Below are 52,495 nucleotides of genomic sequence, written 5' to 3' on the forward strand. Positions count from 1 at the left end.
GACAGGATCGGCCGGGGGCGGTGGCGGGTGCGGCGTCGTCGTTGGTGTGGGTGTATCACCCGGATACTGGTGAGCCGTTGGAGCAGCATGCCCGGCATGTGACACCTGGTGGTGTGGCGGGTTCTGGTCGTGTCGAGGCTGGTGCCGCGGGGTCGGGAACTCGATCGCGCCCGACCAGGGCTGCTGCATCCGACATCGCAATGGACTTCCGAACACGTTCCGAATACGATAGGCGCATGACCACAGCAGCGTTCCGTACCACCACGCGTCGCTCCTCGGACTTGAGCAAGCACTCCGCAGAGGTCTTCACTGAGGCCGAGGATCACCCGGTGACCGTGACTCGGCGCGACGGCGAAGACCTTGTGCTGATGTCTCGGCGTTACCTCGAGAGTCGTAGCCGCATGCTGGAGTTCGCGGCACAGTTGATTGGCGTGGCCGTGAACGACAACGGTCCGCTCGCCGACCGGATGGCGAACGCGTTTCCGTGGATGCTCGCGCTGTCGGCAGAGGATCGGGAGACCTGCGCACAGGATCTCGTCGACGCCGCGCGTGCCTCGTTTTTCACCGACCAGCCACATCGCGTGCTCGCTGAGCTGACGTCATGGCGCGAGACCGCAACAGCACTGGCCGCCGGCCTCGGCCGGGCTGATGTCGAGTGGTTCGATGACAATGATGCCGCCACAGTCGAGCGTCCGTAGTCGTGGGGAAGCGAGAGGAGACCGTTCCTCGGCCGACGAGGAATTCTGAGTACGCGATCAAGTTCGCGTCAGCTGGTGCCAAGAAGGGATGGCGGGACCTCGCGGCGACGATTCGCGGCCCGCTACGCTGACGCCTGGGACTTCCTTACCCGCACGCCGACTCTTGAAACTCCGACGAACTACCCGCTCCGCGGCGATCTCGCACGGGTCACGCGGAACGGGCAGACTCACAACCGCTGGCAGCACAAGCCGACGTCCAAGGGCGACGCTCGCATCTGGTTCTACGTGCAGGACCGAACAGTGTTCCTGGAGCAGGTGCACACCAATCACCCAAACGAGACCAAGTAGCTTCTGGCGAACTTTCGACGCGAGCGGCGAAAGAACGAACCCGCACCTGCCACGAGGGCACAGTGCGGCACGCGGATGGCGATCGATGCCAGTAAGGACCACTCGGCTGCAGGCTGGCGGGGCTCCCTTACGCCGCCCATCATGATCGGCCCGTTGCCTCACGGCGTGGGCTGAATTTCTCTGTGCTGCTGTTGCTCTCTGGCGGTCTGCCGCCTTGCCGAATAGACCCTGCAAGGTCTAAGCTGGTGGCATGTGGAGCGTGAACATTGAGCTGATCGCAGGATGGCTCGCTTCGCTGGACGCGGGATCGCGCGAGCAGGTCGTCGCTGCCATTGAGCTTCTGGAGGACCGAGGGCCCCAGCTCGGGCGGCCCGTCGTCGACACGGTTAAATCGTCGCGGCACCGCAACATGAAGGAGCTGCGGCCCGGTTCGACCGGGCGCTCGGAGCTGCGGATCCTGTTCGCGTTCGATCCCGAGCGGTCGGCGATCCTGCTGATCGCCGGCGACAAGGCCGGGAACTGGACCCGCTGGTACAAGAAGAACATCCCCGTGGCCGACGACCTGTTCGACGACCATCTGCGTTCATTGAGAAGAGAGTGACCACCATGGCCATGTCATTGAAGGACTTCCTTGACGAGCACCCCGTGGACCGCGCGCGAGTCGAGGAGCACAAGGAGCGGATGCTCGCCGAGGTTCGGGCGTACCGGCTGCGCGAGCTGCGCGAGCAGGCCGGGCTCACTCAGGCGCAGCTCGCTGAGCGCATCGGCGTCGGGCAGCGGCAGGTCTCCAAGATAGAGCGCGGCGACCTCGACAGCGCGAAGGTCGGCACGATCCGCAGCTACCTCGAAGCCGTCGGCGGCGGGCTGGCGATCGAGTACGTGCTGGGAGATCAGCGCGTACAGGTCGCGTAGTCGGTAGACGGTCTGCGGGCGAAATGGTGAGGGGACGGCCGGACGGTGCTGGCGGCAGCCTGTCGGGACGTATGTGTGTTATCGTCCGAATCGTTCATTTGTCTGGAGGGGTTGAAATGCGTTTCAAGAAGTTTGCTGCGGTGGTGGCTGCGGCTGGTGCGTTGTCTTTCGTCGCTGCTTGCAGTGATGATTCGAGCAGCGATGCGAACAGCAGTGCGGCGCCATCGCAGACCGATGCCGGCTCGACCGCGCTTCCCGAGGGGTTCCCGGCCGACGTGCCGGTAGTCGGCTCGGAGTACAAGCCGTACGACGCGCCGGCAAGTGGTGCGGTCGGCATGGAGGTTGTCGGAGCAACTGCGACATCGTTCGACGAGGCCGTGCAGAAGCTGAAGGATGCAGGTTTCACGGAGGCGAGCGCTCCGAGCGGCTCTCAGTCGCTGCGGACTGCGACGTTCACAAACGCGAAGCACGTTGTCGGCGTCGTCGGAGTGGAGGTCGGCGGTGAGTATCGCCTCACGTACAACGTTGCGCCCGTCAGTTGAGAGACAGCCGTGACGACACTGCCCGGTCGACCCTCCCAGGGACGATCGGGCAGTACTCTGTGAAGGGCCGATGACTCCGTCGACGCGACCAGGGGAAGAATGCGTTTCAAGAAGATCGCTGCAGTAGTGGCAACTGTCGGCTCGTTGACGTTCCTCGCCGGCTGCGGCGACGACACAGCCGCTGAGGCGCCCCAGACGACGGCGGCGACTGTGCCCGACGGTTTCCCGAAGGACGTACCCGTGGTCGGGACGATGTTCACCCCCTACGACTCGCAGGTCGACGACGCTGTCGGCATGGAAGTGGTCGGGGCCACTGCGACGTCGTTCGACGACGCCGTCACGAAGCTCCGCGCAGCGAAGTACGAGGAGGTCCTGTCTCCGGGCCCTGCGAAGGAGCAGCGGGATGCGACCTTCGCGAACGCGAAGTACACCGTCGCAGTGTCGGGTGTGGAGACCGAAGGTCGGTTCCGGCTGACCTACAGCGTCATCGTCGCGGGCTGACGTGGGCATCTTCCGTCGCCGCCGGAGCGGACCGTCCGCGCCGGAGCCGTCCGACCGGCCCGACGAGGTGTTCGGCCGGTTGTCGGCCGACGACGTCGCCTGGATCCGTGGCCTCGCTCAGCGGACACTCGGCGAGAACGGGGTGGAGGCGACCGTCGACGAGACAGGCGCCGACCTCATCGGGTCCGACGGCATGCGCTTCGCGCTCGACAACGTGATGACGACATGCGCGAGTGCGCCGCGGTCGGACTGGCCGCAGATCGTCACCCACCACTTCGCTGCGATGGCCCGGACGACGGGCGCACCGAGCGTGCGAGACCTCGGCCGGGACGAACTCTTCCAGCGTGTCCGGACCAGGCTCCTGCCCGTCGACGCCCTGCATATGAACGGCCTCGACCTCGCGACGCACTCGCGTCCCGTCGCCGCCGACCTCGCCGCGGTCTTGTGCGTCGACTTCCCGGAGACGGTCAGCTACTTCGACAGCACCGTCGCCGAAGGACTGCCGATCGACGAACTGTTCCGAGCAGGCCAGATCAACACCGATGCCGAACCGATCGAGGAGATCGGGACCTCGGACGACGGTGTCCTCACGTTCGTGGCCGGGTCCGTCTACACGGCGTCGAAGACTCTGTCGATGGCGAACCTCGTCGATCGGGTGTTCGGCCGCGACATGCCGCACGGTGTCGTGTTCGCCGTCCCGGATCGGAACTGCGTGCTGTTGCATCCCGTGGAGTCCATCGACGTGCTCGGTGCGATCTCGCATCTCGCCGGCACCGCCGAACGGATCTTCACCGACGCCGCGTGGTCGGTGTCGCCGAACGTCTACCACTGGTATCGAGACACGATCACCAGGATCTCGACAGTCGACGACGACCGTCTCACTATCGTGCCGACCGAGGAGCTCGTCGAGATTCTCGGGCGGCTCGCGGGCTGACAGACTGCCCGTCTAACATTCCCCGAACCGGCGGGTATCGCGCCCAATTGCGGCCGAATCAGTGAATTCGGGGAATGTTGGACGGCGCGGCGCGTCCGCCACGTAAACGACCGGAATGACGTTTCTGGGTCGAAACGTGAGACAGTCGACGTCAACTCAGTCGTTGTAGTGGGGAGAACTGCGTCGTGCGCAAAAAACTGATCATCGCTGGTGGGGCGGCGGCCGCAGTCGCAGTCCTGCTCGGAGTCACGTTGTCCGGAGTTCTGGCGCCGTCCATGGACGGGACGCCCGCGCCGAACGAGGCCATGCGTGCCCTGCAGGGTGTCAACGCGGCGTCGTTGTCACTCGCGGAGGCGCCCGGCGCCACGTACGACGGCACGATCACGCTCGGCACCGGGTCGAAGTCGACGATCGACATCACGAAGATGACCGTGACCGCGACGGGCGACCTCCGCGGAAAGGTCCGGCAGGGCGGCGGCTCCGCCGAAGTCCTGCAGATCGGAAACCTGACTCTCGTCAAGGGCGACTCCGCCTTCTGGACCGCCCGGCCCGGCCCGCGGCAGCCCGCAGGCGTGCTGACCGAGAAGTCGCTGTCCGACAAGTGGGTGACCATCGGTTCGAAGTTCCTCGACGTCGACCTCGGGGTCGCACTGCTTCCGTCCCGACTCGGCCTGCTCCTCGGCCAGCAGGACGCGATCCTCGGCGACGCCGAGGTGACCGGGACCAACGTCGGGCGTCTCACCGAGACACCCGACCGCCGAGTCGCGTCGGGAACCGACCGTCCGAACATCACCGAGGTGGAGGTCGAAGACGCCGACGGCGGCGTCGCCGGCACGCGTAGGTTCACCGCCTCGTCGATGAGCATCGGCGTCGACGACACTGGAGCGCTCGCCGGACTCCGCGGCCCGATCGGGCCGCGCGTCGAGGCCGATCTGCGCGTCACACCCGCCACGTCGGCCGCAGTCCGGGACTTCTACTCGTCGGCGAAGTCCGCCGTCGCCGAGGGGCGGATCGGGTCGTCGACGATGACGATCGGCGACCCGACCGGCAGCCTCGACTGCAACGGCCCGACCTGCTCCATCAACTACGACCTGACCAACGCGAACTCTGGCCTCGTCGGCGGAACGGTCACAATCGGGTTGACCACGGATTTCAAGGCCGTCGATCGCAAGGTCGGATCGTGCAGCGGGAGCGGAACGATGCCGATCAACGGCCGCGGCCACGTCGCGTGCACCATCCGATACACGCAGACCTCCGACATGACGTCGCAGTCGCGGTTCACCGTCACAGTGAACGGCACCGTCGACCCCGTCGCCATCGACGCCGCGGCCACCACCGGCAACCGCATCGCCGAGGCCGCCAAAGGCTGGGAGATGACCGCACCGAAGGTGAGTGAACCCGCCCGCCGGTACAACCGGCAGATCACACACGCCCCGTCGGGCTACACACTGAAGGTCGGCGGATTCAACTTCGACGGTCGCGCGAGCGACGGCACGCTGCTCCTCTCCTACGGTGTCGGGTACGACGGGCACCTCCTCCCCGACGGCGCGATCGACCCGGCGTGGCAGGGCACCGAACAGGTCCTGTCGCAGGCCCGCGACGCCCTCGCCGCGGCAGGCGACACGCAGGTGCGTCTGGTCTTCGCCGAACAACGCGCCGCAGACGCGGTGAACAGAATGCTCATCGCGAACAAGCTCGAGCGTGTCCAGGTGGTCTTCGTCCCACTCAACGCGGAGGCTTAGGGCCGGCACCATGGCTAGCCGCGCGCTGCGGTATGCGTCCAACGTGACGACGCGTCGATCGCCGTCATAGCAGCGGTGATCCTCCCGATCAGTGTGTCCAAACGGATCGTGGTGGGGTTGGTGGTCGTTCCGGTCGCCTTCGTCTGGATCTGGTTGATCTACCCGGCCGTGGCGGCGATCCCGGGCATCGCAGTCTGCATGGTCACCGTCGCTGTGAGCCGTCGGCGTGCGCGCCGCGACACGGCCGACGCGCGGGAAGAAGTTGCGTATACCACGAACCTCCCATAGTGTGCGGCCTGTCACACAACCAACCGACGGAGGCCGTTCTCGTGTCTGACCTGACTCAACTCCAACTTCTCAAAGAGCTGGAGCCCGTCGCCGAGAACGAGCTGAACCGGCACCTGTCGTTGGCCCGCGAATGGCATCCGCACGACTACGTCCCGTGGGACCAGGCCCGCAACTTCGCGGCGATGGGCGGCGAGGACTGGGAGCCCGAGCAGTCGCAGCTCAGCGAAGTCGCCAAGGCGGCGATGACGTTGAACCTCCTCACCGAGGACAACCTGCCGTCGTACCACCGTGAGATCACCGACTACTTCTCGCCCGACGGCGCCTGGGGCACATGGGTGGGACGCTGGACCGCTGAAGAGAACCGCCACGGCATCGTGATGCGCGACTACCTCGTCGTCACGCGCGGAGTCGACCCCGTCGCCCTTGAGCGCGACCGCATGACCAACATGACCAAGGGCGCCCACTCCGACGACCTCAGTGGACTGCTCAAGGGCGTCGCATACGTGACCGTCCAGGAGCTCGGAACGCGCGTCAGCCATCGCAACACCGGCAAGGCGTGCAACGATCCGGTCGCCGACCGCATGCTGCAGCGCATCGCGGCCGACGAGAACCTGCACATGATCTTCTACCGCAACATCTGTGCCGCAGCGCTCGAACTCGCACCCGATCAGGCCATGGAGGCGATCACCAGCGTCCTGGTGAACTTCGACATGCCGGGCATCGGCATGCCGAACTTCCGCAAGATGAGCCTCATCATGGCCAAGCACGGAATCTACGACATCCGCCAGCATCTCGACGACGTCGTGTGGCCCGTCATGCGCAAGTGGAACATCTTCGAGCGCAACGACTTCGGGGCCCGCGGTGAGAAGGCTCGCGAAGAACTCGCGGCGTTCCTCGAGCAGACCGAACTCGACGCCAAGCGCTTCGAAGAACAGCGTGAACGGTTCCTCGCACGCGAAGCCGCTCGGCGGGAGAAGGCGTCCGTTTAGGACGTGTCGAATGTCGCCATGTGCTGATGGCATCGTGACGGCTGTCCGGCGCTACTGTGGGAAAGCACAGAATCTGAAACCTGTTCCCTGTGCTTGGTAGGCAGATGCGACGTTAGGGGTCCACATGGAACGGTTGAGCGGTCTGGATGCGTCATTCCTGTACCTGGAGACCCCGTCTCAGGTGATGAATGTCGCCGCGATCCTGCAGCTCGATCCGTCGACTGTGGTCGGCGGCTATTCGTTCGACAAGATGCGCAATGAGATGGCTCGCCGCGTCACCGCGATGCCGTCGCTGCGTCGTAAGCTCGCCGATTCCCTGACGAACGTCGACCATCCGGTGTGGATCGAAGACGACGACTTCCGGATCGAACGGCACGTCCACCGGATCGCCGTCCCGTCTCCCGGCCGCGTGCAGGAACTCGCGCAGATGTGCGGGCACCTCATCGGGCAGGTCCTCGACCGCAAGAAGCCGCTGTGGGACCTGTGGGTGCTGGAAGGCATGGAGGACGGCAAGATCGCCGTCATGCTCCGGATGCATCATGCGGGTGTGGACGGCGCGACGGTCGCCGACATCCTCGGTGAACTCGCGACCCGCACCCCGGAGCCGCCGGAGCTCGACGTCGAGAAGATGGCGCGCACCGCCGGCCCGGCATCACGTCGTGACATGGCCGTCGGAGGCGCCGTCAACTACTTCCTGCAACGACCGGTCGCCGCGTTGAAGTTGATCCCGAAGACGATTCCGGTTCCGTTCGAGTGGATCCGCAAGGTCCGCTCCGGTGAGGGCATGCCCGCACCGTTCCTGGCGCCGCGGACCAGGTTCAACGCGCCGCTGTCGCCGCGCCGTTCCATCGCGCTCACGCAGCTTCCGCTCGACGACGTCAAGAAGGTCAAGGACCACTTCGGCGTCAAGATGAACGACGTCGTCCTGGCGATGGCCGGCGGCGCGCTCCGCGAGTACCTGGCCGCGCACGACGAACTGCCCACCGATCCGCTGGTCGGCATGGTGCCCGTGTCCGTCCGCGGGGCGGAGGAGAAGGACCTCGTCGAGACCGGAACCAACAAGGTCACGGGCATGTTCACGCGACTGCCGAGCGACGTCGAGGATCCGCTCGAACGACTCCGCGAAGCGGGCGTGTACGCGACGATAGCCAAGCAGCACCTTCAGGACATCGACGCCAACATCCTTCGCGGATTCGCCGAGTTCGCGCCCGGGAACTCGATGGGCGCGCTGATGCGGCTCTACGGCGATCGGCGCCTGTCAGCGCTGCACCCGCCGGTGTTCACCGCGATCGTCTCCAACGTGGCCGGACCCGCGTTCGACATGTACATGCTCGGCGGGCGCGTCGAATCCGTGTACCCGCTGGCGCCGATCTTCCACGGTCTCGGTCTCAACATGACGGTGTTCTCGTCAGCTGGGAAGCTCAATGTGGGCTTGCTGACCTGCAGCGACATCGCTCCTGACATCTCGACGATGACGCAAGCGTTCCATGATCAGCTCGATCTCCTCCTCGCTGCCGTCGAGCGCGGTGAGCAACTGCCTGAGCCCGCGTCGGAGTCTGAGTCTGAGCCTGAGCCGACGGAGGGCTGACGTGGGACTGCTCGCTGTCTACCTCGGCGTTCCGCCCGACGCCGACGAGCGTCTTGGCGACCTCGATCCCGACGGAGTCGTCGACTTCGTCGAAGGGCTGCTCGAGGGTGGGGCGCCGTCAGTCGACGTCGACAAGGCGTGGGACGGCCTGCATTTCCTGCTCACCGGCACCTCTGCGTCCACTCCGATCGAAGACGACGCCCTCAGCGAAGCCGTCGTCGGCGTGTACGAGTTCGAGAGTGACGACTTTCTCGGACTCACCCCGACCGCTGATCTGCCTCGGGTGATCGCGGCTCTTGAGGCAGTCGACATCGACGCGCGGCTGTCGTCGGCCGACTTCAGCGCATTCCACGCCGCTGAGCTGTATCCGAACATCTGGACCGACGACCGCGCTGCCCTCGAATCGATGCTCCGCGCCGCATTCGGCGACCTTCTCGCCGTCCACCGCCTCTGCCTCGCCGACGGCCTCGACCTCCTGGTCTCGATCTACTGACCTTCCCGCAGAGCTTCCCCCGCGGACGCCTGCTTCCCTGCTCGTTGAGCCGCCCCACGGACGCTGCCTCCCTGCTCGTTGAGCCGCCTCCGAGGCGTTGGCCGAGGTGGCGTGTCGAAGCGTCGTGAGGTGTGCTGGGGCTCAGTCGCCGGAGTGGTACCGCTCAGGCCCGACGAGGGCCTATTGCACGTCGGACGTGCTGTGCGGTACCGCTCGCGCGAGTCGGCTCGCTTCGACACGGTCCTGCGCTATCGCTCCGGTCCGGCTCAACGAGCAGTGGGGTGGCATCCTGCACGTTGGGTGACATGCGTCGGGAGGTTCTGTTTCCTGCTCGTTGAGCCGCCTCCGAGGCGTTAGCCGAGGTGGCGTGTCGAAACGTCGTCAGGTGTGCTGGGACGCAGTCGCATGTGAGCATCTGTTCTTCGTGCGCAAGGTTCCCCGAAATCCGGGTTTTGTGCTTTTTTGCGCGCGATCTGAGTCAGATCGGGGAACCTTACGCACGGCGCGTGTTGAAGCGAGTGCCACGGCTTGGTTTCCATGGGTCGGCTCGCTTCGACACGGACCTGCGCTATCGCTCCGGTCCGGCTCAACGAGCAGTGGCCCCTGCTCGTTGAGCCCTCTCCGAGGCGGAGCGTGTCAACCCTCGTCGAGCACCTCGTCAATGATCTGGAGCGCGGCTGGATAATCGAGCGCGTAGGCGAGGTCGACCATTCGCAGGTACAGGCGCTCGTCTGCTTCGGCGAGCGAGGCACCCGCCGTGCCGTCGAGAATGACGGCCGCCCAGGCGCAGATGTCATCTGTGCCTACCGACGCCCGATCGAACCGAGCGAGAATCATTCGTACGGTTGCGACGAGAGACGGTGCGCCGTTCGTGCTGGTCGCCAGCGCCGCGAGGCTGTCCTCGAAGATTCGACACTGCTCACTCGACACGACGTCATTCCGGTCGGATGCGATCGCAACCGTGATCTCCACGTCCCAAGCGAGTTCCGCGAGTGCGTCGATGAAACAGTCTGCCTCTGAGGAAGCGTCTGTGAGCGAGAGCAGTTCTGACGCCAGAGCGTACGCATGGGGAGAACGGAGTGGACGATATCGACTGCATAGTTCGCGAACCACCTGTGCGCGGTGCCACTCCGTGCTCGCCAGAGGTTCGATCACCGGTCGCCGTGAAGCTCTCTGAGCCAGGCGGTGGCGGGAGCGTCGGAGGGGGAGCGCCAGTCGCCGCGAGGCGAGAGCGATCCGCCGGAGCCGATCTTCGGGCCGTTGGGCATCGCGGTGCGTTTGAACTGGTTCGACATGAACCGCTTCAGGAACACTTCGAGCCACTTGTCGATGGTCTCGCCGGTGTACTCGTTGCGCTGATCGTCGGTCATCATGTCCGACCACGGGCCGCGGGTCTTGTCGCCCCACGCCTGCCTGGCGAGGTACGCGATCTTCGACGGCCGGTATCCGAAGCGGGTGAGGTGGTACAGGAAGAAGTCGTGCAGCTCGTATGGGCCGACGGTGTCCTCGGTGCTCTGCACGTTGCCCGCGGCGTCGGCGGGGACGAGTTCCGGCGAGATGACGTCGTCGACGATCTCGCGGAGCGCCTCGATCGTGGCGTCCGCATATCCCGACGTGGCGATCTTCCACCGAATCAGGTGCCTGACCAGTGTCTTCGGCACCGATCCGTTGACGTTGTAGTGCGACATCTGGTCGCCGACACCGTAGGTGCACCAGCCGAGTGCGAGCTCGGACAGGTCGCCGGTGCCCAACACGATCCCGCCGAGATAGTTGGCGAGGCGGAACAGGTGCGACGTGCGTTCGCCCGCCTGGACGTTCTCGAACGTGACGTCGTAGACGGGCTCGCCGTCGGCGAACGGGTGACCGAGGTCGGCGAGCATCTGGGTGCATGACGGCCGGATGTCGAGTTCGTTGCCCGTGACGCCGAGCGAATCCATCAGGACGTGGCTGCGGGCGAGCGTCGCGTCACCGGTGGCGAAGCCGGGCATCGTGTACGCGTGAATGTCCGTGCGCGGCAGTCCGAGCAGGTCGAACGCCTGCACGGCGACGAGCAGCGCGAGGGTCGAGTCGAGTCCACCGGAGACTCCGATGACGATCTTGGAGATGCCCGTCGCGCGGAGGCGGGCGACAAGCCCCTGGACCTGGATGTCCAACACTTCGCGGCACCGTTGGTCGCGGTCGGCGGCGCCGGTCGGCACGAACGGGAACCGTAGGACGGTCCGCTTCAGATCGTCGACGCTGTACTCGGCGTCGAGCTCGAAGGGGATCCGGCGGATCGCGCGGGCCTGATCGGAGAAGTCGCCGACCTGGTCGCGCATGCTGATCAGCCGTGAACGTTCCTGGCGGATGCGGTCGAGGTCGATGTCGGCGACCACCAGCTGCGGGTCCAACGAGAACGTCTCCGACCGTGCCAACAGCGTCCCGTTCTCGGCGATCAGCGCGTCGCCGTCCCAGGCGAGGTCGGTCGTCGACTCGCCGAAACCCGATGCCACGTACAGGTGCGCGGCGACGTTGCGCGCCGAGTGCGACGTCGCGAGCGCTCGGCGGTACTCCTCTTTGCCGACGGTCACCGGGCTGCCCGAGAGATTGACGAGCAGTGTCGCGCCGGCGAGCGTCGCCCACGTCGACGGTGGGATCGGCACCCAGCCGTCCTCGCACACCTCGACGTGGAACCGCAGGCCGGGGACGTCGACGGCCTCGAACACGAGGTCTGGACCGAACGGAACCTCGTACTCGCCGAGGGTGATCGAGTCGACGACCGCGTCGCGGGCAGCGGCGAAGTATCGCTGCTCGTAGAACTCGCGGTAGTTCGGCAGGTACGACTTCGGTGCCACACCGAGGACCTCGCCGTCGTGGATCACGACGGCGCAGTTGTAGAGGCCGTCGTCGATCCGCAGCGGAGCCCCGACGAGAACCACCGACGACACACGCCGCGTCGCGTCGACGACTGTCATCAGGGCGTCCATGACGTCGTCGAGCAGCGCGTCTTGCTGGACGAGGTCGTCGACGCTGTACCCGCACAGGCCGAGCTCCGGGAACGCGACCAGCGCCGCGCCCTCATGGTGCGCACGGTTGATCAGTTCGACGGTGCGTGCCGCGTTCTCCAGAGGATCGGCGAGAGCGACGGGTGGGACAGCGGCTGCGATACGGGCGAATCCGTGTGAGTAGACCGACACGCCTTCAAGGTTAGTGCCCGTGGGACGATGGACTCATTCCATCCGTCACCAGTCAGGGGTGTGTTCATGTTCGGTGTCGTCAAGCGGTCGGCCGTGGTGGCCGTCGTCATCGCCTTCGCGGCCCTGGTCGCGGGTGTTCTCGCGGGACCGGCCGCCGCCCACTCTGCGCTCACCGGATCGTCGCCGGAGAACGGTGCGTCGATCGCCACGGCGCCCGACAAGGTGACGCTCACGTTCAATGAGGACCTGCAGCCCGCGTTCGCCACCGTCAAGGTGGTCGGGCCCGACAACAACTTCTGGCAGACGAGCGAGCCGATCATCGAGGGCCGCACGGCGTCGGTGACGCTCAACGGTCTCGGCCCCGCAGGCGAGTACGAGGTGAACTACCGAGTGACCTCGGCAGACGGGCACCCGGTGTCCGGGCAGACGACGTTCACCTTGACCACGGCGGGAACCGGCACGCCGGGCGCCGCGGTACCTGCCGACTACCAGGCGCCTGAATCCAGCGAGCACGGAATCAAGGCGTGGCCGATCATCCTCGGGGTTGTGGCCGCGGTGATCGTGATCGGCGGCGCGGTGGTGTTCACGCTGGTCAAGCGTCGTCGATGACTTCGTGACTCGCGCACGCGCAGCCGTCGTCGCGGCGTCGGTCGTCGCGGTGATCGTCGGTGTCGGGATCGCGGTCGGTCTCGCCGCTCCGGAGCCTTCCGTGTGGGCCGACGGCCTGGCGCTGTCGTCGGTGTGTCTGTTGCTCGGACTCGGCTTGCTCGGTTTCGTCGACGCGGAGCCGTCACCGAGCGTGATCGCCGCCGTCGCAACCGCGTGGGGCTCGACGTCGCTCGTGTCGGCGTGGCTGCAGGTGGCGCAGCGGGCGGGTATCTCCGCGGTGGATGTCGGAGTCGGCGATTTCACTGTCGGTCTGGAGACGGGACTGCCAGTGGTGGTGAGTGTCGTCGGGGCCCTCGCAGTGTTGGCCTGGGCGTGGTGGACGCCGTCTGACGTGTACGTTGTCGGCGCGATCGCCGCGGTCGGGATTCTGTCGACGTCGGTGACCGGGCATGCCGGGCAGTCTGCGTGGATTCCCATCGCCGTCGGCGCCCACGCATTGGCTGCGGCCTGGTGGGTCGGGACTCTCGGCGCACTCGTGCTGACCGTTCGGGGACGCGGCGGATGGGCGCGGTCGCTCCCGGCGTTCTCCGATCGCGCACTGCCTGTGGTCGCAGTGCTGACTGCGACGGGACTGATCGCCGCGGTCGGGCGTATCGGGCTCGACGCCGACTGGTGGCAGTCGGGCTACGGACGTGTGTTGCTCGCGAAGATCGTGCTTCTCGCGGCTGTGGCCGCGGTGGCCCGGTGGCATCGGTCGGTGTGGGTGGCGAAAGCCCGACGCCACGGCGCGGACGAAATGTTGTCCATACGGAACGCCGGTATCGAGATCGTTCTCCTCAGCGTAGTCCTCGGCCTCGCCGCCGCGCTGTCAGTGACGGGGTAGGTGGGTCTTTCGTATGCGACCACAACGGGGTGCCCGAATGATGCGTGGCGGTGCCGGACGCTTCGACTCGCTTCGCTCGCTCAACGAGCAGGATTCGACTCGCTTCGCGGATCCTGAGCGAGCGAAGCGAGACGAAGGGCGCTCAACGAGCAGGAAAGGTGTCCGCTGCGATGTGCCGGGGCGTCAGTCCCAGGCGGCGAGGAGGGTGTCGAGTATCTCGATGGCGTGATCGAGGCCCGACAGGTGGCTCTGGCCGGGCATCGAGTGGAGTTCGGCGTTCGGCAGGAGCGCGACCATGTGAGCTCCGTGCTCGTACGGGATGATGTTGTCGGCGTCGCCGTGCCACCAGTGGATGTTGGCCTGCACGTCGCCGATCCGGAATCCCCAGTCGCGGACGAACAGCTTGAGGTCGGCGAACGGCGCCTCCATGCGCCGACTGCCGCCGTGCAGGAGGTCGTCGAGGAACATCGCACGGAACTCCGGTCGCGACAGCAATTCGCGGTCGGCTTCGGGGGAGAGCCTGCCGTAGATGCTGATCGCGGGGTCGGCGATCGGGCGTGCCACGCCGAGCGCCATGCTGAGTGCTTTGCCGATCGGACGGCCCGCGACCTTGAGCAGCGGCACGGCGTACTTGGCGATGTCGACGGCGCCGCCTTCCACCGCGTCGGGGCCGTTCACGGGCGCGACACCGCCGATGATCGCGGTCGAGACGATGCGGTCCGACAGCACATGGGAGACGGCGAGCGAGTACGGTCCGCCGCCGGACAGCCCGATCACCGAGAACCGGTCGATGCCGAGGGTGTTGAGGACCGTCTGGAAGTCCTGTGCGAACTCGGCGATGGAGTCGTACGAGTGGGCCGTCGACGATCCGACGCCCGGTCGGTCGAGGCCGATCAGGCGGAAGCCTCGGACCTCGGCGTATTCGCGGGCCTCGGAGGGGATCTGGCGTCGGGCGCCGGGCGTGCCGTGCAGCCACACGATCGCCGGACCGTCGGGGTTGCCGAACTCGGAGAAGCCGATGCGGCGGGTGCGGGTGTCGCCGACGGCGATCGAGCCTTCGAGCTTGGGGCGATCGATGGGAATCACGACGCGCAGTATGTCAGACAAACGGTCGAGATTGATACGGATTCACAGATTCGTCCAAGGCGTCGCGTGTAGTTTCGATCGCATGATCGAGTCAACAGTCGCGGGCATCCGTCGTCGTCTCGCGGAGGCTGCGGGCACCGCCCGGCGCGGCGTGGGGCACGCGCTCCGGCCGTACCCGGTCGCCGACCTGCCCACCGGCCGCCGTATCGACCTGCCCGGCCGGGGCACCACATACGTCACCGAGTCGGGTCCCGTCGACGCGCCCGTGGTCTTCCTGTTGCACTCGGTCAGCACAACCGGACTGCTGTGCTGGTATCCGGTTGTGCCGAAGTTGGCACAGGATTACCGCGTCGTCACGATCGACCATCGTTGGCACGGCCGTGGCATCCGATCGGCCGATTTCACTCTCGCGGACTGCGCCGACGACGTTGTCGCGGTCGCCGATCAACTGGGTGTCGACCGGTTCGTCGCGGCCGGATTCTCGATGGGCGGCGGCATCGCGCAGCTCGCCTGGCAACGTCATCCCGACCGCGTCTCCGGGCTGGTCCTCTGCTCGACGGGCCCGTACTTCTCCAGCATCGATCCGCGACGGCTGGAAGCCGAACGACGCATCGGGCGCTGGCTCCGTCCGGTGGACAAGATCCTCCCCGCACCGTCGGACGCTCGCCTCGACAACTGGCAGGGGCACCCGTTGCTGTGGGCGCTGGCACACGTCGTGTCGACGCCGCTGAGTCATCAGGGCGACTTCTCCGCGGCCATGGCCGAATTCGATGCGCGCCCTTGGCTTTCCGACATCGACGTCCCCGCCGCCGTCGTCGTCTCGACGCGCGACAAGATCGTCCAACCTGAACGTCAGCAGCTCCTGGTCGACGGGATTCCAGGCGCGCAGCGGTTCGACGTCGACGGCGGGCACGCGTGCTGCGTGATCGGCGCGGAGTTGTTCATCCCGGAGTTCCTCAAGGCCGTCGACGCCGTCAGCCGCGCCCGCGTGACGAGCTAGGAGACACGCCCCAGCGACGGCCACCACATCCGGTCGCCGAGGATCACCATCGTCGCCGGGACCAGCACGGACCGGACGATCACGATGTCCAGGAGCAGCCCGAGTCCGACGGTGAAGCCGATCTGCACAAGATTCAGCGTGGTACCGCTCATCAGCGCGAACATGGTCAAGGCGAACACGACGCCCGCGGTGGTGATGACGCCGCCGGTGCTGCCGAACCCGCGGATCATGCCCTGCATCATTCCGCGGCCCGCCGACTCTTCGCGGATCCGTGACGCGAACAGCATGCTGTAGTCGGCGCCGACGGCGATGAGCGCCATGAACGAGATCGGGGCGACGGACCAGTCCAGCGGGATTCCGATCACGTGCTGCCACACGAGTGTCGACACGCCGAGGACGGCGGCGAACGACAGGACGACCGTCGCGACCAGGATCAACGGTGCGACGATGCTGCGCAGCAGGACCGCGAGGACGATCGTGACCGCGAGGATCGCCACGAGACCGAACACCAGCATGTCGCGGGTCAGCTGGTCGTCCATGTCTGCCGACAGCGAGGCGAGACCGGTGCTCGTCACCTCTGCATTCGAGAGTCCGGTGCCCGCGAGAGCGGCCGCCGCAGTCGGCGCGATGTCGCGGCTGCGCTCAAGCGCCTCCGGACCGTACGGGTTGATCGACCAGGTGACGACCATTCGCGCCGTCCGTCCGTTCGGAGAGATCAGCAGTTTTGCACCTTCGACGAAACGCGGATTCGTCAGGGCCTCCGCAGGGAGATAGAAGCCGCGGCCCGGGCCGGCGGACGTCGCGGCACTCATGTCCGTCAGATAGTCCGTGGCCGTCCGCAGCCCGGCGTGGAGCTTGTCGGTCAGCGACGTGAGCCGTGCGGTGCCCTCGTTCACCTGGTGCAGCCCGTCGGCGAGCTGCGCCATGCCCGAGGACAGTTCGCCGACACCCGACCGGAGTCGGACGAGGTCGGAGCGAACCTGGTCGGGGGTGCGACCGTCGAGCTGCCCGAGGAGTCTCTGAAGCCGTCCGAGCAGGTCTTTCAACGCGAAGACGGATCGGCCCGCGCGGGTGGACGCTTCGGCGGGCACGCCTGCGGCGCTCCGAAGCGCTGTCAGCGTCGACCGTGCCCGACCGCCCGTCGCCGCGTTCAAGCGGTCGAAGGCTGCCCGCGCGGCTGCACAACTCGGGTCGGTGGAGCACGATGCAGAGCTGCGTGATCGCAGTAGTGGGCCGAAGAGTTGGTCGAACTGGTCGAGCGCGGGCTGGACTGCGACGGCCGTTCGTCGGAGGTCGGCGAGGATCGGCCCGACGCCGTCGAGACCGGCGCGCAGTTCCGAGGCCGCGCCCCGCAGGTCCGTGCGCGAGTCGGTCGCGGCGGCCACGAACCGTTCCGCGGAGTCGAGCGAGTCGAGGACGCCGGTGGCCATGCTGATCACCTGGTCCGTGCCGTCGACGAGCTCGGGCATGCGGGCGTTCGCGGAATCCGCGCCGTCGGTGAGCTGCTGCACGCCCGACGCGAGTCTGCGGAGGTCGGGGCGTGCGTCGCCGAGTTGTTTCGCGGCGTCCCCCAGCTGAGATCCGACCTGACCGGGGACATATCCGGCAGCCGACTCGGTGAGCGGTTTGCCGTCGGGACGCGTGATCGAGCGGACGGAGGCTACTTCGTCGAGGCGTGCGACGGCGTCTGCTGCCAGTTCGAGAGCCGCGAGGTCGGAGGTGTTCCGCAGGTCGTGATCGGAACGGACGATCAGGTACTCGGGTGCGATCGCATTGTTCCCGAAGTGCTTGTAGACCTCGTCGTAGCCGCGCGTGGAGTCGTTGGCGTAGACGAACATCGACGACTCGTCCCAGTTGCGCTGATGGGTGAACAGGATCGCTGAGCACGACACCAGGAAGACCAACGATGCTGCGGCGTACACGCCGGCACGTCGGACGATGCGTGTTCCTCGTCGCTGCCATCGCCGCTCCGACGCCGCGCCCGGTTCGGCGAGTCCACGTCGTCCCGCGAGCGAGAGCAAGGCCGGCGGCAGCGTCAGGGCGATCAGCAGTCCGACGATCACGGCGATGGCGGTCGGCGGCCCCGCTGTGCTGAACATGCCGATCTTGGTGAAGATCATCGACGTGCACGCCACCGCGATGGTCAGCGCAGAGGCCACCAGGATCGGCCCGGTCCGGCCGCTCGCCGTCGCGACGGCGTCGCCGACGGGCAGTCCCGAGCGCCGCCCTTCGTGATAGGCGGAGAGAGTGAAGATCGCGTAGTCGGTGACGGCGCCGAGTACAAGCGCCGTCATGATCGCGATGGTGAAGTTCGAGACCGACAACAGGTCGTGTCCACCGAGGAACGAGATGATCGGTCGTGTCACGGCGAGGCCGACGCCGAGCGTGATCAGTGGGATTGCGGCGGTCGCGAAGCGTCGGTAGACCGTGAACAGGATCAGGGTGATCAGCACGATCGAGACGCCGGTGATGATCAGGAGTGAGACGTCGATCGCGGAGAACAGGTCGGCGAGTGCCGCGGTCGGGCCGGTGTAGTCCACCTGCAGGGTCGACGGCGGTTCCGCGTCGTCGATCACCTGCCGAATCCCTTGCGCTGCATGGTGGGCGCGTGTCGAACCGACAGATCCCTCAGCGGCGACGAACAGCGTGATCGCCTTGCCGTCGGGACTGGCGGCGGCTTCCCTGGTGATCGGGTGCCCCGCGAAGTCGAGGAGGTAGGCGACGTCGTCGCTGTGCAGGAGACGGTCGACCAGTCGGCCGTAATACTGCTCGTCCCGCTCGGAGAATCCGTTCTCGTCGACCATCACGATGCTGCTGACCGCGTTCGACTCGGGCGACCCGAAGTCGCGTGCCATCTGCTCGAGATGTTGGTTGGAGGGGAGTGACCGGGGCAGGAAGTCGGCGGACGTCTTCGACACCGTCGTCTCGAGCTGGGGGATCGACAGGTTGAGCACCGCGGCGAGCAGCACCCAGAAGCCGACGACGATCCATGCGCGGCGATGCGTGAATGCCCCGAGTCGGGTGAACCTGCGGCTTGGGCCGTGTGCCATCTGCTGTCCTCCGGTTTGCGAATTGGTGTGACCATAAGTCACAGCAGAACGATCGGTCTACAGCGAGCGCGTCACTGTCGCGCGCAGATGTGAGCTGGATCGCTAAACGGGTGCGCAGGGCATGCGTGGGAAGGCTCCGTATGAGGGAGAGTTCGCGCCCTGTAAGGTGGACTCGCTGCATGCCCCTATAGCTCAGTTGGTAGAGCTACGGACTTTTAATCCGCAGGTCGTAGGTTCGAGCCCTACTGGGGGCACAGCTTCAGGCCGGGCCAGGGGTGATTCCCTGGCCCGGCCTCTTTTGTTGTCCGCGGTCACTCCCTTCACCTGCTCGTTGAGCGACCGCATCCCCCTGCTCGTTGAGCGAACGAAGCGAGTCGAAGCGTCTGGTGGAGTTGTTGCGACGCTTCGACTCGCTTCGCTCGCTCAACGGGCAGTGGGGGCGCGCCTGCTCGACGGGCGGTGGGGCGCGCCAGCTCTACGAACAGTGGGGGTGCGCCTGCTCAATGGGCGGGGGCAACGGGCGGCGGGGAAGGGGAATGGGTACTTGACCTCGCGATTTGTGTTTCTCGGAGCGCGTGCCATAAAGTAATCCTCGCTCCCAGCGGGAACAAGCACCGGCCCCCTTCGTCTAGCGGCCTAGGACGCCGCCCTTTCAAGGCGGTAGCGCGGGTTCGAATCCCGTAGGGGGTACGCAGATCGGTTCACACCGAGAAGCACCTGAAACACCGATTCGGTGATCAGGAGCGGATCGGCTAGGATCGAAACGCACAAAAGATACAAAAGAATATGGCCCTGTGGCGCAGTTGGTTAGCGCGCCGCCCTGTCACGGCGGAGGTCGCGGGTTCGAGTCCCGTCAGGGTCGCTAGGTTTCGGTTTTAGCCGACACCGTCTGGCCAGGTAGCTCAGTTGGTACGAGCGTCCGCCTGAAAAGCGGAAGGTCGTCGGTTCGATCCCGACTCTGGCCACGCAAACCCCCTTGCACACGCAAGGGGGTTTTTGCGTTGTACGAGCCCAGAGTCCGTAATGCGTTCGCTCAATGTAGTTTTCGCCTCAAAGCCGCATGGCGCAGTGAACATAGAGTCAGGCTGTGGAAGTGTGGACACAGTCGAATACCCGTGTCGAGGAGAGATGATGACCGAAGGCGCCGACCAGGACACCGCAAATCCTGAGTTGACCATCGTCGACAACGTCGTCGACCGCGGATACACGGTCGAGCGGCTCGTCGAGAACCCTGTCGAAACAGTGATCGACAAGCCGATCACCCTCGAGCGCATCGTCGAACGACTTGTGATCGACACCGTCGACACCGTCATCGACAAGCCCGCCACCGTCTCCCGCCTCGTGGAGAAGCCTGTCGTCACCGTCGTCGACGAAGTGACCGACAAGCCCGTCACACTCAAGCGGATCGTCGAACGTCCCATCGTCACAGTCGAGGACGAGCTGACAGATAAGCCGGTAAACGTCCAGCGACTCGTGGAGAAGCCCGTTGTGACGATCGTCGACGACGTCGTCGACAAGCCGGTCGAAGTCGCACGACTCGTTGAGCATCCCATCGTCACCGTCGTCGACAACGTGGTCGAGAAGCCCGTCGACGTGCCGCGCGTCATCGAACAGCCTGCCGTCACCGTCACCGACGAGATCGTCGACAAGCCGGTGGAGCTGCCACGTCTGGTGGAGAAGCCGATCGTCACCGTCTACGACGAGATCGTCGATCGCGCGGTTGAGGTTCCGCGTCTGGTGGAGAAGCCGATCGTCACCGTCGTCGACAAGATCGTCGACACCCCGGTCGAGCTGACTCGTGTCGTCGAGAAGCCCGTCATCTCGGTGGTGGACGAAATCGAAGACGTCGCAGTTGAACTGCCGCGTCTCATCGAACGCCCCATCGTCACCGTCGTCGACGAGGTCGAAGAGACCGAGATCGAGATCTCCCGTCTGGTCGAGAAGCCGATCGTCACCGTCCTCGACCAGATCGCCGACAAGCCCGTCGAGATCCAGCGGCTCGTGGAACGTCTCATCGTCACCGTCGTCGACGAAGTGATCGAGCGGCCCGCCGAGGTGCAGCGGGTGATCGAGAAACTGATCGTCGACATCACGGACACCGTTGTCGAGAAGCCGATCACCCTCGAGCGCATGGTCGAGAAGCCGATCGTCACACTCGTCGACAAGATCGTCGAAGTGCCGGTCGAGTCGATCGTCGAAAAGGTCATTGAAAAGCCTGTCGAGAAGATCATCGAGATCACCGTCGAGAAGCCTGTCGAGAAGATCGTCGAACACATCATCGAAGTGCCCGTCGAGAAGAACGTGTACACGACGGTCGAGAAGGAGATCGAGGTCCCCGTCGAAGAGGTGATCTACAAGACGGTCGAGAAGCCCGTCGAGAAGATCATCGAGGTGGTCGTCGAACGTCCGGTCATCAAGGTCGTCGAAGTGCCCCGCGAGGTGGTCGTCGAACGACTCGTCGACAAGCCGATCGAGAAGGCCGTCGATCACGTCATCGAGCGCATCGTCGAGAAGCCCAACGTGGTCGAGAAGGTCATCGAGAAGCCCGTTGAGAAGATCGTCGAGCGCATCGTCGAAAAGCCCGACATCGTGGAGAAGGTGATCGAGAAGCCTGTCGAGCACGTCCTCGAGCGGGTCGTCGAGAAGCCCGAGGTGATCGAGGAGATCGTCGAGACCACGGTCGAGCGGGTCGTCGAGCGGGTGGTCGAGATGCCCAACGTTGTCGAGAAGATCGTCGAGAAGCCTGTCGACCGCGAAGTCGAGCGAGTCGTCGAAGTTCCGAACGTGGTGGAGAAGGTCGTCGAGAAGCCTGTCGATCATGTGGTCGAGCGGATCGTCGAGAAGCCGAACGTGATCGAGAAGGTCGTCGAGAAGCCTGTCGATCACGTCGTCGAGCGAGTCGTCGAAGTTCCGAACGTGGTGGAGAAGGTCGTCGAGAAGCCTGTCGATCATGTGGTCGAGCGGATCGTCGAGAAGCCGAACGTGATCGAGGAGATCGTCGAGCGCCCCGCCGACCACACTGTCGAGAAGGTCGTCGAGGTCCCCAACATCGTCGAACAGATCGTGTCGCGCCCCGTCGACCACGTCATCGAGAAGATCCTCGAAGTCCCCGAAGTGACCGAGGAAGTTGTCGAGCGACCCGTCGAACGGATCGTCGAGAAGGTCGTCGAGAAGCCGAACGTCGTCGAGAAAGTCGTCGAGAAGCCCGTCGATCACGTTGTGGAGCGGATCGTCGAGAAGCCCAACGTTGTGGAACAGATCGTCGACAAGGCTGTTGAGCACATCGTCGAGAAGATCGTCGAGCGGCCCGAGATCGTCGAGAAGGTCATCGACACCCCGGTGCACCGCGAGTTCGAGAAGCACGTGCAGACACCGGTGCTCGTCGAGAAGGTCATCGAGAAGCAGATCAACGTCGTGTCCGAGCGGATCATCGAGAAGCCTGTCGAGCACGTTGTGGAGAAGGTCGTCGAGAAGCCCGTCTACCGCGAGGTGGAACGGATCATCGAGAAGCCGATCGAGAAGATCGTCGAGGTGGTCGTCGAGAAGCCCGTCATCGTCCGCAAGATGGTCGAGAAGGAGGTCGAGCGGGTTGTCGAGGACGACACGTCGACCCGGACCGTCACCCACGACGCGTACGCGGGCGAGCCGGTGCAGCCGCACTTTCTCGACAAGGCGCCGTCGACCGGCGACCGCTGGGTAGAGGCGGGCACCGGCGAACACCCGGATGACGGCACCGCGGGCTCGCAGTCAGAGGAGGCGATCGCTCGCGACCGCGTGGAGCCGCAGTACCAAGCCCGTCGCGCCAAGCACCGCTCGGCTGACTAAGGAGTGTTGCGCTACTGGTACCTCACAGCCCGTCCGATGCCTCAGGGAGGCATGCGCGGCCTGTGAGGTGCCACGAGGGCGTGTCTCCTAATTCGCTTCGCGCGGTCTCGACGGCCAGATGCACTCCCCGCGGCGTTGTCGTCGGTCGTGATACCTACCGGTATCCCTCCCTCCTCCGCCATGCGGGGCGCACACCTGATCCGCCGATCCCGAGCGGCGAATTAGGAGACACGCCCTAGCGATGTCTTGACCCTTCGGTCGGCGGAGCTCAACGCCAGGCGAAGACCGGTTGGTCGTAGTCGGCGACGCGGACCGGATCGCCGTGCAGTGCGACTCGCGCGAACTGATAGATCACTGCTGCCGTCGGGGCGTGGATTCGCCGACCGATGAGTGGCAGCGACATCACCGGACGATCCGACTCCGGAATGGTCTCGAAGATTGGCGCCGCGGTGGCCAGCTCGTCGAGATCGATCAGAAACACGCGCTCCACCTCGGCTGGGTTCGGGCGGAGCGTCACCTCGTCGTCGCACCAGACGACGGTCGGGGATATCACGAAGCCGGACCTGGTCGCGTAGTCGTCGAGGTCGCCGAGGACGGAGTCCGGACCGAGATGGATTCCCATCTCCTCCTCCAACTCGCGCAGGGCCGCGTCGTGCGTGGTCTCCCCGTCGTCGAGCCGTCCGCCCGGCAGCGCGAACTGTGCTGCGTGACGGCGCATGTCGGACGGGCGACGTGTCAGCCAGATCCCTCTCCCGCCGTCGGCCACCGGAGCCACGACGATCGCCACGGCAGCGGCCCGGGTTCCAGGCCTGAGCGGGATTCTGCGCGCCTCGAAACCGTCGAGTCGAGCCCTCAGATCATCGCGTAGCCCCATCAGTCCAATGTAACGTCCATCACACATGGAAGTAAACGGACCGTGGTCCGTTTACATTGATTGCAAGCGATCGCCACACGGCAGACCGCAGGCCCAGAACCTCATCAACGCGCACTTCCAAGGAGGCAACGATGACCACCGCACTCGTACCCACCGAACTGACCGCAGGCACCTGGAACATCGACCCGACCCACTCCACCGTCGGCTTCACCGTCCGCCATCTCATGGTCTCCAAGGTCCGTGGCACCTTCGGTGCGTTCACCGGCACCATCGAGATCGCCGAAGACGGCAGCCCCGCAGTGAACGCCACCATCGACGTCACGTCGATCGACACCCGCAATGAGCAGCGCGACCAGCACGTCCGTTCGGCTGACTTCTTCGACGCCGGCAACCACCCGACCGCCACGTTCGTCTCCACGTCGGTCGAGGCCGACGGTGGCGACTACCTCGTCCACGGTGACTTCACCCTCCGCGGCGTCACCAAGCCCGTCACCCTTCAGATGGAGTTCAACGGTGTGAACCCGGGCATGGGCCACGGCGCCGTCGCGGGTTTTGAGGCCAAGACCGTCATCAACCGCAAGGACTTCGGCATCGACATCGAGATGCCGCTCGAGACCGGCGGCACTGTCGTCGGCGACAAGATCACGATCAACCTCGAGATCGAAGCCGTTCGCGCCGCCTGACCTCAGCGCATGATGCGCGTCGAGTGATCGCGCACACCCTGTCACCTCCCAGGTATTCGGTACTCTCTCCAGAGATCGAAACAACCTGGGAGGTGATGCGTTTCATGACAAAACGTCAGCGAGAGAAGGCGCATCGCATCGCCGACCGGATGGATCGCCGTTTCAAGACGATGGTCATGCTCGGCGGGCTCAACGCACAGGGGCGCGACCGTGACGAGGTGGAGATCCTCGAACTCGACCCGCAGACGCGCAAACGATTTGCTACCCGTGGCCTGCTGATCGGCGGCATGATCGTCGCGGGCGCCAAGGTGCTCATCGGCGTCGAGACGTTCGTCGCGGTGCTGCTCGCCTTCAACGGCGGACGTTTCGAGATCCACACCGACGCCGACATGGGCGCCGTGCTGGCAGCCTTGCTCGTCGGCACCGTTGCCAGCGTCGTGGCCTCGATCTTCTTCCTTCTTCCGCAGTACCGTTGGTTCGTCACCGCGGAGCCCGCCGACGCACGTCGCAGACGGGACGTGGTCCGCATACCTGCGAGTCTGGTCGTCGCCGACCTCCTCGGTTGGATGACGGCGTTCGGCGTGTACGTGACGATCTCCGACATGCGACTGGTGTTCGTGCTCGCGGTGGGCGGCGCGTTCGCGCTCGCCGCGATCACCTCGTGCTCCCTCACGTATCTCTTCGCCGAGAGCGCTGCGCGACCCCTCGCCATTCTCGCGATGCGCGGGTCCACGTCGACTCGCGTCGTCCATGGTGTCCGCGAGCGGATGATCGTGGTGTGGGTCGTCTCGTCGGCCGTGCCGATGGTCGGTCTGCTGCTGGTGAACCTCGGTCGTGGCCTCGGCTGGGTCCCTCCCGTCGCAGGCGCCGTCGACTGGACGGTGATCCTGCTCGCGATCATCGCGCTGACATCCGGCGCACGTGTGGTCGGTCTGGTGAACCGAGCGATCGCCGACCCGCTGAACGACATGCGCGAAGTGGTCGAGGCCGCGCGCAACGGTGACATCTCGCAGCGCGTCGCCGTCTACGACGCCTCCGAGCTCGGCGTGCTTCAGGCGGGCTTCAACTCGATGCTCGACGGCCTGGCCGAACGTGAACGGATGCGCGACATCTTCTCGCGGCACGTCGGAGATCACGTCGCCCAACTCGCCCTCGAACAGGACGGCGAACTCGTCGGATCCAACACGGACGTCGCCGTCATCTTCGTCGACATCACCGGGTCCACGGCTTTCGCCGCGGACCGTGATCCACGTGAGACGGCCGTTGTCCTCAACGCGTTCTTCTCGATCGTCGCCGACGTCGTCGACCGGCACGGCGGCTTCATCAACAAGTTCGAGGGTGACGCCGCATTGATCGTCTTCGGTGCGCCCGCGCCTCTGCGCGACCCGGCACTGGCCGCGTTGACCGCAGCTCGTGAACTCGGCGCGGAGCTCAGTGAGCGTCTGCCCCTCGAATGGGGGATGGGCGTCGCGTACGGACGCGTGTTCGCCGGCAACATCGGGGCGAGGACCCGGTACGAGTACACGGTCATCGGCGATTCGGTGAACGAGTCGGCCCGCCTCTCCGACCTTGCGAAAGAGGGCTATTCGTCGGTCTATGCGAGCCGCGCCGCGATCGAGGCGGCCGCGGAGGACGAGGCTGTGCGGTGGAAGCGAGTCGACCGGCAGGTGCTGCGGGGCCGCGCCCACGTGACTGAGATCTTCGCGCCGTCCGAACTGCTCGTTCGCCACGAGCCGCCGTCTCTCGGTAGTGTTCTCGCCGATCTGGTCAAGTTCGCCATGCCCGGCGAACGGACGTCGAGGGTCACGACCAAGGAGGCGTAAACGTGGGTGGCTGGAGCCGCGACGACATTCCCGCACAGCACGGCCGACGCTTCATCATCACCGGAGCGAACAGCGGGCTCGGCGCCGAGACGGCGAAGGCCGTTGCCGCTGCGGGCGGCCAGGTGACCTTGGCCTGCCGCAATGTGGCCAAAGCACGGACAGTCGCCGAACAGATCGGTCCGGCCGCCACCGTTGCAGAACTCGACCTCTCCGACCTGGCCTCGGTGCGTGCCTTCGCCGACACCGTCGACGAGGCGGACGTCCTGGTGAACAACGCAGGCATCATGGGCGTCCCGTACGGGCGGACGATCGACGGCTTCGAGATGCAGATGGGCACCAATCACCTTGGGCACTTCGCGCTGACGGCACTGTTGATTCCGAAGATCACCGAGCGAGTGGTGGTCCTCTCGTCGATCGCCCATCGCTTCGCTCGCATCGACGTCGACGACCTCGGCTACGACCGACGCACGTACCGCCGCGCCATCGCGTACGGCGACTCGAAGTTCGCGAACATGCTGTTCGGGCTCGAGCTCGCCCGCAGGTTCGAGGCGGCGGGTTCGTCGAAGATCGCCGTTCTGGCCCACCCCGGCTACGCGTCGACAGGCCTCCTCGGCAAGACCGAGACCACGTTCGACTACGTGATGAAGGCGGGCGATCTGTTGCGCGTCGGTCAGACGCCCGCGATGGGAGCTCTGCCTCAGCTCTTCGCGGCCACGTCGCCCGCGGCACGGAACGGCACGTACTACGGTCCTCGGGGCCTTGGCGGACTCCGCGGCAAGCCGACGGTGGCGCGGACCAGGCGGGCGGCATCCGATCAGGATCTTCGCGATCGGCTGTGGTCGGAGTCGGAGCGCTTGACCGGAGTCGAGTTCCCCGCCGTATGAATCTTCGAACAGGTGTACGATCACCTGTATGGCCGCGGGACTTCAGGCGTCGTTGTTCGACACGGACTCAGACGCGCCTGCGCTGACCTCGCTCGCGCGCGGGATGCGGCGGACCGAATTGGCCGACGGCGCCTGGGTCGATCTGCGGCCCGGTTGGCTGCAGGGGTCGATGGAACTGTTCGACGGTCTCCGCACCGATGTGCCGTGGCGAGCCGAAGAACGTCGGATGTACGACGCGACAGTCCCCGTGCCACGTCTGCTCGCGATGTACCTCGATCGGGATCGATGGCCGCATCCGATCCTTCGCGCTGCGCGTGCCGATCTCAGCGACCACTACCGCGACGAGTTGCCGTCGGGCTTCGCGACGGCGGGCCTCTGCCTGTACCGCGACGGTTCCGACAGCGTCGCGTGGCACGGCGATCGCATCGGCAAAGGCAGGTCGCAGAACACCCTGGTCGCCATTCTGTCGCTTGGCGCTCCCCGGCCACTGCTGCTGCGCCCGCGCGGCGGGGGAGCGTCCCGCCGATTCGTCCTCGGGTCGGGCGACCTCCTCGTCATGGGAGGAAGCTGCCAGCGGACGTGGGATCACGCCGTCCCGAAAGTCTCCGGCGCCGGCCCGCGGATCAGCGTCCAGTTCCGTCCCTCCGGCGTCTTCTGATGCCCTACAGCGTCCGCAGTCGACGGGCGGCTTCGGCGATCGCGTCGTCGCTCTTGGCGAAGGCGAAGCGGACCATGTGACGCCAGGGGCCGGCATCGTCGACGAACGCACTGATGGGAACGGCGGCCACGCCGATGCGTTCCGGGAGTTCGCGGCAGAACGTGTCGCCGTCGGTCACTCCGAGCGGCCTCGGGTCCGCGCACACGAAGTACGTGCCCTGGCTTCGGTGAACGCTGAAACCTGCGTCGGTCAGTGCGGTCGACAGCATGGTGCGCTTCTCGCCGAGGGCGACGGCGTCGTCGCGCACCCAGTCCATCTCGTTCCGCAGCGCGTGGGCGATCGCCGGCTGGAACGGCCCGCTCCCGACGTAGGTCAGATACTGTTTGGCGGCCCTGGCCGCGGCGATCAGCTCCCGCGGACCGCTGATCCAGCCCACCTTCCACCCCGTGACGTGAAAGGTCTTGGCGGCGCCGGAGATCCGGAGAGTCCGCTCCTTCATGCCGGGCAGGGTTGCCAACGATCGGTGGACCGCCCCGTCGAAGACGAGATGCTCGTACACTTCGTCGGTGATCGCGACGACGTCGTTCGCGATGCACAGTCGTGCGATCTCGGCGAGATCGTCGTCGGACAGGATGGTGCCGGTCGGGTTGTGCGGCGAGTTCACGATCACCGCGGCCGTCGTCGGGCTGAACGCCGCAGCCAATGCATCACGGTCGAGCCGGAAGCCGTCGCCGTCCGGAACCAGCGAGACGGTTCGGCGGACACCGCCCGCAAGGGCGACAGTCGCCGCGTACGCGTCGTAGTACGGCTCGATCATCACCACCTCGTCGCCCGCGTCGACGAGTCCCAGGACAGCGCCTGCGATCGCTTCGGTGGCGCCGACGGTGATCAGGACGTCGGTGTCCGGGTCGTACGCGAGGCCGTAGTCGTCGAGTTGCTGGGCGGCGACGGCCTCACGCAGTTCCGGGATCCCCGGGCCGGGCGGGTACTGGTTGAATCCGTCAGTGATCGCGGCGCGCGCGGCGTCGAGCATCGACTCCGGGCCGTCCGAGTCGGGAAACCCCTGTCCCAGGTTGACGGCGTCGTGCGCCACGGCGAGTGCCGACATCTCAGCGAAGATCGTCGACGTGAACGGCTGCATCCGGGCGACCAAGGGCATGGCGTCAGCGTACGCACCTCGTCGACGACTTCGGCACTGTCTACCGCGCTGTGCGCGGTAGACAGTGCCGAAGTTGCGAGCTAGAGGTCGGCGGCGTCGATGATGCGGTAGGCGTAGCCCTGCTCGGCGAGGAAGCGCTGCCGATGGGCGGCGTAGTCGGCGTCGAGGGAGTCGCGAGAGACGACGGAGTAGAAGTGCGCCTGCCCGCCGTCGGCCTTGGGGCGCAGGAGACGCCCGAGGCGCTGCGCCTCTTCCTGCCGCGAACCGAACGTGCCCGACACCTGCACGGCGACGGACGCCTCCGGCAGGTCGATGGAGAAGTTCGCCACCTTGGAGACGACAAGCGTCGACAGTTCACCGCGACGGAAGGCGTCGAACAACTTCTCTCGTTCGGCGTTTCGAGTCGAACCCTGGATCACCGGGCAGTTCAGTGCTTCGCCGAGTTCTTCGAGCTGGTCGATGTACGCGCCGATCACCAGTGTCTGGGCATCGGAGTGGCGGCCGAGGATCGACTTCACCACCGACATCTTCGACCGCGCCGTCGAGCAGAGCTTGTACTTCTCCTCGGCTTCGGCGACGGCGTACTGGAGTCGCTCCTCGTCGGTCATCGTCACTCGGACCTCAACACAGTCGGCGGGGGCGATCCATCCCTGCGCCTCGATGTCCTTCCACGGTGCGTCGTACCGCTTGGGGCCGATCAGGCTGAACACATCGCCTTCCCGGCCGTCCTCGCGGACGAGTGTCGCGGTGAGTCCGAGCCTGCGGCGTGACTGGAGGTCGGCCGTCATGCGGAACACCGGTGCCGGAAGGAGGTGGACTTCGTCGTACACGATGAGTCCCCAGTCTCGGGAGTCGAACAGGTCGAGATTCTTGTACTCGCCCTTCGACTTCCGAGTCATCACCTGATACGTCGCGATGGTCACCGGGCGGATCTCCTTGCGTTCGCCCGAGTACTCTCCGATCTCGTCTTCGGTGAGCGATGTGCGAGCGACGAGTTCACGCTTCCACTGCCGACCCGCGACCGTGTTCGTCACCAGGATCAGAGTGGTGGCAGCGGCCTTCGCCATCGCGGCGGCGCCGACCATCGTCTTACCCGCACCGCACGGCAGGACGACCACTCCCGAGCCCCCGGCCCAGAACGAGTCGGCGGCAAGTTCCTGGTAATCGCGCAGTGCCCAGCCGTCCTGCACCAGATCGATCGGGTGCGCTTCGCCGTCGACGTACCCGGCGAGGTCCTCGGCAGGCCAGCCGACCTTGAGCAGCACTTGCTTGAGGCGTCCCCGCTCCGACGGATGCACCACGACGGTGTCCTCGTCCAGGCGATCGCCCAGCATCGGTGCGACCTTCTTGTTCCGGAGGATCTCCTCGAGCACCGCACGGTCGAACGAGACCAGCGTCAGCCCGTGGGCGGGATGCTTCACCAGTTGGAGCCTGCCGAACCGACCCATGGTGTCGACGATGTCGACGAGCAGCGGCTGGGGGACGGGAAACCGGGAGTAGGTGACGAGAGCGTCGACCACCTGCTCGGCATCGTGGCCCGCGGCGCGCGCGTTCCACAGCGCGAGCGGCGTGACCCGGTAGGTGTGGATGTGTTCGGGCGCGCGCTCGAGTTCGGCGAACGGAGCGATCGCCGCCCGCGCCTTGGCGGCGTCCGGGTGATCCATCTCCAGCAGGAGGGTCTTGTCCGATTGCACGATCAACGGTCCGTCAGTCACCCGACCATTGTTCCTTCCCGGCGCAGGTCCCGGCCACCTCGGGTCCGTTCGGGTCTACAGGAGTTCGACGCGGGTGATGCGGTGGAGGGCGAAGCGGACGTCGGCGTCGCCCGCCTCCTCATCGGCGACGAGTTGCCCGGCAGCCAGCGATCGAGCCTTCACGACGTGTCGGCTCGCGCCGCCCTGGGCGTCCACGTACCCGATGCGTAGCCGTCGGCCTGTCTGGAGCGCGAGCTGGATCAGGGTGGATGTCGTCTCGCCCGAGCCGGACGTCGCCTGCGCGGTGATCGGGCCGTCGGCCCGGTCGGCGGTGCGCATGCGGGTCACCACTGTGCTCGCCTGTCCTGGGCCGATCCGCCCTCGTTTCGCGGGTCGTCTGGAGCCCGACTGGCGCGCGGGTACCCGGACACCCGCACTGCGGAGATCGACGAGGGTGCCTGACGAATCCTCGCCCGCGGGCGCGAAGCCGGCACCGCGGAGTCTCTCGATCACTTCTCGCAGGGGCGCCGCTGACACCGCGACGGTGGGGGCCAACGCTCGAAGCGCGAGCTCTGCGGCGGCGTCGCTGCGCAGGACTTCGGTGAGCATCGCCGCATCGTCGCAGCGGACGAACGACGACGCGACGCCGACCCGGAGGCTTCCGTGACGGCGGGCGACGTCGTCGATGAGATACGTCAACGACTGCGGCACCGGAGTCTTCGAGTGTTCGGTGAACAGAGCTGACAGTTCTGCCGCGGTGCGTCCGGAATCCAAGGCACGGCGTACACCGTCCTCGGTGACGCGGTACACCGATGCGGCGCCACCGGATTCGAGGTCGGCGACCAATGCCAACCGGTCGGCGAGCGACGGTGTCAGCGGGCCGGGCACGGTGACCGTGAAATCGGCCTGGACCAGGAAGTAGTCGATCGGTTCGGGCAGTGACGACGCCATCGTGGCGACGAGCGCAGTGGAGTCCTCGGCGTCCGGATCCAATTCGAGCAGCGCTCGGCCGGCCGACGTGAGACTCCCGTGCGCCACGAGTCCGAGTTCGGTGGCCTCGCGCAGCGTCTCGCCGACCACACGACGCGAGAGCCGCCGGAGCTGGCGCGGATGCCGCCACCCGAGCAGTGCGACCAGGTCGTCGACGCTCACCGGTACCGATCGCTCGGTCTCGGTCAGCGGAGCGAGCACGGTGCGCCGCAGCAGTGGTGCGGCTGCGTCGAACGACTCCGACACCAGTGCGCCGATGATCGCGCCGTCGCGGTCGGTCTCACCGATCTGCCACGGGCGACGAGGCAGATCGAGCCACGCGGTCGCCATGGTGGCCCAGCGACGTTCCGGATCCTGGTGTCGCCAACCGTCGACCGCGGTGGTCGGTGCGAACACCTCGTCTGTAGACAACGCGTCCATCGTCTCGGGCACACCGGCGCCGATCAGGCGGGCGGCGGCGAGGACCTCGACCAGCAGGCCGATGCGGGTGACGCTGACTCCGAGGGACTTGGCGAGACGGCGGAGCTCGCGCACTCCCATGCCGCCCGACCGCAGGACCGCGGCCGGGGCGTCGCCGAGCGCTCCGATCAGGTCCGCGGTGTGTCGGAGCAACTCCAGAGCTTCTCCGGCACCGGCGGCGTCGACGTCGAATCGGGACGGATCCCCGGCGAGCACCGGTTCACGGAGCGTCGCCGTGATCAGCGGCGGTTCGCCGCGCAGCACCTGCCCGACCTGGGGAGGAAGCTCGACCGTCTGCTCGTCGACTCGAGCCAACAGATCGGCGGCGAGGAGCCGGGGGACCGGCGCAGAGGGGTCAGCGTCGGGCGCGGCGTCCCGCGACCGTCCGAGGGCCGGTCCCTGAGCCAGCGTGGTCAGCAGTTCGCGTGGACGTTCGTCGAGTGCGGCCACTCGGTCGGCGATGTCGGATGAGTCGACCGAGGCCATCGGCCCGAGGAGATGAGGAGCACGCCAGGGGAGTGCGGACGGGAGGTGGCTCGCCGCCACCCAACTCGTCGCCTTACGACCGGACGACAGCCCGGACGGCCAGATCAGGGCCCGCTCCGACAGATACGTCAGCCGCGCGTCCACATCGGCGCGCAGTGCACGCCGACCGAGTCGGGAGACGATGTCGTCTCGACTCACCGGTCCGAGTAGATCGTGATGGCTGTCCCCGGGCCGCTCCCTCTCTGCCAGCCGAGCGCAGTCGAGGAACGCCTCGACGACCGCCACGCTGAGAAGATCGAGCCCTTCACCCGCGAGCGCGATCGACGCCGCCGACATCGCGCGTTGCGCCAGCACACCGGTGCCGCGGGGCGGCGGCGACGCGAGGTCGGGGCGTCGGACCAGAAGCTCGACGAGCTGATCGTCCGACCGCGACGCCAACTCGTCGGATGACGTGCGCAACGACGGGTCCGGACTCATTCAGTCCATGTTACCGATCGGGACAGATGTACCCGGGTGTGTAGTCCCGCCGGACCGTCGCATGGCAGAATGATCCACGTGGCTAAGAAGAATGGATACGTGGACGCGGGTTGGCCCGAAGAGGCCGGAGACGACCACGCTGTGACCGAGCTCCTCGCGCACCTCTCGGGTGCACTGTCCCCGTTCGGCGACACGCAGTTCCCGCTGCCTGTCGACGACCTCCCGTACATTCACGCGAAGACCGTCGTCAATCGCTGACGCCACTCGCAGACACTCCAACGGCCCCCGCTCTCTGAGCGGGGGCCGTTGTCGTTGTGTGGGTCGACGACCGTAGGCCGTGCCCAGCAGCGAGGCGAAAGGCGAAGACCCCCGCTCCGGAAATCGGAACGGGGGTCTTCGGGTGATGCTTTGGGGTGGAGATCAGAACTTCAGGAGGCCCTTGTTCTGGTTGAACAGCTTGACCTGGTCCTTGGTGAGGTCGTAGCCGGAGTCCTTTGCGGCCTTCCATGCGTTGCGGACCTCAGGGCTGACGTTCGAGTCGTCGAGCGCCTCGTCGACCTGCTTCTTGGCGTCGTCGCTGGTCTTGGCGTCGCCGGCCTTCGACAGGTCGAAGCTCTTGTCCTCAGCCTTGGGGGCCGTCTTGGGGGCAGCCTTCGGGGTCGCAGGAGCAGTGCGTGCGCTCGGGCCCGAGAGGACGGTGCCGCAGGTGGGCCATGCGCCCTTGCCCTGGGTGGCGAGAACGCGCTCGCCGATGGCGATCTGCTGCTCGCGGGTCGCCTGGTCGGCGGTGGGAGCGTACTGGCCGCCACCGTTGGCGGTCCAGGTGCTCGGGCTGAACTGCAGGCCGCCGTGGTAGCCGTTTCCGGTGTTGATGGCCCAGTTGCCGCCCGACTCGCACTGTGCGACCTGGTTCCACTCGGCGTCGGTGGCAGCCGAGGCGTGGCCTGCTCCGCTGAGGAGGGCTGCACCGCCGCCGATGCCGCCGATGACTGCCGAGGTGACGGCGATCTTGGCGAAAGTCTTGGTGTTGCTGGTCGTCTGCTTCGAGTGACGTCCGGTCATAGTGTGTTTTCCTCTCTCCACGCGCCTACGAGGTGAGCTGTCGGGTTCGGGCGAGAGGTGCCCGGCCGGCGGGTTCGGCGTGTGCCTAGCCGCGGACTTAACCCCAAGGCGGTCGATTGCTCGTCCGCCGGGTCTCACGGGGAGATGGTGGGTCCCCCGTCCTCGCTCCTGAATTGCTGTGTTCGTTTCCCTGTCCGGCGGAGCGAGGCTTGGCGCGGTCGGAAGGGGCTATTCGGTTGGATGGACATCACCTTCGATGACGACCGACCTGAACACTACGGGTTGGTACTCGCCAGTTCATCTGTTGTTTCTAGGCGCATTTCTACCGGCGAGTAACGCGTTTCGGACACCTGTCGGCGTCGTTGCAGTTCACGCAGCTGACACCCGGTCTGTATCCGGTTCGTTATCGTCCCGTTATGTGACAAGGATCACATTCAGATTGAGACTCGCGCCACGTCGTTGGCTCAGGATTGTGTTCGGCGGGCTTCGAGGGCGCGGAAAGTCGACGCGTGAAATACGAGTGGTTCGACGCTCGGATCGCTGCGCAGAGCATGAATCCGCAGGAGGACCACGTGGTGGTCGCCTGCGGGAATCTCCTGTAGCACCGAGCAGTCGAGGTGAGCCGCGGCCCCGGAGATCATCAGGGCTCCCGATTCGGTGACGAATCGCTTCACCGAATCGAATCGTTGCTCCGGCGGACCCGCCAGGCGGCGGCAGATCTCACCCTGGTGTCCGGCGAACACGCTGACCCCGAGACGTTCGGCGGTCGTCAGTCGAGGCCACGTGGTCGATCCGTCGCGAACGCACACCGACACCAGCGGCGGATCGAGCGACACGGTGGCGAAAGAACTCGCCGACATCCCGACGTCCTCGCCGTCGGACGTCCGGCGGCAGACCGCGACGACGCCAGTCGGGAAGCAGCTGAACGCCCGCTTCAGCGCGGCTTCGTCTGATGCGGGCAGGAGATCGGTCATCGACTGCGCCGACCGGAGCGCAACGCGAAGACGAGCCCGAGCAGGAAACCGGCAGGAGCGCCCAACGCCACGACGTACAGGGTCGTCACGAGGGCGGTCGAACTGTCGCGTACCGGCGGCAGCAGGAGCGCCAACGACGCGACCATGCCGATTGCGAACAGGATCACCGCAGTGGGCAACAGGCGCGACGGCTTCTGGGTCTCCATGACTTCCACGGTAAACCAGCAGAGTAGAATCGGTTCCAGTGCGTCTCCGCTCTCCTGTCAGCGAGCAAGGGGCGCCTTTTCCATAGCTGGCAGTAGAGATCATTGAGGGTGAGTGCTGTGCCAACCGGCCGAGTGAAGTGGTACGACGCCGACAAGGGCTTCGGGTTCCTGTCGCAGGACGACGGCGACGACGTGTACGTCCGCGCGGACGCGTTGCCGTCCGACGTCGCCGACCTGAAGGCCGGTCAGCGAGTGGAGTTCGACATGGCCGCGGGCCGCCGCGGGCCGCAGGCACTGCGGGTGTCGGTGCTCGAACCCGCGCCCAGCGTGGTCAAGAACAACAGGGAGGCGTCGCGTCGGGAGCACAAGCGCCCGGACGTCGAGCGCAAGAGTCCCGACGAGCTCCACGGCATGATCGCCGACCTCATCACGCTCCTCGAAGGCGCCGTGCAGCCCAGTCTGCGCAACGGCCGCTACCCGGACCGCAAGACGTCTCAGCGCATCTCCGAGGTGGTCCGAGGCGTCACGCGCGAGCTCGACCGCTAGCAATTACGTAGATCGACGATTCAACGACGAACGCGGCTTCCCGGAGGCCGCGTTCGTCGTTGACGGGAGTCGGCTTCCGCTCAGGCACGGGTGTCGGGCAACTCGGTGACGTTCGTGACCGTGTAGCCGTCGGGGCGGGCGTCGACTGAGAAGACACCCCGCATGAGAATCGATCCGTCGGGGGAGTTCAGGCCGTTGGGGGAGTTGTCGAGGACGGTGGCCACCGACTGAATGTCGACACCGAGCAGGACCCGATCGGGGGTGCTTGTGAGTTCCATCGTGTACTTCGAGTCGGAGCGGTTCAACGTGACGACTCGCTGCAGGCCTTTCGGCGTGGCGTACTGCGCAAACGCGAACCACGGCCCGGACGCGATCTCTTTGGGGACCGTCAGCAGCATCGTGGAGCCGACCGGCGTGGCCGCACGCGCCACTTGGGTCGGGACCTGCTTCGCGGTCCGGGGGTCGGCGGGCGTGCAGTCGGTCATGTCTCGCTCGCACCAATACGCGGGCTGCACCTGGACAAAAGTGTCGCCTGCCTGGACTGAGACGGTCGGCACGTGATCGTCGTCGGACGTGACGACGAGGACCGCGGTGAGCCCCGCGATGAGGACGACCACGGCCGCCGCGGCAGCGGCGAGGATCGTCAATGCCTTCTTGTCTCCGGGGTGCTGCACGAGAAATCCTGTCGGTCGTTCGGTGGAATCGAAAGTCAGCGGGCGGTTCGGCGTGTCGGTGCGCCGCTCGGTCCGGTCGGCGGCTGCGCCTGGAACGGAACCGTGGGGGCGGCGTGATCGGGCCTGCGGCCGCCGAAACCGGGAACCATCGTCGCACCTCGACTGGTCAGCACCGTTTGCACGAAGCCGATTCCGACGAGAACCGCGACGACTGTGAAACCGATCGAGAGAGTCGTCGGCAAGACCACGCCGAGGCTCGCGCCGATCACCCAGCACAGCTGCAGGACGGTCTCAGAGCGGCCGAACGCCGATGCGCGAGACTCTTCGGGGAGATCGTCCTGGATCGCCGAGTCCATGCAGACCTTCGCGATCGCACTGGTCGCGGAACCGATGAAACCGGCCACCACCACGAACACGAGCGAGCCGAAGATCGCAGCGAGAACACACGCGACGAAGGTCGCTCCGGTGGCGAGCAGCACGATCTTCGTCGGATGCTTCAGTTCGAGGCGCGTGCCGAGGCCGTTGCCGAGGAAGTTGCCGACACCCGCTGCCGCGCCGACGGCGCCGAGCATCAGCATCTGCTGCCAACCCGACGTGGTGGGCTGGGCCTTTGCGTAGAAAGCGATGTACAGCGTCAAGAACCCGGTCAGAATGCGGATGGTGCCGTTGCCCCAGAGTCCGGTGACCACGGTCCGACCCAGCGGTTGGCGCATCTTGGCGGCCAGTTCGCGGGAGAAGCTGCTGCCCTTGGGCTGGGGCGCGGTGTCCTCGGCATTCGGATTGCCGCGGTAGGTGATCGTTGTCGGGACCTCGCCCTCCGTCGACTCCACCCATGCCGGGATCTTCATGCAGAAGTACGCGCCCGCGGCGGCGACCAGACACAGCCAGACCATGGCGCCGGGAACATGGAACGGCAACGCCTTGGCCAGCAGGAGCTCGAGGATTCCGGCGATCGCGCCGCCGACCATCGTTCCCGCGACCAGGCCGAACGTGGTGAGTCGCGAGTTGACGCGCACCAGGTCGATGCTCGGCGGAAGCACGCGGGGCGCAACGGCGGATTTGAGGACGCCGAACGATTTCGACAGCACCATGAGGCCGAGCGCCGCCGGGTACAAAACCCACGGCTTGTACTCGAGCTGCATCTTGTCCGAATCCCACGACGAGTTCACGATGATCAGCAGGCCGAGGACCACGCGCAGTCCGAACGTCGTCGCCATGGCGATGCGTCGACCATGCTGAAGCCTGTCCAAGACAGGCCCGATGAGGGGCGCGATCAGCGCGAACGGTGCGATCGTGATCGCCAGATACAGTCCGACGCTCACCTTCGACTCACCGGTCGCCGCAGCGAAGAACAGGGTGTTCGCCAATGCGATCGCCATCGCCGCGTCGACAGCGGTGTTCGCGATCACCGGCAGGGTGAGCGCGGTGAGACCGGATCGGTCGGCGCCGTCGGCGGTCGCCGCACGATGGACCATCTGTGCGCCGCGCTCGGTGAAGTACTTCGACCGACGAGCCATCACACGGACGACGGTGACCTTCTCCGGCGGAACGTACTCGGCGTCCTTGCGTCGGCTCGCGCCGTCTCGATCGAACGCCGCGGTCTGCTCGTCGAGCGGATCCGACTGCGGCGGGAGCGGCGGAAGGTGCGGATTGTGGGTGCGCGGCGGCAGATATCCATTGCTCGCGGGACGCCCGTGATCCGATTCCGGCGCGTCGAACCGCTGAGTGGGGACGCGAGGAGACCGCCGCGGGGCGTCGGCCGGGTAGTTGGCCTGACCGGGGTGCGGCGCGGGGCGACGAGGACGCCGAGCCTGCGGGTCCTGCGGCATCGGGTTCCCCCGGCGGGCGCCGCCGGGTTGGGGACCGCCGGGCGGGGGATTCTGGCGACCGGCCGCCCCACGGTCGTCACGAGATCCACGGGTGTTCACACCATTGATTGTTCCTCATCGGCCCGACAACGGTGGGAACCCATTCCCCTGACGTGCGTCGGCGGGCCCGACTATTGCACACTGGACGGGTGACTGTTGCATTCGAAGCTCCTCGACTCGTCGATGCGGTCGACGTCGCGCGTGCCGCGCTCGTCGCCGAAGGTGAGCAGCCGGGCGCACACACAGGCGCCCGAGCCGAGGGCGATTACGCCGCGACGCACTACTTCGACGCCGAACTGCCCGGTTACCGCGGGTGGCAGTGGTGCGTGGTCGTGGCGGGTGCACCCGACTCGGCCGAGGTCACAGTCAGCGAAGTCGCACTGCTTCCCGGCGGGGGAGCGCTGCTGGCCCCCGACTGGGTGCCGTGGGTGGAGCGCATTGCGCCAGGGGACCTCGGACCGGGCGATCAACTCGCCGCGCCCGCCGACGATCCACGGCTGGTGCCCGGCCAGATCGACACCGAGGACGTCAGCCTCATCGACGCCGACGAGATCGGCCAGGTCGACGCAGAGATCGGCCTCGGTCGCAGACGACTGCTGTCGTTCGAGGGACGTACCGACGCCGCGCAGCGCTGGTTCGACGGCGAGTACGGCCCGGCGTCCGCGATGGCCCGAAACGCACGCCACTCGTGCGGCACCTGCGGCTTCTACTTGCCGATCGCAGGCGCGCTGCACTCCGGGTTCGGTGTCTGCGCCAACGAGTTCGCCGCCGACGGACGAGCGGTGTCCGTCGAGTACGGATGCGGGGCGCACTCGGACGTGACTGAACCGTCCGGGGCGGGCAGCCCGGCCTACGACGCGTTCGACGACGGCGCGATTGAGATCGTCGCGCAGGCCGTATCCGGTGCCGCCGACGCCTGATCGATCCACTGCCGATCCGTTCGGGACGGCAGCACTGCGTGACGCCACGCTGCGCGCATGGCGGTCGTCACCGACTCGCATGGCCGAGGACGCGGCCGCTGAGACGGAACTCGCCGACATCGGGTACCGCGGCCGACTCCTGACCGAACTCGCCGCGAATGCCGCCGACGCCGCAGGGGACGACGGCGTGTTGTGGATCCGCCGTGACGGCGACGTGCTGCGATTCGCGAACACCGGTACTCCGTTGACGCGTGACGGTGTCGAGTCGTTGACGGCACTGCGCGTGTCACCCAAATCGCACGCGGCGACTGTGACCACCGTCGGACGGTTCGGCGTCGGGTTCCGGGCGACGGCATTCGCCGCCTCGGTGACTGTCGCGTCCACCACCGGATCGATCGAGTTCAGTCGGGCGCGGACCGTCTCCGCGACCGGATCACAGGATTCTCCGTCGCAACGTCTCGCGTGGCCGTCCGCCGCCGAACCGCCTCCCGGATTCAGCACCGAGGTGTCGATCGACGTCGGAGACGACGCAACGGCATTGTTCGAGGGTTTCGCCGCGCACGTGCCCGACCTGCTGCTCGAACTCCAGGCGCTGTCGCGCATCGAGCTCGACGACACGGTCTTCACCCGCACCGTCGAGGGCGACCACGTCGTCATCGCCCGTGACGGCGCCGAGTTGCAGCGTTGGCTCACCGCACGGGTCGACGGGACGTCGTGGATGGTGCGCATCGTGGACGGGGCCGTGGTGCCGTGCCGTGACGAGGTACTCCGCAGCCCGACACCCACCGCCGTCGAACTGGCCCTGCCTGCGCGTGTCATCACAGATCTTCCGTTGACTCCGGATCGGCGGGACGTACACCCGGACGCCGACGTGGCGACCGCGGCCCGCGGGTACGCAGACCTCGTCGCGCTCGCGCCGGATCGCGACAAACACCTTCTGGTGCCGCGCCCGACGGTGGGCTCCGGGCGGGTCGACGCCGAGTTGCGCTCGGCGATCCTGTCCGACCTCGCCGATGCCCGCTGGGTCCCCGCCATCGGCGGTGACGCGTTGGCACCTGAACGCACGTGGGTGCTCACCGGATTGTCGGACAGGTTGGCCGAGGTGCTCGGCGAAGTGATGGCGCCGCTGGCGCATCCCGACGTGTCCGACCGGGTCAGCGCGGTGGCGCTCGTTCGGCTCGGCGCTCGTGAACTAGGACTCGCGGACATCGCCGACCTGCTCGGCTCCACGGTGCGCGAACCCGCCTGGTGGGCGACTCTGTACGCCGCACTCGCAGACCGCGTCCACACCGGTGACGAGCGGGAGGAACTCGGCGCGCTGCCCGTCCCGCGCATCGACGGACGCACTCACATCGGTGCGCGGGGCCTGGTCGTGGTCGACGGCCTCGGATCCGACGACGCCGCCCCTGACTGGATGGCGATAGTCCATCCGGACGCGTACGACCCGCTTCTCGATCGGCTCGGGCTCGAGCACTGCTCGATCGCCGACGTTCTCGCCGATCCAGCCCTTGCGGCCGCGATCGATTCCGCCGACGACCACGCCGAGCTCGCCGACTCTGTTCTGCGTCTGCTGAGCGCCGGAGGAATAGCGGAGCAGCAGCCCGGTCTGGGGCGGATCGAGATCAAGGCAGTCGACGGGGACGACTGGCCGGCAGACGAACTGCTGCTGCCGGACGCCCCGATCGCGAACCTGCTCGGTGACGACTCACCCTTCGGGGTAGTCGCGGCCGACGTCGTCGAACGATATGGACAGGTCCCGCTGCGCGCGCTCGGAGTGGGGTGGGGTTTCGGGACCGTTCACGACGACCTGCCGACCGGCCCGGACCACGATCTGCCCGACGAAGAGCAGTGGTGGGACGAGTTCGAGGTTCCCCCGGAACGTCTCGACGCGGTCCGCGACCTCGACCTCGTCGATCCCGGGCGATGGACCGACGCGCTGGCGCTCCTCGCGGACGACCCGTCCACGTCTCAGCTGGTGCACAGCGGCTATACCCGGTGGTGGCTTCGGCGATACGCCGAGATCGACGGCGTTCCGCTTCGCAGGCTCCGGAGCGTCGACGACCTGCGCTTCGCCGGCCTCTTCGATGTGGCTCCGGACTCGGACAGGTACCCGTCGCTGCTGGTGGGCGACGGCCCTGACGATTCCGACGACGCACAGAACTGGATCGAAGCCCTCTCGGACCCTGAGCGTCAGATCAGCGCGGGGGTCGCCGCGCGGGCGCACGCGGCGCTGGTCGCCGCCGTTCGTGACGGCCGCGTGGAGCCTCGTCGTCTCGAGCCGCCTGACGGAGTTCGAACCCTCGACGGATCGGTCACCGAACGGCCCGTCGTGATCGATCAACCGTGGTGGACCGCGGTGGTTCCCGCGGACCGGTCCGTGCTCCCGGGACCGTTGGTGTCCGAGTCCGATGCGCAGATCCTCGGTGACCTCCTCGACGCCGATCTCGCGAGCAGCCTGTGTCGCGCTGTCCCGGTCGGGCAGGGGCGGACCGTGGACGCCGACTCCGCCGAGGCCGCCTGGATCACCGCTGTCGGCGGCCGAGAGTCGCGAGGACCGATCGTCGTCCACGACCGGCTGATCGTCGCCGTCGACCTCGACGGTGAGGAGCGCCATGTCGCCGTCGAACAGTGGGTGGACGACGCCGGAACCACACACTCGGTAGGTTGGACGCGTGATGGCTCCGTTCAGCGTTGACCACCGCGTGACAGACGCGGTGGTGTCCGGCCGTCACGAACCCTGGACGTCGCTCATGCAGTTCATCACCGTGTGGGGTGACACACTGACGCTGTCGCTGGTCGTCATCGGTGTCGTGGTGCTGTCGTGGCTCGCCGGACGGATCGATTTCGCCGTGCTCATCGTTGTCGCATCACTGACCGGCTACGGGCTGATGGTGCTGCTCAAACTGATCTTCTCGCGTGATCGACCGCCGGTCGCAGACCGGCTCATCGACATCGGGGGCGCATCGTTCCCGTCCGGGCACGCCATGATGTCGATGATCGTCTACGGTCTCGGGGCCGTCATCCTGCATCGCGTGTACCCGCGCGTGCGACGTCATGCGTGGTGGCTGCTGGCCGCGCCACTGCTTGTTGTCGGCGTCGGGTTCAGTCGCGTCTACCTCGGCGTCCACTGGTTCAGCGACATCATGTTCGGCTGGCTGTTCGGCCTGATCTGGGTCACGGTGTGGGTCGCCGTGCACGTCCAGGGCTCCAAGCGGAGACAAGCGGCACGAGCAGCGGCCCGTGCGGCCGCGACCGAGCGGGCCGCACGCATGGCGAGCCTCTCGAGCTAGGGCGAGACACGCCCTAGTCGAGACCTTCCTGAGCGCTCGTCGAACCGCGACGTACCGCGGCCTTCTGCGCGAAGACCAGTAGCGTGCCCGCGACGCCGACGACCAAGCCGACCAGACACACGGTGAGCGCGCGATCACCGCCCAGATCCGTCAGCCAGACCACGACTGTGGCGACGAGCCACACCACCATGCCGACGACGATCACCGGCTCGGGTGCGCGGAGTCGCGCGGGAAGCTCGGGGATCGGTGTCTCATCGGCCATGCTCACAGGGTAGCTTTTCACCAGTGGTGCGCAGTTGGCGCACCGACGTTCCTGCATCCGTTACGTGAAGGGTGAACTGATGACCGATGCCGCTGGAAAGCCTGCCGGTGGTGTGCTGGACCGCTATTTCAAGATCTCCGAACGAGGGTCCACGATCGCCAGGGAGGTGCGCGGCGGTCTCGTCACGTTCTTCGCGATGGCGTACATCGTCGTCCTGAACCCGATCATCATCGGTGGTGAGCACAACACCGACGCTGCCGGAAACTTCCTCGACCCCACCCAGGTGACCGCAGTGACGGCGCTCGTCGCGGGTGTCATGTCGCTGCTCTTCGGGTTGATCGCGAACTTCCCGTTCGCCTTCGCCGCCGGTCTGGGCATCAACAGCCTCCTGGCCGTGACGATCGCGCCGCAGATGAGCTGGCCTGCGGCGATGGGTCTGGTGGTGATCGACGGCATCATCATCGTGATCCTCGGTTTCACCGGAGTCCGGACCGCGGTGTTCAACGCGGTCCCCAACGAACTGAAGGCTGCGATCGCGGCGGGCATCGGCGCGTTCATCGCGCTCGTCGGCCTCGCCAACGCGGGCTTCGTCACTCACGGCCCCGAGCACGGCCCGCCGGTCAGCCTCGGCGTGGACGGCTCGATCGCCACTGTCCCGACTCTCCTGTTCTGCATCGGTGTGCTGCTGATGGGTGTCCTCGTCGTCCGCAAGGTTCCGGGCGGTCTGCTGCTCGGCATCATCGTCATGACCATCGTGTCGATCATCGTCGAAGCCGTCCTGGACCTGAAGTCGGGTGAACAGGGCGGATGGTCGATGAACGTCCCGAAGCTCCCCGACGGCGTCGGTGGCGTCCCCGACCTGTCGCTCGTCGGTGACGTCGATCTGTTCGGCGCCTTCACCGGTGCGTTCGAGCACGTCAGCATTCTGATCGCCTGCGTCTTCGTGTTCAGCCTCGTGCTGTCGAACTTCTTCGACGCGATGGGCACCATGACCGGCCTCGGCAAGGAAGCCGGCCTCACCGACAAAGACGGAAACCTGCCGGGCATCGGCAAGGCGCTGGCTGTCGAAGGTGTCGGCGCCGTCGCCGGCGGTGTCGCGTCGTCGTCGTCGAACACGGTGTTCGTCGAGTCGTCGTCGGGTATCGCCGAAGGTGCGCGCACAGGTCTGGCGAACGTCGTGACCGGCGTGCTGTTCCTGGCCGCGATGTTCTTCACACCGCTGTACAAGATCGTCCCGATGGAGGCGGTCGCGCCGGCCCTGATCGTGGTCGGCGCGCTGATGATGGCGCAGATCAAGGAGATCGACTTCAGTCGATTCGACTACGCGCTTCCCGCGTTCCTAACGATCGTCGTCATGCCGTTCACGTACTCGATCGCGAACGGTCTCGGAGTCGGCTTCATCGCGTGGGTCGTCATGCAATCGGCCCGCGGCAAGATTCGCCAGGTGCATCCGCTCCTGTGGGCTGTCGCGATCCTGTTCCTCGTGTACTTCGCCCGCGGACCGATCGAGAATCTGATCAACTGACGCAGCGTCGTTCAACCGTTACCGCTCAGCGGGGGTAGACCTTCAATGGATCTGCCCCCGCTGAGCCGTAACGGGCGAACGCGGATTCAGAAGAAGGTGCCCGCGAAGGGAGCCCGCGGTACGTCGAACATGCGCGCCAGGACGTCGAGGTGCTCTTCGGTCGTGTCGATTCGACCTGCCAGGGCGAGCTCCCGGGCCGAGATCCCGCCGAGGTAGATGCTCGACAACGTCGCGATGTCGAGTACGGCATCGGCGGCCTGATCAGTGCGCGAGACCGTCGCGCGACCGCCGACCACGACGACCGCATAGCGGCCGGCACGATCGGAGTAGGTGTCGGCGACGTCGAGGACGATCGAGCCGTCGACGCCGTACGAGCGACGACTCAACGCGTCGACGACGTCGAGGATCGACACCCAGAGAGTGTCGGGGCGGCCCGTCACCGAGACGGCACGTGAATCCGTCAGGAGGTGCCCGAGGGTGTCGTCCACCGGGATCGCGGCGTCGATCGAGGTGATCAGGTCGAGTCCGGTCAGGACTCGCCAGAGATCGTCATGCGCCTGAGTGGTGACCGCGACGAAGTCCTCGACGGTGGCCGAATGGTTGCGAGCATCGGTGCGGTAGGAGGCGTAACCGTCGGCGTGCAGAAGATAGTGCAGCCCAGAGGTCTGGGAGTTCCGGCGGAACGTGCGATCGGCGAAGATCGACGGCCACCAGGTGTCCGGGCGTCCGATGGCCCCGGGATGCTGTGCGGCCCATCTGGCGTGGATCTCGGGAGCGCGCGTGGCGATCTCGTCGGGCGTCCCGTAGCGGACTCGCGAGTCCTCAGGGGCCTGGCGGCGGAACACGACTGCGGACGGATCGATGCGTGCCTGGTGCGCGAAGACGGCCGGCCCGAAGCCGAACCGCTCGTAGATGGTGCCCTCGGAGGCGGTGAGAATCGCGACGCTCAGATCGGCTGCGCGCCATGCGGCGAACTGCGCGTCGATCATCCTGCGAAGCAGGCCTCGCCTGCGGTGCGTGGCTGCGACGGCGACCCACGAGAGGCCCGCGGTCGGGACGACCTCACCGCCCGGAAGCGTCATCGGCAGGACGAAGTACATGGAGAACCCGACGATCCGGCCGTCGTCCCGGACGACGAATGTCGCGTCGTCAGGGAACTTGGCGCGGAACTCGGCGATCTCGTCGTCGGGAAGCGGAGCGGGGAGCACAAATGCTCTGGCGTCCGCTCCGATGATCTCGGGCCAGTCGGCTTCGGTCGCGGGGGACATCGTCAGCGAAGTCACATCACTACTCTGTCATTTTCTCTGCAGGCGTCCGCATGTGCCACCGTATAGACGTGAGCACCCGTGCAGCCATCGAGGTCATCGACATCACCGACCCGCTCGACGCGCGAGTCGACGACTTCCGCGACCTGAACTCAGTCGACCGCCGTCCCGACCTCCCGGCCTTGCCTGGAGGACGGGTTGGAAAGGCTCTGGTCATCGCCGAGGGCGTGCTGGTGGCGCAGCGGATGATCGCGTCGCGGTTCGCACCGCACGCTTTCTTCGGCGTGGATCGACGTCTGGCGGAACTCTCCGACGACGTCGTCGAGCAGCCGGGCGGAGTTCCGTTCTACCGTGCGAGCGCCGAGGTGATGGCCGAGGTGATCGGTTTCCACCTCAATCGTGGAGTGCTCGCGGCGGCACGCAGGCCGGAGGCGCTCTCGGTGTCCGAGGTGATCGAATCGGCGCGCACGATAGCCGTCCTCGAAGGCGTCAACGATCACGAGAACATCGGCAGCATCTTCCGGAATGCCGCGGGACTGGAGGTGGACGCCGTGATCTTCGGCGCGGGATGCGCCGATCCGCTGTACCGACGCTGCGTGCGTGTCTCGATGGGTCACGCGCTGCTGGTGCCGTTCGCGAAGTCGGACAACTGGCCGGGCGACCTGGAACTCCTGCGCGAGAACGGCTTCCGCACCATCGCGCTGACGCCGGGGGAGGGGAGCGTGCCGCTCCGTGACGCCGTGACCGGCCCGAGCGATCCCTCGAGCGATCCCTCCTGCTCCTCGAGCGACTCCTCCTGCTCCTCGAGCGACTCCTCCTGCTCCTCGAGCGACGTCGAGAGGAAACTCGCCTTCCTCGTGGGCGCAGAGGGCCCCGGTCTGAAGGAGCACACGATGCGTTCGTGCGATGTGCGAGCCCACATCCCGATGAGTCGGGGAACCGATTCGCTGAACGTCGCGACGGCGGCCGCAGTCGCCTTCTACGAGGCTCTCAGCAGATAGTCAGAGCCGACCGCGGAAGCCGAAATACCGGGAGATCGGACCGGGTGTGGGTGAGGCCGGCGCGGTGTCGTCCACTCGCTTGATCGGCATCGTCACCTCCACGTCAGCCGGACCCTCGACGGCGGCGGGCTCACGCGCGGGGGCTCGCGAGGCAGGCGACCAGTCGGCCCCGGACGGCCGGATGCTGTACGCGTAGACCGGGATCCGATCGAGTGCGGTGTCGTCGACACCGGACGGCGGTGTGAACCGGAATCCAAGCCACCGCCGGTTCGCCTCCTCGGCGAGCTCTGCGGGATGGAACGGCAGATCCAGCGGGTCGGGTTCGGCGTCGGGAAGGTACTGGAGGGGTCGAGCACCCGCCCAGAACTCGCTCTCGAATGGGTAGGGGAGGCCCTGATCGTCGTGGATGGTCGCCGGGGACGCCGCGAACGAGCGGACCAGGCGACCGTTCTCCCACCGGGCGAACGTCCCGGAGGACGTCTCCGGGTTGAGCGACAGAAGCAGGACCGTGCGGTCGGGAGCCAGCCCGGCGACGAATTCGGTCAGTTCGGCCGGCGACGTCGTCGACAGCGATCGTCCGGCCAACACGGCCAGGTCGCCGAAGTGGCCGGCGAACACCTCGTCGTCGCCCGCGGTCGCCAACGCGGACAGGTCCGTCGACGCCACCGCGGAGGGCGAACTGTCGACGAATGCGCGTCGAATGAACTCATCGGTCCGATCGGGGTCGGCGACAACGCCGCGCCGCAACTGTTCTGCGGGATCGGGACATGCGACCAACCACAAGGTGGTGGTGTGAACGAACACCTGCTCTACTCTCCGGGATGACTGCGGACGCCGAGGAGGACATCCTCCCACGCCGGCACTGTCGGAGTCGCGCGCTTGGAGCTGCGGTGCTTCGGAAGCGACTCTCCCGCAACCGAATGCGGCACGGAATCGTCGAACTCGAGTTCCAGCGGTGCGGCCGACTCGGCGCGATCGGCGCGGCTCTGTCGTTCGATGAGCCGGTCTGCGTCGACGGTCACCTCTTCGTGCCCGTCGGGCATCACCTCGCGCTGCGGGCGCGGAGCGGGAGCCGGTACCGCGGCCATCACAGATCGTCGTGCTGCACGGGCCAGTTCGGGTTCGGTGAGTTCGACGGCGAGGTCGTCCAACGGTTCGGTGACACCGCCGTGTGAGCCGGGAGTGAATCGCCAGTGAGCGAACTCGACGTCCCCGGTTCCCGGCCAGCCCACCTGGACCACCCAGCGGCCGTCGTCGGGTCGCCATGCGTCCCACTCGGCATCCGACGACGCACTGCCGCGCAGGGCGAGACATTCCGCGACGAGCTCGCCGAGCGTCGACGAACTGGTGCCGTCGATCCCCGACGGGTGCGAGGCCCGGGCGAGTTCGGCGGCGCGCATGCGCTCGAGAAGGACCGGGTGCGCGAATCGATGGATCTTGTCTTCGGCCACCCCGGTGGCGGTGGAGAGTTCGGCGACAGTCGCACCGGCCCGGATGCGGGCCTGGATCTCGCGCGGACTCACTTCGACAGCCGGAACGGTCGGCGTCGCCGATGCAGGCAGGACCGCTGCACGGAGCGTGTCGTCGACGGCCAGGGTGAACTCTTCTCCCGATTCGGGATCGACGCAGATCACCGAACCGTCGGGTTCGACGCGATCTGCTTTGAGCTTCCGCACGCGACCCTCCTCCGGTCCCCTCGTACACGGATGTTCTCCCCAGCGTAGGTCACCGTGCTGATAGAAGACTGATGGACACGCGGCGAACATCTCGACTGCGCTCGATGAACGAGGGCGTGGCGCTCGGCGAACGAGGGCATACGTCGGATCTGCGGCGTGTCCATCAGTCGGACTACGGGTGGAGCCTGGGATCAGAGGCGCTCGACGATGTAGTCGATGGCCTGGGTCAGCTTCTGCACGTCTGCCGGGTCGATGGCCGGGAACATGCCGATGCGCAGCTGGTTGCGGCCCAGCTTGCGGTACGGCTCGGTGTCGACGACGCCGTTGGCGCGCAGCGTCTTCGCGACGGCCGCGGCGTCGACCGAGTCGGCGAAGTCGATGGTGCCGACCACCTGGCTGCGGTGCGCTGCATCGGCGAACGGCGATGCGTACTCACTGGCCTCTGCCCACGAGTAGAGGATGTTGCTCGACTCCGCGGTGCGGCCGGTGCAGAAGTCCAGGCCGCCGTTCGAGTTCATCCACTCGATCTGGTTCTTGAACAGCAGCAGCGAGCCGAGAGCCGGGGTGTTGTACGTCTGGTTCTTCGAGCTGTTGTCGACCGCAGTCGGAAGCGACAAGAACTCGGGGCACCAGCGACCCGACGCGTTGATCTCCTCGACGCGGGCGAGCGCGGCCGGGCTCATGATCGCGACCCAGAGGCCGCCGTCCGACGCGAAGGACTTCTGGGGCGCGAAGTAGTAGACGTCAGTCGCGCTGATGTCGACGGGCAGACCGCCCGCACCCGACGTCGCGTCGATCGCGATGAGTGCGTCGCCTGCAGCCTCGGGGCGCAGGACGGGAACTGCGACGCCGGTCGAGGTCTCGTTCTGTGCCCAGCCGATGAGGTCCACGCCTTCGACGTCGGCCGCGGTGATGGCGGCCGGGTCGGGAGCGGTGCCCGGATCGGTGGAGATCACCTTGGGGTCGGCGAGGAACGGCGCCTTCTTGGTGACCGTGGCGAACTTCGACGAGAACTCGCCGTAGGTGAGGTTCAGGGCGCGCTCGCGGACGAGGCCGAATGCGGCGGCGTCCCAGAACGCGGTGGTGCCGCCGTTGGACAGGACCACCTCGTAGCCCTCGGGGAGGGAGAAGAGGTCGGACAGGCCTTCGCGGATCGCGCCGACGACGTTCTTGACGGGCGCCTGGCGGTGGCTGGTGCCGAACACGGATGCGCCGGTGTCGACCAGCGACTGCAACTGCTCGGGACGGACCTTCGACGGACCGCAGCCGAAACGGCCGTCGGCGGGCAGGAGGTCGGCGGGGATGGTGATCGCAGCGTTCTCGGTCATACCGAGGAGTGTAAAGCGTGTGCAAGCCGTCGGCCGATTCGGAACGATTCGCATCGTAAGCGCGCACTATGAAGAGAACAGATAGTTCGCCGGCGGGAGGCGCGGGATGGACAGACTCGGATCGGACTCGGTGATCGACGCGCGCGGTCTGCGCAAGAGATTCGGATCGTTCACCGCTCTCGACGGCCTCGATCTGACGGTGCGAGCTGGCGAGGTCGCAGGCTTTCTGGGGCCGAACGGTGCGGGCAAATCGACGACGATCAGAGTGCTGCTCGGCCTGATCCGGAGGGACAGCGGCGACGTCACGGTGTTCGGCGCGGATCCCTTCACCGACGCTGTCGACATCCACCGTCGTCTCGCCTACGTCCCGGGTGACGTGACGCTGTGGCCGCATATGACGGGCGGCGAGTGCATCGACATGCTGCTGGCGATGCGCGGAATCCGCGGATCGCAGACACCGGGCCGCGCTGAACTCATCGACCGTTTCGAACTGGACCCGACGAAGAAGTCGGACGCCTACTCGAAAGGCAACAGGCAGAAGGTGGCGTTGATCGCCGCCCTCTGCGCCGACACCGAACTGCTAGTACTCGACGAGCCGACGTCAGGTCTGGATCCGTTGATGACCCGGGAGTTCGAGCGGGCCGTCGCCGACCGCGCGGCACAGGGCACGGCGGTCCTCATGTCGTCGCACCTGCTCTCGGAGGTGGAGGAGATGTGCTCGACGGTCACCATCGTGCGCGACGGCCGGACAGTTCTCGCTGGTGAACTGTCGCGACTGCGGAACCTGCGCCGGTCGCGGGTGTCGGCGATGATTCCGGGAGGATCGGCAGCGCTCTCCGACGTAGACGGCGTCGACGATATGACTGTCGTGGGTGATCACATCGAGTTCAGCGTCGATCCGGCACTCCTGTCTGCGGTGCTCGCCCGACTCGGGACGCTCGACGTGCGCGGACTGACAGTCGCCCCGCCCAGTCTCGAGGACCTGTTCCTGCAGGCCTTCGACGTGACGCCCGGGGCGACGCCGTGAGCGGACTGCCGCTGCTCCTGCGCGCGGGAATCCGCCGTGACCGGGTGATCGCGCCGGTCGCCGTGGCGTTGTTCCTGCTCATCAATGTCTCGACTGCGGTGTCGATTCGTTCTATGTACTCCTCCCCGGAGCAGATCGCAGTTCTGCGCGCGGGCGCGGGGACGAACACCGCGTTCGTGTTCCTTCTCGGCCCGCTACCCGCTGACACGTCGCAGGCCGCACTCACCTCGTGGCGCGCCGGTCTGTTCATGATCGCTGCGCTCGGCGTGTTCGCGGCGATGACAGTCGTCCGACAGACGCGCCGGGAAGAGGAGGCGGGGCGGACCGAACTCGTGCTGGCCGGGGGTGTCGGCAGGCTTGTCCCGCTCATCGCAGGGTGCTTCGTCGCCGCGGCGACGGTACTCGCGACGTCGGTCGGGATGGCCGCGGTGATCGGGGCGTCCGGCGGCGATGCCGCATCCACTGCCATCGTCTTCGCGCAGTACGTGTGCACCGGGTTTGCGGCGATCGGGGTGGCCGCGATCTGCGCGGAAGTGGCGGCAGGCGCCCGCAGTGCGAACATCGCGGCGTCGTCGATCGTGGCCGGCGGTTATCTCCTCCGCGGGATCGGCGACGCGGCTCCGGACCTCGCGTGGCTGCGGTGGACCAATCCGATCGGTTGGGCCGAGCGAATGGCGCCCTTCGACGGCAATTCGCTGCTCCCGGTCGCCGCGAGCCTCGCGGTCGCGGCAGGCGGTGTCGCCGCAGCCTGCGGGGTCCGTTCGCGGCGTGACCTGGGCGCCGGACTGTTCGTGCGTAGACCGGGCCCCGCGAACGGGCCCGCCCGCTGGTCGACGACGGAGATCGTGTGGCGACTCGTTCGGACTCACACAATGTCGTGGGCGGTCGGTACCGGCGTGTACGCGTTCGTCGTCGGCTACCTGTCGTCGCAGGTCGCCGACTTCGCTGCGGGGAACTCCTACGTGGAGAAGATCATCGCAGCCACTGGCGCGGCCGGCATCACCGATGGATTCGTCGTCGCCATGACTGGTTTCCTCGCGGTGGCGGCGGCCGGTGGCGGGGTTGCGATCGTCGTGTCGATGAGAGGCGAGGAGCGTGCGGGACGTGCCGAAGCGATGCTCGCGGCACCGGTCGCACGACTGCGGCTGTACGGCACGTACGCAGGGTGGACCGCGGTGACGACGATCGCTGTCCTGGGATCTGCGGCCGCCGGTGTCGCAGCCGGATCGTGGGCGTCCGGCGGCGACGCAGCACACGTCGCGGGGCTCGCTTTCACCACGGCTGCGGCGTCGGTCCCCGCTGTGCTCCTGGTGGTGGCCGTCGTCGCCGCGCTGTACGGGATGCGGTCGACACTCGCCGTCGTCGGCTGGCCGATCGTGCTCGGGTCTTTCGCTCTCGGTCCGCTCGGCGATATGTTCGGCGTGCCGTCGTGGCTGCGCCAGCTGTCTCCTTTCACGCATGTCCCTGCCGTCCCCGTGACCGCGTCGGCCTGGCTTCCCCTACTTCTTCTGACGTTCTTCGCGCTCGTCATCGCGACGGCGGGCGCTCTGGCCTACCGCCGCCGCGACATCGGCTGACTGTGCGCTCTATGCGTTCACCGTGGGCCGCTGATCGGCGGGCTCGGAGTGGCCCGAGACGGCGTCGCCGACCTTCAACAGGCGGGCGAAGAGCTGGATCAGCGGTCCGACGCCGAGTGCGTACAGGACGGTGCCCGCACCGAGTGTGCCGCCTAGCGCGAAGCCGACGGCCACGACCGCCACTTCCAGTCCGGTTCGGACGAGGCGGACCGACCAGCCGGTGCGATTCACGAGACCGGTCATCATGCCGTCCCTCGGGCCGGGCCCGAATCGCGCCCCGATGTACATCACCGTCGCGAACGCGTTGAGGACGATGCCGCCGAGCATCATCGGGATCGCGACGACGAGTGCCGGGCTGTCCGGAAGATGTGGTGCGACGAGGTCGAAGACGAGGCCGAGCACGAGGACGTTCGAGACGGTGCCGAGTCCGGGACGTTGGCGGC

The 52,495-nt window shown here is 66.7% G+C and carries 48 protein-coding genes, 4 tRNA genes and 1 riboswitch; of the genes, 33 read left to right on the forward strand and 19 right to left on the reverse strand.

What is annotated here, in order from left to right:
• The first annotated feature begins 236 nt into the window (after positions 1-236).
• The 12 genes from GM1_RS17780 to GM1_RS17835 all read left to right on the forward strand — a co-directional run bounded on the left by GM1_RS17780 (position 237) and on the right by GM1_RS17835 (position 9,035).
• Positions 237-698 (forward strand): type II toxin-antitoxin system Phd/YefM family antitoxin, encoded by a 462-nt coding sequence (locus GM1_RS17780; RefSeq protein WP_008381146.1) that lies wholly within the window; start codon positions 237-239, stop codon positions 696-698.
• Positions 699-773: 75 nt separating this feature from the next.
• Positions 774-1,046 (forward strand): hypothetical protein, encoded by a 273-nt coding sequence (locus GM1_RS17785; RefSeq protein ID WP_008381148.1) that lies wholly within the window; start codon positions 774-776, stop codon positions 1,044-1,046.
• A gap of 250 nt (positions 1,047-1,296) precedes the next feature.
• On the forward strand, positions 1,297-1,647 hold the full coding sequence (locus GM1_RS17790; protein ID WP_008381150.1) for a type II toxin-antitoxin system RelE/ParE family toxin: 351 nt from the start codon (positions 1,297-1,299) through the stop codon (positions 1,645-1,647).
• Positions 1,648-1,652: 5 nt separating this feature from the next.
• Positions 1,653-1,958, forward strand: coding sequence for a helix-turn-helix transcriptional regulator (locus GM1_RS17795; protein WP_008381151.1), 306 nt, complete (start codon positions 1,653-1,655; stop codon positions 1,956-1,958).
• 116 nt (positions 1,959-2,074) lie between these two features.
• Complete coding sequence (locus GM1_RS17800) at positions 2,075-2,500, forward strand: hypothetical protein (RefSeq protein WP_008381152.1); 426 nt, start codon at positions 2,075-2,077, stop codon at positions 2,498-2,500.
• Between the two features lie 99 nt (positions 2,501-2,599).
• Entirely contained in the window at positions 2,600-3,001 is a 402-nt protein-coding gene (locus GM1_RS17805; protein ID WP_008381154.1) for a hypothetical protein, read from the forward strand.
• Position 3,002: 1 nt separating this feature from the next.
• Positions 3,003-3,935 (forward strand): hypothetical protein, encoded by a 933-nt coding sequence (locus GM1_RS17810; RefSeq protein ID WP_008381155.1) that lies wholly within the window; start codon positions 3,003-3,005, stop codon positions 3,933-3,935.
• 185 nt (positions 3,936-4,120) lie between these two features.
• Positions 4,121-5,677, forward strand: a complete 1,557-nt coding sequence (locus GM1_RS17815) for a hypothetical protein (RefSeq protein WP_008381157.1) — start codon at positions 4,121-4,123, stop codon at positions 5,675-5,677.
• A gap of 75 nt (positions 5,678-5,752) precedes the next feature.
• Positions 5,753-5,965: a hypothetical protein gene (locus tag GM1_RS17820; RefSeq protein ID WP_008381158.1), complete on the forward strand. Its 213-nt coding sequence runs from the start codon at positions 5,753-5,755 to the stop codon at positions 5,963-5,965.
• A 41-nt stretch (positions 5,966-6,006) separates the two neighbouring features.
• Entirely contained in the window at positions 6,007-6,954 is a 948-nt protein-coding gene (locus tag GM1_RS17825; protein ID WP_040520616.1) for an acyl-ACP desaturase, read from the forward strand.
• Between the two features lie 124 nt (positions 6,955-7,078).
• A complete protein-coding gene (locus GM1_RS17830; RefSeq protein ID WP_008381162.1) occupies positions 7,079-8,542 on the forward strand; it encodes a WS/DGAT/MGAT family O-acyltransferase in 1,464 nt (487 codons plus the stop codon).
• Position 8,543: 1 nt separating this feature from the next.
• A complete protein-coding gene (locus GM1_RS17835; protein ID WP_008381164.1) occupies positions 8,544-9,035 on the forward strand; it encodes a YfbM family protein in 492 nt (163 codons plus the stop codon).
• A gap of 636 nt (positions 9,036-9,671) precedes the next feature.
• Here GM1_RS17835 and GM1_RS22470 read toward each other — a convergent pair.
• Both GM1_RS22470 and GM1_RS17845 read right to left on the reverse strand, forming a co-directional pair.
• Positions 9,672-10,007, reverse strand: a complete 336-nt coding sequence (locus GM1_RS22470; RefSeq protein WP_157436166.1) for a hypothetical protein — start codon at positions 10,005-10,007, stop codon at positions 9,672-9,674.
• Between the two features lie 179 nt (positions 10,008-10,186).
• Positions 10,187-12,211: an NAD(+) synthase gene (locus tag GM1_RS17845; protein WP_008381169.1), complete on the reverse strand. Its 2,025-nt coding sequence runs from the start codon at positions 12,209-12,211 to the stop codon at positions 10,187-10,189.
• A gap of 66 nt (positions 12,212-12,277) precedes the next feature.
• On the opposite strand from GM1_RS17845, the gene GM1_RS17850 reads away from it, so the two are divergent.
• Positions 12,278-12,820, forward strand: a complete 543-nt coding sequence (locus GM1_RS17850; RefSeq protein WP_008381170.1) for a copper resistance CopC family protein — start codon at positions 12,278-12,280, stop codon at positions 12,818-12,820.
• 4 nt (positions 12,821-12,824) lie between these two features.
• Positions 12,825-13,703 (forward strand): CopD family protein, encoded by an 879-nt coding sequence (locus tag GM1_RS17855; protein WP_008381172.1) that lies wholly within the window; start codon positions 12,825-12,827, stop codon positions 13,701-13,703.
• A 183-nt stretch (positions 13,704-13,886) separates the two neighbouring features.
• Here the strand turns inward: GM1_RS17855 and GM1_RS17860 are convergent, their stop codons facing one another.
• Positions 13,887-14,789: an alpha/beta fold hydrolase gene (locus GM1_RS17860; RefSeq protein WP_008381174.1), complete on the reverse strand. Its 903-nt coding sequence runs from the start codon at positions 14,787-14,789 to the stop codon at positions 13,887-13,889.
• A gap of 82 nt (positions 14,790-14,871) precedes the next feature.
• Between GM1_RS17860 and GM1_RS17865 the strand changes: the two genes are divergently transcribed.
• Positions 14,872-15,789 (forward strand): alpha/beta fold hydrolase, encoded by a 918-nt coding sequence (locus GM1_RS17865; RefSeq protein ID WP_008381175.1) that lies wholly within the window; start codon positions 14,872-14,874, stop codon positions 15,787-15,789.
• Here the strand turns inward: GM1_RS17865 and GM1_RS17870 are convergent.
• Complete coding sequence (locus tag GM1_RS17870) at positions 15,786-18,839, reverse strand: MMPL family transporter (protein WP_008381176.1); 3,054 nt, start codon at positions 18,837-18,839, stop codon at positions 15,786-15,788. The genes GM1_RS17865 and GM1_RS17870 overlap by 4 nt on opposite strands.
• Before the next feature lie 181 nt (positions 18,840-19,020).
• Here GM1_RS17870 and GM1_RS17875 point away from each other — a divergent pair.
• From GM1_RS17875 to GM1_RS17895, 5 genes are all read left to right on the forward strand, one after another.
• Positions 19,021-19,093, forward strand: a tRNA-Lys gene (locus GM1_RS17875).
• Positions 19,094-19,456: 363 nt separating this feature from the next.
• Positions 19,457-19,529 (forward strand) — tRNA-Glu (locus tag GM1_RS17880).
• 98 nt (positions 19,530-19,627) lie between these two features.
• Positions 19,628-19,701: transfer RNA gene (locus tag GM1_RS17885), tRNA-Asp, on the forward strand.
• A gap of 29 nt (positions 19,702-19,730) precedes the next feature.
• Positions 19,731-19,804 (forward strand) — tRNA-Phe (locus GM1_RS17890).
• Positions 19,805-19,967: 163 nt separating this feature from the next.
• Positions 19,968-22,664, forward strand: coding sequence for a hypothetical protein (locus GM1_RS17895; protein WP_244874783.1), 2,697 nt, complete (start codon positions 19,968-19,970; stop codon positions 22,662-22,664).
• Positions 22,665-22,932: 268 nt separating this feature from the next.
• Here the strand turns inward: GM1_RS17895 and GM1_RS17900 are convergent, their stop codons facing one another.
• Positions 22,933-23,538 carry an NUDIX hydrolase gene (locus tag GM1_RS17900; RefSeq protein WP_008381178.1) on the reverse strand — a complete coding sequence of 202 codons (606 nt, stop codon included), beginning with the start codon at positions 23,536-23,538 and terminating at the stop codon, positions 22,933-22,935.
• Between the two features lie 131 nt (positions 23,539-23,669).
• On the opposite strand from GM1_RS17900, the gene GM1_RS17905 reads away from it, so the two are divergent.
• The 4 genes from GM1_RS17905 (at position 23,670) to GM1_RS17920 (ending at position 27,586) form a co-directional block, all read left to right on the forward strand.
• Complete coding sequence (locus tag GM1_RS17905) at positions 23,670-24,221, forward strand: YceI family protein (protein WP_008381179.1); 552 nt, start codon at positions 23,670-23,672, stop codon at positions 24,219-24,221.
• Between the two features lie 104 nt (positions 24,222-24,325).
• Positions 24,326-26,044 (forward strand): adenylate/guanylate cyclase domain-containing protein, encoded by a 1,719-nt coding sequence (locus GM1_RS17910; RefSeq protein ID WP_040520622.1) that lies wholly within the window; start codon positions 24,326-24,328, stop codon positions 26,042-26,044.
• A gap of 2 nt (positions 26,045-26,046) precedes the next feature.
• On the forward strand, positions 26,047-26,928 hold the full coding sequence (locus tag GM1_RS17915; protein ID WP_008381181.1) for an oxidoreductase: 882 nt from the start codon (positions 26,047-26,049) through the stop codon (positions 26,926-26,928).
• Between the two features lie 28 nt (positions 26,929-26,956).
• Positions 26,957-27,586 carry an alpha-ketoglutarate-dependent dioxygenase AlkB gene (locus GM1_RS17920; RefSeq protein ID WP_008381182.1) on the forward strand — a complete coding sequence of 210 codons (630 nt, stop codon included), beginning with the start codon at positions 26,957-26,959 and terminating at the stop codon, positions 27,584-27,586.
• Between the two features lie 4 nt (positions 27,587-27,590).
• On the opposite strand, the gene GM1_RS17925 is transcribed toward GM1_RS17920, so the two are convergent.
• The 3 genes from GM1_RS17925 to GM1_RS17935 form a co-directional block, all read right to left on the reverse strand.
• Positions 27,591-28,745 carry a pyridoxal phosphate-dependent aminotransferase gene (locus GM1_RS17925; RefSeq protein ID WP_008381183.1) on the reverse strand — a complete coding sequence of 385 codons (1,155 nt, stop codon included), beginning with the start codon at positions 28,743-28,745 and terminating at the stop codon, positions 27,591-27,593.
• A gap of 80 nt (positions 28,746-28,825) precedes the next feature.
• Positions 28,826-30,460, reverse strand: a complete 1,635-nt coding sequence (locus GM1_RS17930) for a DNA repair helicase XPB (RefSeq protein ID WP_008381184.1) — start codon at positions 30,458-30,460, stop codon at positions 28,826-28,828.
• Positions 30,461-30,514: 54 nt separating this feature from the next.
• A complete protein-coding gene (locus GM1_RS17935; protein WP_008381185.1) occupies positions 30,515-32,851 on the reverse strand; it encodes a helicase-associated domain-containing protein in 2,337 nt (778 codons plus the stop codon).
• Positions 32,852-32,920: 69 nt separating this feature from the next.
• On the opposite strand from GM1_RS17935, the gene GM1_RS17940 reads away from it, so the two are divergent.
• Positions 32,921-33,109: a hypothetical protein gene (locus tag GM1_RS17940; RefSeq protein ID WP_040520613.1), complete on the forward strand. Its 189-nt coding sequence runs from the start codon at positions 32,921-32,923 to the stop codon at positions 33,107-33,109.
• Between the two features lie 162 nt (positions 33,110-33,271).
• Here the strand turns inward: GM1_RS17940 and GM1_RS17945 are convergent, their stop codons facing one another.
• From GM1_RS17945 to GM1_RS17955, 3 genes are all read right to left on the reverse strand, one after another.
• Positions 33,272-33,913: a transglycosylase family protein gene (locus tag GM1_RS17945; RefSeq protein WP_008381187.1), complete on the reverse strand. Its 642-nt coding sequence runs from the start codon at positions 33,911-33,913 to the stop codon at positions 33,272-33,274.
• Between the two features lie 6 nt (positions 33,914-33,919).
• Positions 33,920-34,101: riboswitch (cyclic di-AMP (ydaO/yuaA leader) on the reverse strand.
• 276 nt (positions 34,102-34,377) lie between these two features.
• On the reverse strand, positions 34,378-34,887 hold the full coding sequence (locus GM1_RS17950) for a flavin reductase family protein (RefSeq protein ID WP_008381188.1): 510 nt from the start codon (positions 34,885-34,887) through the stop codon (positions 34,378-34,380).
• Positions 34,884-35,093, reverse strand: coding sequence for a hypothetical protein (locus GM1_RS17955; protein ID WP_008381189.1), 210 nt, complete (start codon positions 35,091-35,093; stop codon positions 34,884-34,886). The genes GM1_RS17950 and GM1_RS17955 overlap by 4 nt, the downstream gene beginning before the upstream one ends.
• 117 nt (positions 35,094-35,210) lie before the next feature.
• On the opposite strand from GM1_RS17955, the gene GM1_RS17960 reads away from it, so the two are divergent.
• The gene (locus GM1_RS17960; RefSeq protein ID WP_008381190.1) at positions 35,211-35,639 is read left to right on the forward strand and encodes a cold-shock protein; all 429 of its coding nucleotides are present in this window, start codon (positions 35,211-35,213) and stop codon (positions 35,637-35,639) included.
• A gap of 80 nt (positions 35,640-35,719) precedes the next feature.
• Here GM1_RS17960 and GM1_RS17965 read toward each other — a convergent pair whose 3' ends face one another.
• Positions 35,720-36,313, reverse strand: a complete 594-nt coding sequence (locus GM1_RS17965) for a DUF2771 family protein (protein ID WP_008381192.1) — start codon at positions 36,311-36,313, stop codon at positions 35,720-35,722.
• 35 nt (positions 36,314-36,348) lie between these two features.
• Positions 36,349-38,142, reverse strand: a complete 1,794-nt coding sequence (locus GM1_RS17970; RefSeq protein ID WP_008381193.1) for an MFS transporter — start codon at positions 38,140-38,142, stop codon at positions 36,349-36,351.
• 188 nt (positions 38,143-38,330) lie between these two features.
• Here GM1_RS17970 and GM1_RS17975 point away from each other — a divergent pair, with 188 nt between their 5' ends.
• From GM1_RS17975 to GM1_RS17985, 3 genes are read left to right on the forward strand one after another with little or no spacing between them, the layout of a single operon-like run.
• Positions 38,331-39,101: a DUF3027 domain-containing protein gene (locus GM1_RS17975; protein WP_008381195.1), complete on the forward strand. Its 771-nt coding sequence runs from the start codon at positions 38,331-38,333 to the stop codon at positions 39,099-39,101.
• Entirely contained in the window at positions 39,085-41,796 is a 2,712-nt protein-coding gene (locus tag GM1_RS17980) for a sacsin N-terminal ATP-binding-like domain-containing protein (protein ID WP_008381196.1), read from the forward strand. Before GM1_RS17975 ends, GM1_RS17980 begins: the two co-directional genes overlap by 17 nt.
• Entirely contained in the window at positions 41,777-42,391 is a 615-nt protein-coding gene (locus tag GM1_RS17985) for a phosphatase PAP2 family protein (protein WP_008381198.1), read from the forward strand. Before GM1_RS17980 ends, GM1_RS17985 begins: the two co-directional genes overlap by 20 nt.
• Positions 42,392-42,404: 13 nt before the next feature.
• Here GM1_RS17985 and GM1_RS17990 read toward each other — a convergent pair whose 3' ends face one another.
• Complete coding sequence (locus GM1_RS17990; protein ID WP_008381200.1) at positions 42,405-42,653, reverse strand: DUF2530 domain-containing protein; 249 nt, start codon at positions 42,651-42,653, stop codon at positions 42,405-42,407.
• A gap of 79 nt (positions 42,654-42,732) precedes the next feature.
• On the opposite strand from GM1_RS17990, the gene GM1_RS17995 reads away from it, so the two are divergent.
• A complete protein-coding gene (locus GM1_RS17995) occupies positions 42,733-44,178 on the forward strand; it encodes an NCS2 family permease (RefSeq protein WP_008381202.1) in 1,446 nt (481 codons plus the stop codon).
• A gap of 86 nt (positions 44,179-44,264) precedes the next feature.
• On the opposite strand, the gene GM1_RS18000 is transcribed toward GM1_RS17995, so the two are convergent.
• Positions 44,265-45,461 (reverse strand): GNAT family N-acetyltransferase, encoded by a 1,197-nt coding sequence (locus GM1_RS18000; protein ID WP_008381204.1) that lies wholly within the window; start codon positions 45,459-45,461, stop codon positions 44,265-44,267.
• Between the two features lie 35 nt (positions 45,462-45,496).
• On the opposite strand from GM1_RS18000, the gene GM1_RS18005 reads away from it, so the two are divergent.
• Positions 45,497-46,444, forward strand: a complete 948-nt coding sequence (locus GM1_RS18005; protein ID WP_008381206.1) for a TrmH family RNA methyltransferase — start codon at positions 45,497-45,499, stop codon at positions 46,442-46,444.
• Here the strand turns inward: GM1_RS18005 and GM1_RS18010 are convergent, their stop codons facing one another.
• The 3 genes from GM1_RS18010 to serC all read right to left on the reverse strand — a co-directional run bounded on the left by GM1_RS18010 (position 46,445) and on the right by serC (position 49,448).
• On the reverse strand, positions 46,445-47,248 hold the full coding sequence (locus GM1_RS18010) for a DUF6928 family protein (protein ID WP_008381208.1): 804 nt from the start codon (positions 47,246-47,248) through the stop codon (positions 46,445-46,447). It abuts the gene before it with no gap.
• Positions 47,249-47,253: 5 nt separating this feature from the next.
• On the reverse strand, positions 47,254-48,120 hold the full coding sequence (sepH, locus tag GM1_RS18015; protein WP_008381210.1) for a septation protein SepH: 867 nt from the start codon (positions 48,118-48,120) through the stop codon (positions 47,254-47,256).
• Positions 48,121-48,311: 191 nt separating this feature from the next.
• Positions 48,312-49,448 carry a phosphoserine transaminase gene (serC, locus tag GM1_RS18020; protein WP_008381212.1) on the reverse strand — a complete coding sequence of 379 codons (1,137 nt, stop codon included), beginning with the start codon at positions 49,446-49,448 and terminating at the stop codon, positions 48,312-48,314.
• A 106-nt stretch (positions 49,449-49,554) separates the two neighbouring features.
• On the opposite strand from serC, the gene GM1_RS18025 reads away from it, so the two are divergent.
• Positions 49,555-50,475: an ABC transporter ATP-binding protein gene (locus GM1_RS18025; RefSeq protein WP_008381214.1), complete on the forward strand. Its 921-nt coding sequence runs from the start codon at positions 49,555-49,557 to the stop codon at positions 50,473-50,475.
• A complete protein-coding gene (locus tag GM1_RS18030) occupies positions 50,472-52,052 on the forward strand; it encodes an ABC transporter permease (protein ID WP_008381216.1) in 1,581 nt (526 codons plus the stop codon). The genes GM1_RS18025 and GM1_RS18030 overlap by 4 nt, the downstream gene beginning before the upstream one ends.
• 9 nt (positions 52,053-52,061) lie before the next feature.
• Here GM1_RS18030 and GM1_RS18035 read toward each other — a convergent pair.
• Positions 52,062-52,495, reverse strand: a 434-nt coding sequence (locus tag GM1_RS18035) for a YczE/YyaS/YitT family protein (protein WP_008381217.1), incomplete at its 5' end; no start/stop codon positions are given.

Source organism: Gordonia malaquae NBRC 108250 (assembly GCF_000344135.1).
GTDB classification, from domain to species: domain Bacteria; phylum Actinomycetota; class Actinomycetes; order Mycobacteriales; family Mycobacteriaceae; genus Gordonia; species Gordonia malaquae.

Excerpts from the sequence above, each read along its gene's own strand:
- GM1_RS17780 (WP_008381146.1), top strand. The coding sequence starts at position 237 with ATGACCACAGCAGCGTTCCGTACCACCACGCGTCGCTCCTCGGACTTG.
- GM1_RS17790 (WP_008381150.1), top strand. The coding sequence starts at position 1,297 with ATGTGGAGCGTGAACATTGAGCTGATCGCAGGATGGCTCGCTTCGCTG.
- GM1_RS17795 (WP_008381151.1), top strand. The coding sequence starts at position 1,653 with ATGGCCATGTCATTGAAGGACTTCCTTGACGAGCACCCCGTGGACCGC.
- GM1_RS17800 (WP_008381152.1), top strand. The coding sequence starts at position 2,075 with ATGCGTTTCAAGAAGTTTGCTGCGGTGGTGGCTGCGGCTGGTGCGTTG.
- GM1_RS17805 (WP_008381154.1), top strand. The coding sequence starts at position 2,600 with ATGCGTTTCAAGAAGATCGCTGCAGTAGTGGCAACTGTCGGCTCGTTG.
- GM1_RS17830 (WP_008381162.1), top strand. The coding sequence starts at position 7,079 with ATGGAACGGTTGAGCGGTCTGGATGCGTCATTCCTGTACCTGGAGACC.
- GM1_RS17850 (WP_008381170.1), top strand. The coding sequence starts at position 12,278 with ATGTTCGGTGTCGTCAAGCGGTCGGCCGTGGTGGCCGTCGTCATCGCC.
- GM1_RS17865 (WP_008381175.1), top strand. The coding sequence starts at position 14,872 with ATGATCGAGTCAACAGTCGCGGGCATCCGTCGTCGTCTCGCGGAGGCT.
- GM1_RS17870 (WP_008381176.1), bottom strand. The coding sequence starts at position 18,839 with ATGGCACACGGCCCAAGCCGCAGGTTCACCCGACTCGGGGCATTCACG.
- GM1_RS17895 (WP_244874783.1), top strand. The coding sequence starts at position 19,968 with ATGATGACCGAAGGCGCCGACCAGGACACCGCAAATCCTGAGTTGACC.
- GM1_RS17900 (WP_008381178.1), bottom strand. The coding sequence starts at position 23,538 with ATGGGGCTACGCGATGATCTGAGGGCTCGACTCGACGGTTTCGAGGCG.
- GM1_RS17905 (WP_008381179.1), top strand. The coding sequence starts at position 23,670 with ATGACCACCGCACTCGTACCCACCGAACTGACCGCAGGCACCTGGAAC.
- GM1_RS17910 (WP_040520622.1), top strand. The coding sequence starts at position 24,326 with ATGACAAAACGTCAGCGAGAGAAGGCGCATCGCATCGCCGACCGGATG.
- GM1_RS17920 (WP_008381182.1), top strand. The coding sequence starts at position 26,957 with ATGGCCGCGGGACTTCAGGCGTCGTTGTTCGACACGGACTCAGACGCG.
- GM1_RS17925 (WP_008381183.1), bottom strand. The coding sequence starts at position 28,745 with ATGCCCTTGGTCGCCCGGATGCAGCCGTTCACGTCGACGATCTTCGCT.
- GM1_RS17935 (WP_008381185.1), bottom strand. The coding sequence starts at position 32,851 with ATGAGTCCGGACCCGTCGTTGCGCACGTCATCCGACGAGTTGGCGTCG.
- GM1_RS17940 (WP_040520613.1), top strand. The coding sequence starts at position 32,921 with ATGATCCACGTGGCTAAGAAGAATGGATACGTGGACGCGGGTTGGCCC.
- GM1_RS17945 (WP_008381187.1), bottom strand. The coding sequence starts at position 33,913 with ATGACCGGACGTCACTCGAAGCAGACGACCAGCAACACCAAGACTTTC.
- GM1_RS17950 (WP_008381188.1), bottom strand. The coding sequence starts at position 34,887 with ATGACCGATCTCCTGCCCGCATCAGACGAAGCCGCGCTGAAGCGGGCG.
- GM1_RS17955 (WP_008381189.1), bottom strand. The coding sequence starts at position 35,093 with ATGGAGACCCAGAAGCCGTCGCGCCTGTTGCCCACTGCGGTGATCCTG.
- GM1_RS17970 (WP_008381193.1), bottom strand. The coding sequence starts at position 38,142 with ATGCCGCAGGACCCGCAGGCTCGGCGTCCTCGTCGCCCCGCGCCGCAC.
- GM1_RS17985 (WP_008381198.1), top strand. The coding sequence starts at position 41,777 with ATGGCTCCGTTCAGCGTTGACCACCGCGTGACAGACGCGGTGGTGTCC.
- GM1_RS17990 (WP_008381200.1), bottom strand. The coding sequence starts at position 42,653 with ATGGCCGATGAGACACCGATCCCCGAGCTTCCCGCGCGACTCCGCGCA.
- GM1_RS17995 (WP_008381202.1), top strand. The coding sequence starts at position 42,733 with ATGACCGATGCCGCTGGAAAGCCTGCCGGTGGTGTGCTGGACCGCTAT.
- GM1_RS18005 (WP_008381206.1), top strand. The coding sequence starts at position 45,497 with ATGTGCCACCGTATAGACGTGAGCACCCGTGCAGCCATCGAGGTCATC.
- serC (WP_008381212.1), bottom strand. The coding sequence starts at position 49,448 with ATGACCGAGAACGCTGCGATCACCATCCCCGCCGACCTCCTGCCCGCC.
- GM1_RS18025 (WP_008381214.1), top strand. The coding sequence starts at position 49,555 with ATGGACAGACTCGGATCGGACTCGGTGATCGACGCGCGCGGTCTGCGC.